This is a genomic window from Flavobacterium rakeshii (genome assembly GCF_009741375.1).
GTDB classification, from domain to species: domain Bacteria; phylum Bacteroidota; class Bacteroidia; order Flavobacteriales; family Flavobacteriaceae; genus Flavobacterium; species Flavobacterium rakeshii.
On sequence record NZ_WOWP01000011.1, the window covers coordinates 1 to 57,671 of the forward strand.

Annotated in this window: 53 protein-coding genes and 1 riboswitch (1 of these 54 running past the window's edge); of the genes, 12 read left to right on the forward strand and 41 right to left on the reverse strand. The window is 36.8% G+C overall.

Features of this window, described 5'->3' with window-relative positions:
- Positions 1-417 precede the first annotated feature (417 nt).
- Positions 418-1,653 carry an ABC transporter permease gene (locus tag GN157_RS02600; RefSeq protein WP_157481574.1) on the reverse strand — a complete coding sequence of 412 codons (1,236 nt, stop codon included), beginning with the start codon at positions 1,651-1,653 and terminating at the stop codon, positions 418-420.
- 5 nt (positions 1,654-1,658) lie between these two features.
- Between GN157_RS02600 and GN157_RS02605 the strand changes: the two genes are divergently transcribed.
- Complete coding sequence (locus tag GN157_RS02605; protein ID WP_157481575.1) at positions 1,659-2,903, forward strand: exo-beta-N-acetylmuramidase NamZ family protein; 1,245 nt, start codon at positions 1,659-1,661, stop codon at positions 2,901-2,903.
- Positions 2,904-2,997: 94 nt separating this feature from the next.
- Complete coding sequence (locus GN157_RS02610) at positions 2,998-3,204, forward strand: hypothetical protein (protein WP_035133838.1); 207 nt, start codon at positions 2,998-3,000, stop codon at positions 3,202-3,204.
- A 262-nt stretch (positions 3,205-3,466) separates the two neighbouring features.
- Here GN157_RS02610 and GN157_RS02615 read toward each other — a convergent pair whose 3' ends face one another.
- The gene (locus GN157_RS02615; protein ID WP_157481576.1) at positions 3,467-3,958 is read right to left on the reverse strand and encodes a YkgJ family cysteine cluster protein; all 492 of its coding nucleotides are present in this window, start codon (positions 3,956-3,958) and stop codon (positions 3,467-3,469) included.
- Between the two features lie 41 nt (positions 3,959-3,999).
- Between GN157_RS02615 and GN157_RS02620 the strand changes: the two genes are divergently transcribed.
- Positions 4,000-4,707: a class I SAM-dependent methyltransferase gene (locus GN157_RS02620; RefSeq protein ID WP_157481577.1), complete on the forward strand. Its 708-nt coding sequence runs from the start codon at positions 4,000-4,002 to the stop codon at positions 4,705-4,707.
- A gap of 7 nt (positions 4,708-4,714) precedes the next feature.
- Here GN157_RS02620 and GN157_RS02625 read toward each other — a convergent pair whose 3' ends face one another.
- The 10 genes from GN157_RS02625 to GN157_RS02670 form a co-directional block, all read right to left on the reverse strand.
- Positions 4,715-5,140, reverse strand: a complete 426-nt coding sequence (locus GN157_RS02625; RefSeq protein ID WP_157481578.1) for a DUF2059 domain-containing protein — start codon at positions 5,138-5,140, stop codon at positions 4,715-4,717.
- 34 nt (positions 5,141-5,174) lie between these two features.
- Positions 5,175-5,570, reverse strand: a complete 396-nt coding sequence (locus GN157_RS02630; protein ID WP_157481579.1) for a DUF2059 domain-containing protein — start codon at positions 5,568-5,570, stop codon at positions 5,175-5,177.
- A gap of 85 nt (positions 5,571-5,655) precedes the next feature.
- Positions 5,656-6,060, reverse strand: a complete 405-nt coding sequence (locus GN157_RS02635; protein WP_157481580.1) for a DUF2059 domain-containing protein — start codon at positions 6,058-6,060, stop codon at positions 5,656-5,658.
- Between the two features lie 23 nt (positions 6,061-6,083).
- Positions 6,084-6,716 carry a 7-carboxy-7-deazaguanine synthase QueE gene (locus GN157_RS02640; protein WP_157481581.1) on the reverse strand — a complete coding sequence of 211 codons (633 nt, stop codon included), beginning with the start codon at positions 6,714-6,716 and terminating at the stop codon, positions 6,084-6,086.
- 105 nt (positions 6,717-6,821) lie between these two features.
- On the reverse strand, positions 6,822-8,516 hold the full coding sequence (locus tag GN157_RS02645; protein ID WP_157481582.1) for a tetratricopeptide repeat protein: 1,695 nt from the start codon (positions 8,514-8,516) through the stop codon (positions 6,822-6,824).
- Positions 8,517-8,561: 45 nt separating this feature from the next.
- Positions 8,562-9,503 (reverse strand): PstS family phosphate ABC transporter substrate-binding protein, encoded by a 942-nt coding sequence (locus tag GN157_RS02650; RefSeq protein ID WP_157481583.1) that lies wholly within the window; start codon positions 9,501-9,503, stop codon positions 8,562-8,564.
- Between the two features lie 266 nt (positions 9,504-9,769).
- On the reverse strand, positions 9,770-10,603 hold the full coding sequence (locus GN157_RS02655) for an energy transducer TonB (RefSeq protein WP_157481584.1): 834 nt from the start codon (positions 10,601-10,603) through the stop codon (positions 9,770-9,772).
- Between the two features lie 33 nt (positions 10,604-10,636).
- On the reverse strand, positions 10,637-11,185 hold the full coding sequence (locus GN157_RS02660) for an ExbD/TolR family protein (protein WP_157481585.1): 549 nt from the start codon (positions 11,183-11,185) through the stop codon (positions 10,637-10,639).
- A 21-nt stretch (positions 11,186-11,206) separates the two neighbouring features.
- Positions 11,207-11,857, reverse strand: coding sequence for an ExbD/TolR family protein (locus GN157_RS02665; protein ID WP_157481586.1), 651 nt, complete (start codon positions 11,855-11,857; stop codon positions 11,207-11,209).
- Between the two features lie 98 nt (positions 11,858-11,955).
- Positions 11,956-12,816 (reverse strand): MotA/TolQ/ExbB proton channel family protein, encoded by an 861-nt coding sequence (locus GN157_RS02670; RefSeq protein WP_035133862.1) that lies wholly within the window; start codon positions 12,814-12,816, stop codon positions 11,956-11,958.
- Between the two features lie 458 nt (positions 12,817-13,274).
- On the opposite strand from GN157_RS02670, the gene GN157_RS02675 reads away from it, so the two are divergent.
- A complete protein-coding gene (locus GN157_RS02675; protein ID WP_157481587.1) occupies positions 13,275-13,637 on the forward strand; it encodes a cupin domain-containing protein in 363 nt (120 codons plus the stop codon).
- A 10-nt stretch (positions 13,638-13,647) separates the two neighbouring features.
- Here the strand turns inward: GN157_RS02675 and GN157_RS02680 are convergent, their stop codons facing one another.
- Positions 13,648-14,988, reverse strand: coding sequence for an FAD-dependent oxidoreductase (locus GN157_RS02680; protein WP_157481588.1), 1,341 nt, complete (start codon positions 14,986-14,988; stop codon positions 13,648-13,650).
- 182 nt (positions 14,989-15,170) lie between these two features.
- On the opposite strand from GN157_RS02680, the gene GN157_RS02685 reads away from it, so the two are divergent.
- Positions 15,171-15,329 (forward strand): lmo0937 family membrane protein, encoded by a 159-nt coding sequence (locus GN157_RS02685; RefSeq protein WP_035133869.1) that lies wholly within the window; start codon positions 15,171-15,173, stop codon positions 15,327-15,329.
- Positions 15,330-15,398: 69 nt separating this feature from the next.
- Here GN157_RS02685 and GN157_RS02690 read toward each other — a convergent pair whose 3' ends face one another.
- The 15 genes from GN157_RS02690 to GN157_RS02760 form a co-directional block, all read right to left on the reverse strand.
- On the reverse strand, positions 15,399-16,487 hold the full coding sequence (locus GN157_RS02690; protein ID WP_157481589.1) for an agmatinase family protein: 1,089 nt from the start codon (positions 16,485-16,487) through the stop codon (positions 15,399-15,401).
- A gap of 4 nt (positions 16,488-16,491) precedes the next feature.
- A complete protein-coding gene (gene kynU, locus GN157_RS02695; RefSeq protein ID WP_157481590.1) occupies positions 16,492-17,772 on the reverse strand; it encodes a kynureninase in 1,281 nt (426 codons plus the stop codon).
- A 103-nt stretch (positions 17,773-17,875) separates the two neighbouring features.
- Positions 17,876-18,925, reverse strand: a complete 1,050-nt coding sequence (queA, locus tag GN157_RS02700; RefSeq protein ID WP_035133879.1) for a tRNA preQ1(34) S-adenosylmethionine ribosyltransferase-isomerase QueA — start codon at positions 18,923-18,925, stop codon at positions 17,876-17,878.
- A 98-nt stretch (positions 18,926-19,023) separates the two neighbouring features.
- Complete coding sequence (locus GN157_RS02705; RefSeq protein WP_157481591.1) at positions 19,024-20,247, reverse strand: 3-phosphoshikimate 1-carboxyvinyltransferase; 1,224 nt, start codon at positions 20,245-20,247, stop codon at positions 19,024-19,026.
- A 4-nt stretch (positions 20,248-20,251) separates the two neighbouring features.
- A complete protein-coding gene (locus tag GN157_RS02710; RefSeq protein ID WP_157481592.1) occupies positions 20,252-20,461 on the reverse strand; it encodes a hypothetical protein in 210 nt (69 codons plus the stop codon).
- A 38-nt stretch (positions 20,462-20,499) separates the two neighbouring features.
- Entirely contained in the window at positions 20,500-20,826 is a 327-nt protein-coding gene (locus GN157_RS02715) for a nucleotide pyrophosphohydrolase (protein ID WP_035133884.1), read from the reverse strand.
- Position 20,827: 1 nt separating this feature from the next.
- The gene (locus tag GN157_RS02720) at positions 20,828-22,777 is read right to left on the reverse strand and encodes a DUF3857 domain-containing protein (protein WP_157481593.1); all 1,950 of its coding nucleotides are present in this window, start codon (positions 22,775-22,777) and stop codon (positions 20,828-20,830) included.
- Between the two features lie 2 nt (positions 22,778-22,779).
- Positions 22,780-24,795 (reverse strand): DUF3857 domain-containing protein, encoded by a 2,016-nt coding sequence (locus tag GN157_RS02725; RefSeq protein ID WP_157481594.1) that lies wholly within the window; start codon positions 24,793-24,795, stop codon positions 22,780-22,782.
- Entirely contained in the window at positions 24,796-26,808 is a 2,013-nt protein-coding gene (locus GN157_RS02730) for a DUF3857 domain-containing protein (RefSeq protein WP_157481595.1), read from the reverse strand.
- Positions 26,809-26,838: 30 nt separating this feature from the next.
- Positions 26,839-28,740 carry a DUF3857 domain-containing protein gene (locus GN157_RS02735; RefSeq protein ID WP_157481596.1) on the reverse strand — a complete coding sequence of 634 codons (1,902 nt, stop codon included), beginning with the start codon at positions 28,738-28,740 and terminating at the stop codon, positions 26,839-26,841.
- Positions 28,741-28,789: 49 nt separating this feature from the next.
- The gene (dtd, locus tag GN157_RS02740) at positions 28,790-29,242 is read right to left on the reverse strand and encodes a D-aminoacyl-tRNA deacylase (protein ID WP_157481597.1); all 453 of its coding nucleotides are present in this window, start codon (positions 29,240-29,242) and stop codon (positions 28,790-28,792) included.
- The gene (gene rsgA, locus GN157_RS02745; RefSeq protein ID WP_157481598.1) at positions 29,242-30,213 is read right to left on the reverse strand and encodes a ribosome small subunit-dependent GTPase A; all 972 of its coding nucleotides are present in this window, start codon (positions 30,211-30,213) and stop codon (positions 29,242-29,244) included. Before rsgA ends, dtd begins: the two co-directional genes overlap by 1 nt.
- A 35-nt stretch (positions 30,214-30,248) precedes the next feature.
- Entirely contained in the window at positions 30,249-31,337 is a 1,089-nt protein-coding gene (locus GN157_RS02750; protein WP_157481599.1) for a bifunctional 3-deoxy-7-phosphoheptulonate synthase/chorismate mutase type II, read from the reverse strand.
- A gap of 63 nt (positions 31,338-31,400) precedes the next feature.
- Positions 31,401-32,546, reverse strand: coding sequence for a pyridoxal phosphate-dependent aminotransferase (locus tag GN157_RS02755; RefSeq protein ID WP_157481600.1), 1,146 nt, complete (start codon positions 32,544-32,546; stop codon positions 31,401-31,403).
- Positions 32,543-33,370 (reverse strand): prephenate dehydratase, encoded by an 828-nt coding sequence (locus tag GN157_RS02760; RefSeq protein WP_157481601.1) that lies wholly within the window; start codon positions 33,368-33,370, stop codon positions 32,543-32,545. Before GN157_RS02760 ends, GN157_RS02755 begins: the two co-directional genes overlap by 4 nt.
- 284 nt (positions 33,371-33,654) lie before the next feature.
- Here GN157_RS02760 and gldA point away from each other — a divergent pair, with 284 nt between their 5' ends.
- Positions 33,655-34,551, forward strand: coding sequence for a gliding motility-associated ABC transporter ATP-binding subunit GldA (gene gldA, locus GN157_RS02765; protein WP_157481602.1), 897 nt, complete (start codon positions 33,655-33,657; stop codon positions 34,549-34,551).
- A gap of 2 nt (positions 34,552-34,553) precedes the next feature.
- Here gldA and metF read toward each other — a convergent pair whose 3' ends face one another.
- From metF to GN157_RS02780, 3 genes are read right to left on the reverse strand one after another with little or no spacing between them, the layout of a single operon-like run.
- Positions 34,554-35,510, reverse strand: coding sequence for a methylenetetrahydrofolate reductase [NAD(P)H] (metF, locus tag GN157_RS02770; protein WP_157481603.1), 957 nt, complete (start codon positions 35,508-35,510; stop codon positions 34,554-34,556).
- On the reverse strand, positions 35,511-38,186 hold the full coding sequence (gene metH, locus GN157_RS02775; RefSeq protein WP_157481604.1) for a methionine synthase: 2,676 nt from the start codon (positions 38,184-38,186) through the stop codon (positions 35,511-35,513).
- An 8-nt stretch (positions 38,187-38,194) separates the two neighbouring features.
- Complete coding sequence (locus GN157_RS02780) at positions 38,195-39,196, reverse strand: homocysteine S-methyltransferase family protein (RefSeq protein ID WP_157481605.1); 1,002 nt, start codon at positions 39,194-39,196, stop codon at positions 38,195-38,197.
- Positions 39,197-39,283: 87 nt separating this feature from the next.
- Positions 39,284-39,387: riboswitch (SAM riboswitch) on the reverse strand.
- A 93-nt stretch (positions 39,388-39,480) separates the two neighbouring features.
- On the opposite strand from GN157_RS02780, the gene GN157_RS02785 reads away from it, so the two are divergent.
- A complete protein-coding gene (locus GN157_RS02785; protein ID WP_157481606.1) occupies positions 39,481-39,954 on the forward strand; it encodes a barstar family protein in 474 nt (157 codons plus the stop codon).
- A gap of 2 nt (positions 39,955-39,956) precedes the next feature.
- On the opposite strand, the gene GN157_RS02790 is transcribed toward GN157_RS02785, so the two are convergent.
- On the reverse strand, positions 39,957-40,484 hold the full coding sequence (locus tag GN157_RS02790; RefSeq protein ID WP_157481607.1) for a hypothetical protein: 528 nt from the start codon (positions 40,482-40,484) through the stop codon (positions 39,957-39,959).
- 124 nt (positions 40,485-40,608) lie between these two features.
- Complete coding sequence (locus GN157_RS02795) at positions 40,609-41,055, reverse strand: OsmC family protein (protein WP_157481608.1); 447 nt, start codon at positions 41,053-41,055, stop codon at positions 40,609-40,611.
- 698 nt (positions 41,056-41,753) lie between these two features.
- Here GN157_RS02795 and metK point away from each other — a divergent pair.
- Positions 41,754-43,004: a methionine adenosyltransferase gene (gene metK / locus GN157_RS02800; protein WP_157481609.1), complete on the forward strand. Its 1,251-nt coding sequence runs from the start codon at positions 41,754-41,756 to the stop codon at positions 43,002-43,004.
- Between the two features lie 50 nt (positions 43,005-43,054).
- Here metK and GN157_RS02805 read toward each other — a convergent pair whose 3' ends face one another.
- Both GN157_RS02805 and GN157_RS02810 read right to left on the reverse strand, forming a co-directional pair.
- The gene (locus GN157_RS02805) at positions 43,055-45,811 is read right to left on the reverse strand and encodes a carboxypeptidase regulatory-like domain-containing protein (protein ID WP_157481610.1); all 2,757 of its coding nucleotides are present in this window, start codon (positions 45,809-45,811) and stop codon (positions 43,055-43,057) included.
- 99 nt (positions 45,812-45,910) lie between these two features.
- Positions 45,911-46,816 (reverse strand): GLPGLI family protein, encoded by a 906-nt coding sequence (locus tag GN157_RS02810; protein WP_157481611.1) that lies wholly within the window; start codon positions 46,814-46,816, stop codon positions 45,911-45,913.
- 116 nt (positions 46,817-46,932) lie between these two features.
- Here GN157_RS02810 and GN157_RS02815 point away from each other — a divergent pair, with 116 nt between their 5' ends.
- Together GN157_RS02815 and GN157_RS02820 are read left to right on the forward strand one after the other, a co-directional pair.
- Positions 46,933-47,727 (forward strand): hypothetical protein, encoded by a 795-nt coding sequence (locus GN157_RS02815; RefSeq protein WP_157481612.1) that lies wholly within the window; start codon positions 46,933-46,935, stop codon positions 47,725-47,727.
- Entirely contained in the window at positions 47,727-48,341 is a 615-nt protein-coding gene (locus tag GN157_RS02820) for a deoxynucleoside kinase (protein WP_035133916.1), read from the forward strand. The genes GN157_RS02815 and GN157_RS02820 overlap by 1 nt, the downstream gene beginning before the upstream one ends.
- 53 nt (positions 48,342-48,394) lie before the next feature.
- Here GN157_RS02820 and GN157_RS02825 read toward each other — a convergent pair whose 3' ends face one another.
- From GN157_RS02825 to GN157_RS02850, 6 genes are all read right to left on the reverse strand, one after another.
- Positions 48,395-50,848 (reverse strand): sodium-translocating pyrophosphatase, encoded by a 2,454-nt coding sequence (locus GN157_RS02825; RefSeq protein WP_157481613.1) that lies wholly within the window; start codon positions 50,846-50,848, stop codon positions 48,395-48,397.
- 114 nt (positions 50,849-50,962) lie between these two features.
- Entirely contained in the window at positions 50,963-51,493 is a 531-nt protein-coding gene (locus GN157_RS02830; protein ID WP_157481614.1) for an inorganic diphosphatase, read from the reverse strand.
- Between the two features lie 242 nt (positions 51,494-51,735).
- Complete coding sequence (locus GN157_RS02835) at positions 51,736-52,311, reverse strand: hypothetical protein (protein ID WP_157481615.1); 576 nt, start codon at positions 52,309-52,311, stop codon at positions 51,736-51,738.
- Positions 52,312-52,405: 94 nt separating this feature from the next.
- Positions 52,406-52,960, reverse strand: a complete 555-nt coding sequence (locus tag GN157_RS02840; protein WP_157481616.1) for a hypothetical protein — start codon at positions 52,958-52,960, stop codon at positions 52,406-52,408.
- A 70-nt stretch (positions 52,961-53,030) separates the two neighbouring features.
- Positions 53,031-55,523: a DUF5686 and carboxypeptidase-like regulatory domain-containing protein gene (locus GN157_RS02845; RefSeq protein WP_157481617.1), complete on the reverse strand. Its 2,493-nt coding sequence runs from the start codon at positions 55,521-55,523 to the stop codon at positions 53,031-53,033.
- Positions 55,524-55,596: 73 nt separating this feature from the next.
- Positions 55,597-56,574, reverse strand: coding sequence for a pyruvate dehydrogenase complex E1 component subunit beta (locus tag GN157_RS02850; RefSeq protein ID WP_157481618.1), 978 nt, complete (start codon positions 56,572-56,574; stop codon positions 55,597-55,599).
- 276 nt (positions 56,575-56,850) lie between these two features.
- On the opposite strand from GN157_RS02850, the gene GN157_RS02855 reads away from it, so the two are divergent.
- A complete protein-coding gene (locus tag GN157_RS02855) occupies positions 56,851-57,597 on the forward strand; it encodes an electron transfer flavoprotein subunit beta/FixA family protein (RefSeq protein WP_157481619.1) in 747 nt (248 codons plus the stop codon).
- A 24-nt stretch (positions 57,598-57,621) separates the two neighbouring features.
- A protein-coding gene (locus GN157_RS02860) for an electron transfer flavoprotein subunit alpha/FixB family protein (RefSeq protein WP_157481620.1) crosses the window boundary here: on the forward strand, positions 57,622-57,671 show its beginning. It continues 919 nt past the right edge of the window; 50 of the gene's 969 nt are visible here — the first part of the coding sequence; the start codon lies at positions 57,622-57,624; its stop codon lies off the right edge, out of view.

The following is a 57,671-nucleotide window of genomic DNA, read 5'->3' on the forward strand; positions in this document are numbered from 1 at the left end:
ACATCAGTAATTTGCACTGTTTCGATTGCTCAAAACAGGAAGGCAAAGGTAACATCTTTTTCCCTTAACCTGCAAATCTTTTTGATTATTTTTTTCGGTTATTTTAAGTGATTTTCTTTATTCAGGTAATCACTTAAAAGCTGGTTTCAATTTATCAATGTACGTCGCTGTTATTGCGGGTGCAAAAGTAGCTATCTTTTCCGCTTTCACAAACTTTTAATCCTATTTTTTTAATGTTTTTTTAACCTTATTTTATAACTAACTGAAAAAGTGTGTTTTGAGAAATAAAAAAAAATTACTTTTTACTAACCTTTAATAAACTGATTTTAGAAAATTTTCATTCAAAAATTAAAAAAGGCTCTTTTTTATCAAAAAGAGCCTTTTAAAACATATATGGATTATTAATTTTTCAATCTATTAATCGTAGCGAAGCACTTTAACCGGAGAAATTTTGGTTATTATATAAGAAGGAACCAGTAATAAAAGTAAACATATTAGTATAGTCCCTGTATTTACCGCTAAAATAAAAGGTACATTTATACTCACCGGTGCTACTGTTACATGATAATTTTCCGGAGGTAGCTTAATTACCCCTAAATATTTTTGAATTAAAAGCAATCCTATACTTATTATATTACCCCAAACAAGTCCTTTAATCACAAGGTAAGCTGCATTGTACAAAAATATTTTCCTGATAGACCAGTTTGGCGCTCCCACAGCTTTGAGCATCCCAACCATTTGCGTACGTTCCAGTATAAGCACCAATAAAGCAACTATCATATTAATGGTAGAAACCACTATCATAATAGTTATTATAAGAAGAATATTAAAATCGAACAGTTTTAACCATTCAAAAATATTGATATACTTATTTTCTATAGTACGACTATCAAGTGTGGATGATATAGCCAAAAACACTTCTTCACCTTTTTCCTCTATCTTATCAAAATCATCAATAAAAACCTCAAATGAACCTACCTGATCTTTTTTCCATTTATTAATACGCTGTACATGCCTTATATCCCCTATCACTATTGAGGCGTCAAATTCCTGGAAACCGGAATTATAAATCCCTACAAGTTCAAATACCCTAAGGTTAGGTATGCTATTACCGTCTTCTTTCATAAAATAAGTACTAAACCTATCACCTACTTTAAGCTGAAGTCTGTTAGCTAAATATTGTGAAAGTATAACTTCTTCATTAAGCTTCTCTTTAAGATTTGGAATTCTCCCCTCTTTTAGATACTCTTCCAGGTTATCCCATTTATAGTCCTGCCCTACTCCTTTAAATATTACTCCCTCAAAAGCCTTTTCGGTCCTTATGATACCTGCTTTAGAAGCTACAGCCTGAACATGGTTTATTCCCTGTACGGTTTTAAACTCGGGGTAAAAGTCCTGATTAATGCTTATTGGCTCTACACTAACTTCCGACTGGTTGTCGTCAAAGTTGGATATAATTATGTGTCCGTTAAAAGCAGATATCTTTTCACGTATTTTATCCTGTAGTCCAACACCGGTAGCTATAGATACCACCATCATTATAATACCAATAGCTATTGCAATAATTGCTATTTTTATTATTGGTGCCGAAATACTACTTTTATGGTCTTTTGAAGTAATCAGCCTTTTGGCTATAAAATATTCTAAATTCAATTTGTATGGTATCTTTTTCTTTGCTCAAAAATACATTTTTATTCTCATTTATACTGATTGGTTCCTGTGGAAATTCGGTTTCGGTACAAAAAGAAAAACCGGAAGTCCAAAAGGAACAAACAGAGATATCTTATAAGGAGAATCAGTTGCTAACCGAAATAAAAACCGGGGCAGAAAACTACAAGGCATACTTACCTTTACTTAAAGGAAAGAATATAGGTATTGTAACCAACCAGACAGGCACCATAATTAATAATGGAAATACAGGGCATGTTGTTGATTTTTTACTAGAAAAGAAAGTAGCCCTAAAAAAAATATATGCACCGGAACATGGTTTTAGGGGTACTGCTGATGCAGGCGAACATATTAAGGACGGAAAAGACACTAAAACCGGACTACCTATTATATCTCTTTACGGAAACAATAAAAAACCCAAAGCAGAGCAACTTGCCGGAATCGATATTATGCTTTTTGATCTACAGGATGTAGGTGCCCGTTTTTACACCTATATATCTACACTACATTATGTAATGGAGGCCTGTGCTGAAAATAACATACAATTGATAGTACTAGACAGACCTAACCCTAACGGCAGTATTGTTGACGGACCTGTTCTAGAAAAAGAATATACCAGTTTTGTGGGTATGCACCCTATACCGGTATTACACGGTATGACAATTGGCGAGTACGGACAAATGATTAATGGTGAAAAATGGCTAAACAATGGTATTCAATGCAAGCTTACCATAATACCATGTTTAAATTACAACAGAGATATGGAATATCATTTACCGGTAAAGCCATCACCTAACCTTCCTAATGACCAGTCGATAAGCTTATATCCCAGTCTTTGTTTTTTTGAAGGCACAAATGTGAGTGTAGGGCGCGGCACAAACAAACAGTTCCAGATATATGGCTCTCCTTTCCTGCCAAAAAAAGACTTCAGTTTTACTCCGGCACCAAACGAAGGCGCTAAAGACCCGATGTATAATGGTAAAGTTTGTTTTGGTGAAGATTTAACCAAAGTAACAAAACTAAAACAACTGGAACTAAAATGGCTTATTGAAGCCTACAGCAAAACTGAAGATAAATCAAAATTCTTTATTTCATTTTTCACCAAACTTGCCGGAACTAAAAAGCTACAGGAACAAATTGAGAACGGCACTAGCGAAACTGATATAAGAAAAAGCTGGGAACAGGGACTTAACAGCTTTAAACAAACAAGAAAAAAATATCTTATTTATAAGTAAGCTATAGCCAATTCTTAATGTTTTTACAAAGTACTTTTACTTACTGTAATTGTTTTGTAACTTTCTGCTAAGTATTAACCTAAAAAAATAAGTCATGAATATAGCAGAAACAATAGACAACGTTATACAATACATAGTAGGGATGATTGATAAAGCAAAAGGTTACATCAATGAGGTAATTGAGTTTTTCACGATGCTAAAAGAAAACATAGATGCCCTACTGGAATATATAGATGAAAAAATACAGCACATTCAGGATATTATAAGCGAAATAAAATATCATGAAGAAGTTGCCGCTTAATAAAACAAAAGCCCTCCTATTTACCGGAGGGCTTTTTTATTTTCTCTACTTTAATTGATTTAATAATCTTGACTATCAACCATACTATTGCGTGCAGTATTGCAAAAATTATAAAGAGTACCAGTGACACACTTAATACTTCAAACATTTTTGCAGTCCAGCTTGCATCAACCAAATCGCTATTTATAAAAAGTAGCGATAAGGATATAAAAAAAGCCAGCATATATAGCAATAAAAGCCTTTGAGGTGTTTTCATACTTAATTAAACAATTTTCTTTTTCATTTCTTCTACAATATTGTAAGCTGCGGGGCAAATAGCAACATTTTTAAGGGTTAGATTAGCTATTTGCTGAAACTTTTTCCTATCGGTATGCGGAAACTCCCTGCACGCCTTGGGTCTTACATCATATATCATACAATAATTCTCGGCATCCAGAAAAGTACACGGCACACTTTGCAACACATAATCATTATCCTCATCTATTCTTAAATACTTTTCTATAAATTGCTGAGGCTTCATTTTAAAATGCTTCGCAATCCTTTCAATGTCGGCAGTTGTGAATAATGGTCCTGTAGTTTTACAGCAATTAGCACAGGTAAGACAGTCTGTTCTTTCAAATTCCCTGTCGTGTAAATCCTGCATAATGTAATCCATATTTTTTGGAGCTTTCTTTTTCAGCCTATCAAAAAACTTTTTGTTCTCGTTATGCTTATCTTTGGCAAGTTTTGGAAGCTGTTGTAAAAATTTCTCCATCACACAAATCATATTATAGTAAGCAGCAAAAGTATAAAAAAATGAAAGACCTTTTTGGTAAAGCAATACTAGATTATCAAACCAATAACTCTCCTGAAGATATAATTACGGAAACATCAATATCTGAAGAGGATGAAATGAGCGTTGCTTATTTGTTTAGAAACTATAAGCAAATGCCAAAAACAGAACAAAAGGCACTTACATTATGTAAAGGTCGCGTACTGGATGTAGGCTGCGGAGCCGGAAGCCATAGCCTATACCTTCAAAATGACAAAAAACTTGATGTTACTGCTATAGATATATCGGCTAATGCTATTGAAACCTGTAAGCTTCGTGGTATAAACGATTGCCGTGCTAATAACGTACTAGATCTTGATAATGAAAAGTATGATACCATTATCCTATTAATGAACGGTACCGGGATTTTTGGTAAACTGAGAAATATAACTCAGTATCTTGAGAAGCTTAAGTCACTACTTAATCCGGGTGGACAAATACTGATTGATTCATCTGACATTATTTATATGTTTGATGAAGATGAGGACGGAGGTAAATGGATTCCAACAGATACTGATTATTATGGAGAACTAACCTTCTCGATTACTTATAAAGGGGAAAAAGAAGAACAGTTTGACTGGCTTTATATTGATTATAATACAATGCAAAACGCAGCCCATGCCAACGGCCTGAACTGCGAACTTATATTAGAAGGAGAACATTTTGATTATCTTGCTAAACTTAGCTTGTAATCCTTAATTATTCTTTTTCTTTATACCTACCTGTCTTAATAAAATACAAAATTTCACCCTGTAGCTCATAGTACATATGTTTTGCTTCATTGTAGGCTGAAATGTAACCTCTATTTTCTTTTGTTAGTTTTTTTCCAAGTGGAGTTTCGTAAAACCGTATTATTTCTTTTACTTCATCGTGAGTATATTTCTCAAGAAAATGCAGCTCTACTTTTTCGTTGTAAACCAATAACAAAGAATCTAACTGTTTGGTAAAGATCTCCTCGTTTTCAGGACTAACAGACAGTATCTCATCTTCACGGGTGTATTCTACCTGTTCAGGCACTCCCATTAATTTAATAAGCTGTTTAACATCTTTTTTAAAATCGTTATCCTGTGCCTCAGCAAACAAAGTAACCGATAGGAGTAAAACTGTATAAAGTATTTTTTTCATAACGCTTAATTCCTTAATTTTTCTGTGTGTTTTCTTACTTTTTTTTCATTTGATAAATTTCCATACTTAGCTTAAACTCTGAAGGAAACTCATTTTCCACAACATATCTTTTATCTTTCAGGAACTTTTTACCTGTAGGCGTATTATAAAAATCCAGTAATTGTTTTATTTCATCATGAGTATAATGCTCCATATAATACTTTCCTATTTCAGCTAAAAAGCTAAAAACAGCAGCATCATATTCCTTATAAAAATTCTCTTTTTCTTTGGCATCCATCTTTTGGGAAAAAGTCTTTCTTAGCATAGCCATATCAGAAGTGCCTACTGTAATTTTTATAAGCTTATTTACATCCTCTTTAAAGGGATCATTTTGCGCAGTAACAGTTAAAAAAGAAAAAAGCAGTAATCCGCTCAAAATTAGTTTTTTCATTGGTAAGATGTTATTATTACAGTGCAATATAAAAAAAGTCCGGCAAAACTACCGGACTTTTTTAGACTTATAGCATGAAGCTCTATTATTGAGCATATTTCATTATCATACTTTGAAGTGACATACTCCATTCCTGAATTGACTGTAGTGAAGCTTCTGTTAATGCTCCCGCATTAGCAGTCACTTTTTTACCTACAGGAGTTTCATAAAATTTAATGATTTCTTTCACTTCCTGATGTGTGTAATTCTCAATATAAAAATCTTCCATATTTTTAAACACAGGCTTTAAAGACTCATCAAATTCTTTTAAGAATTCTTTTTGTTTCTCGGCAGGGATCATACCTACCACCTGTTTCTTAGCTACATCAATTTGAGAGGTTGATCCTGTCATTTCAATTAGTTTCTTTACATCGTTTCTAAAAGCATCATCCTGAGCCGAAACTAAGTTTGCGGTAAGAGCAAACACGAAAATTAAAAGCAATTTTTTCATGGTTATTATTTAGTTGTTATAAATTAAGGAATATTCAAATATTTATGTGTTTGTAAAGACACTCTCCATTTAGGATTATTCATAACATAATCTACAATAAGCGGGGTCATTTCTTCTTTCTTGCTCCACTCAGGCTGTAAAAACAAAATTGCATTTTTATTTGTTTTAGCTGCCTGTTCTTCTGCAAAAATAAAATCGTGCTTGTTATAAATTATAACTTTAAGCTCATGAGCTTTGTTGTAAACTTCATCAACCGGAAGTTTATTTTTTTTGGGAGAAAGACAAATCCAGTCCCATGTACCTGTTAATGGATAAGCTCCCGAAGTTTCAATATGTATTTTTAATCCTTTTTCTTTTAATCCTTCGGTTAAGGGCCCCATATCCCAGGTTAATGGTTCACCGCCTGTTATTACAATAGTCTTAGCATACTTGGCTGCGTTATCAACTATAGCCTCAATTTGAGTTGGCGGGTGCAAATCAGCATTCCAGCTTTCCTTTACATCACACCAATGACACCCTACATCACATCCGCCTACACGAATAAAATAGGCCGCAGTACCTGTATGGAAACCTTCACCCTGTATGGTATAAAACTCTTCCATAAGCGGTAGCATCACCCCTTTCTCTACTGCTATTTGTATATCTTTCTTCAGCATTATAATTCAAAATAGTTGGCAAAGATACGTATAAAAAAATCAGTGCAATAAAATCAATAAAAAAAGCCGACAGTTAAGTGTCGGCTTTTCAATATTAAAAACTTATTACTTTAGTCTTTCTAATTCGCCTTTAGCGTACCCGTCGTTTGGATCTAGCTCTAAAACTTTATTATAGTACTCAATAGCTTTTTCTTTCTCAATAACCGCATAGTAAGAAGCAGCATTGGAGTAAGCTTCAATAAGGTTAGCTTTTTGTTTTGCAACTTCGGCATCACCTTTTTCAGTAACTATCCTAATATACTCATTATAAGCCTCAGCCATTTTCTGGTACGACTCATCTGTTTTTATTCTTTGGTTTACTCTTGCTTTATAAAGGAAAGCATCCTGGGCATCCGGAGAAAGTTTAATTACATAATCAAGAGCAACATCAGCTTTTTGAAGTTGTTCTATGTTTTGTTCCTGAGCTTCAGGTGACTTGTTTAAGTGATCAAAATAAATTGAGTAAGCCAGGTAGAAGTTATCATAAAACAGGTTTCTGTTATCTGGGTTTGTAGCAGCTACTTCAAACACTACAGAAGCAGGACCATATAATTTTTGTCCGAATAATTTTTTACCAATTCCATTGAACTGATTTGTAATCTCGATATCTTTTTCAGCAGAAGCTTTAATATCAGTTATCGCTTTATCAAATACAGTCTGATCTGTAATAACAGTATTACCCTGCTCGTCTTCACTGATAACAGAAGCCATTTCTGCTAAACCTAAGTAAAGGTGATCTCTTGCAATAACACGCTTAGGATCTACCTGCGACATAAAGTCTGTCATCGCTTTAATACTCTGCTCATAATTACCATTTTCGTAAGCTGAGTAAGCCAGGTAACGTAAAATCCTAGGGTTTACCTTGTCTAACTGTTGCATTTTCTTAGCTTCCTCCTCAAGAGCTTTATAGTCTCCTGCAAGTACAAGGAAATCAGCATGTCTCATACGTGAGTTAAGAGAGTAATCAGTAAGCGTCATATACTTCTCATAGTACTCTAAAGCTTTCTTTATATTCTCATTATATTTTTTAGGCTCATAAGCCCCCCATAGGTAATAAGTTTCTGCAAGCTCACGGTAAGCCGGACCATAATTAGCATCTTTAGCTATCACTTTGTTAAATGCAGCAACTGCTTCAGGGAAAGCAGCTCCGGTATTTTTAGTAATTACACCAAGCTGTATATCTGCTCTTAATAAATTTGGATCTAGAGTAGATGCTGTTCTATAAGCTCTGTAAGCTTCGTTATAGTTTTTATCTCCTACATAAGCATCACCTAAACTAAGGTAAGCCTGTGCTGATTGTGAATCTTTTTCTATTGCCTGGTTTAATACAGCAATTGCTTTTTTATAATCAGGATTATCAGATTGTATGTATGCTCTACCTATATAAATAAGTTGCTCTACATCTTTTCTTCTTAACTCATCTTTAACCGCTTTGAATTTAGCTTCTGCAGCCGATGCGTTTCCTTTATTTAAATCAATTTGTCCAAGACCAATTGTATTGTATTCAGGATCGTGTTTTACCTTAACACCTTTATTGAAATACATAGCAGCAGAATCCTGCTCTGTTTGTTTAAGATAAACGTCTCCTAAAAGAAAGTAGTTTCTACCCTCGTCAGAATCTGATGCAATTAAAGATTTTAAAATTGTTTTGGCCTTCTGATATTGTTCGGCATCAATCGCCTTCAAAGCCTGCTCTGCATCCTGCGCATTAGCTGTACCGAAAACCAATAATGACAAGCCAATGATTTTTAATTCTTTCATTTTAATTCTCCTTTTTAAATATATAATATTACTTTTCTTCGTTATTTATAACTTTTTACGAACAGATATCTCTCTCGTTGGTATATCAATTGGTAAAAGACCGGACTTTAAAATTATCCTTTGTCCTTCACGTGCACTTATATATGTGTCAAAACCCATGCCTAAACCCAAACGTCCCTGATAATTTACCACATAAAGGGTTCTTATTAAAGGGTAATCGCCTGTGGCTATATTACTTTGGTTAGGTTTATAATATTTTTCTTCGCCCTTGTCAGCCTCAGCATTGTCCACTGCTAAAACTGTAATTTCATTAATATATTGTGTAAGGTGTGGTGGTGCCTGTACAATCCAGTTAATACCAATAACTCCTATGGCACCATCGTTATCATGAACATATTTAATAACGTCTTCATTTGTTTTAAACGCATAAATACCTTCTTGTGGTAATTTATCAATTCCGGCAAGTTGCTTCATATATTCAAGCGTGCTTGAACCCGGATTATCAAAAACTAAACTTTTAATATTCCCTGTAGGTTTACCCTTAAGTACGTTTAAAACATCTTCAAGTTTAACTACAGTATCATTTCTTTTATTATTAGATAACAAAGCTATGGCATCTTTAGCAAACTCTGTCACCCTTGGTGTAATCTTTCTGTTAGTAAAGTGCTTTTCTTCTTCGGGAGTTAATTTTCGGGACAAAACAGCAACCGAAATAGAGTCCTGTAAAAGCGCATTTATAATTTCCTGTTGCGGTTTATTTACCTGTGTAATTTCGGCTCTTGGATAAACGCTGTGAAAAACAGCCAATACATCTTCAATAATAGGGGCAACTGTATTATCTGTAACCAAAGTGGCTTTACCCGATGTAAGAGTTTCTTCAATAATCTCCTCACCATTTTCATTCTTGTTTTTACAGGAATAAACAACTGACACTACAACTAATGCAGCAGCAAAGAAAATGAATGTGTATTTGTTTATAATTTTCATTGAAGTTCTTTTTTTGGTTAACTGTATTTTTGCCTTAGTCTTATAAAACGTATAGCTGAATATACTATAAGTACAACTCCTAAAGCCATCCTTTGGTTATACGATAACGGCAAAGGTAAAGTTTTCCAAAAAATTATCATAAGGCCTAAGCCAAGATACATTAAGAAGAAGAATAAGCCAAAAACAAACAGAAATCGCTTGTGAAGCGATTTCTGTTTTTCTCTTTGAGAGTTTCTACGTTGTGAAAGCATCTCTTATATTTTAATTTATGATCTGATGTTAATTGTAATAGGCAGCGTAAACGAAGCCCTTACATTTTTACCATTTTGAACACCCGGAGACCATTTTTTCTTCATTGACTGAAGTACACGGATAGCTTCTTTACCCATTCCGTATCCAGGATCTCTTAATACTTTGATATTACTCATAGAACCATCTTTTTCAATTACGAAAGAAAGATAAATCTTAGCAGTCATGTCTCTATCAACATCAGGTATTCTAAAGTTTTTGTTTACATAGTCATAAAAAGACTTCATACCACCAGGGTACTCAGGTTGTACCTGAAGACCAGCTGTACTATATACATTTGTATCTTCCGGTTCAACACCTTTATCAAGATCACCTGCAGGAGTACCAATTACGATATCACCTGTTGGGCTAGCCTCAGCATTTCTTGAACTTGGATCAGCCTCTTCAAACTGCTCTGTTCTTGGTGGTTCTTCAACAACTTCTTCTTTTTTCTTAACCTCAAGAGGTTTGAATTTCACCTCTTCAACTACCGATTTAGGCGCTTGTTTTACCTCTACCGGTGGTGGCGGTGGCGGTGGTGGTACATCTTCAACCGGTGGTGGTGGTAAATCAATTACCTCAATCACCTTATCAATAGTTTCCGGTTTATCTTTTTTACCAACTAAGTTATCAAAAGCTGCATAAATCTTAGGTAGTGAAATTAAGAAAACAAAAAGGGCTGCACCGATAAAGAAGGCTCTCACCGTTATCTTTGGATTCTCTGACCTTAGTTTGTAAGCACCGTATTTTTTGTTACGACCCTCAAAAACTATATCAATCCATTCCTGTTTGAATATATTAAGTTTAGACATAATTTATATTTTTTGATTAGCTGAAATCAGGAATTAGTACATTCCTTTTTCCTCTAACAATTTCACTTCCGGTTCAGATATATCACCTATAGCGTAAAGCTGTACATTGGTGATTGCCATTTCATCAAGAATATCAACAAGGTTTTTGTAGTGCGTTTTATCACTTGCCTTGATAATTACTATAAGACCTTTCTCTTTATTATCGCCATATACAGACTTAACTGCCGCAATACGCTGTAAAAGAATATTACGAATACCATCTTTACCATATTGAGTTTCAGTTGGAGCAGCCAGAGGCTCATCAAACTTACCTAAATACCATAAAAGTGTATTGTCCTTACCCATAAGAATAGTAAGAGACCTATCGTCCGGAACATCTGTTTTACTTGTATCAATAGGGTCTTTATCTGGCATAGCCAAATTCATAGACTGTGGCTTTGATAACGATGTGGTAAGCATGAAGAAGGTTATCAAAAGGAATGCAAGGTCAACCATTGCTGTAAGGTCTACCCCCGGATTCGATTTCTTACTTCTTACTTTGCCACCCTTGCCGCCATCGCCGCCGGTATTTAATTCTGCCATTTTATATTATATTTTATAATATTAAAAATCTTCATCACGTAAACCTGTTACCAGGAAGAATCTGTTCTTCTTTTGCTCCTGCAGGATATCTATAACTCTCTTAATAGTAGTATAGTCTTCATCGGCATCACCTCTAATGGCAATATCAAGATCAACATACTTAACATCTTTCTTACCACTATTAATTTCATCATTAAGAAACTCTCTTGAAGCTTCACGTGAAAACTTAACCCAGTCACTTAACTGATCATTAATAGTATCAAACGGTATACCTTTTTGATAGCCTGGCTCATTTCTTTTAGCCGGCTCCATTTTCAATAAACCTTTAAGTTGATTTACAGGAACACCAAAACCTTCCATTAAAGAAAAACTAGTATACTCCTCTTCTGTAAAAGGAATATTATATTTTTCTGAAATACGCTCTAAGGTTTTCCTTCTTACTTCTTTACCTAATACGTTAAAGAAAACTTCATTATCACCTACAGTAATTGTTGCCAGGTTATCTTCAGGCAACTTTGTTTGTACGGTTGAAGCCGGTGCATCCACAGGGTGTGGATCTGGCATTTTTGCCGTAGCTGTAAGGATAAAGAAGGTAAGCAAAAGAAAGGAAACATCACACATCGCGGTCATGTCAATCCTTGTACTTTTTCTAGAAACTTTTACTTTAGCCATTCTTAAATTTTTAGCTTACATGTAAAGGGCAAAAAAGTGTGCGCAGTCGCACACTTTTAAACCTTACACTATTATTAAAACTTAACTCTTTTTATCAATTATGCGTTGTTTGCACGCGCTCTAAACCTTCTGTAAGTTTGAACGATTGTGAAACCAGCCTCATCGATAGAGTAAGTTAGCTTGTCAATTTTAGAAGTAAATGAGTTATAAGCGATAATCGCAACTGTAGATGTAGAGATACCTGTTGCAGTATTAATAAGCGCCTCAGAAATACCGTTTGCCAGCTGAGCTGAATCTGGAGTAGAACCTGCACCAAGAGCAGAGAACGCTTTAATCATACCTGTTACCGTACCTAGAAGACCTACTAACGTACCAATTGACACAAGAGTAGAGATTACAACTAAGTTTTTCTCTAACATTGGCATTTCAAGAGAAGTTGCCTCTTCGATTTCCTGCTGAATAGCAGCCTCAGCTCTTTCGCTGTCAAAACCTTCTCTTTTAACTTCTTCATATTTTAATAAACCAGCTTTTACAACATTTGCAACAGTACCTTGTTGCTTGTCGCACTCAGCCATAGCTTCAGAAATGTTACCATTGCTGATTTGTTTTTGTACTTTTTCAACAAAAGCGCCTACGTTACCTTTACCAGCTGCTTTTGAAATTGAAATTAAACGCTCAATTGAGAATACAACTGACATAAGGAAAAGTCCCATAAGTACAGGTACTACATAACCTCCCTTATATACCATTCCAAGATAGTTACCCGGTTTTGGGTGACCAGCCTCAGCACCAAGTTTGATTATTTCTTCTTCATTTTCGAAGTTTGACGGAGCACCCATTATGTATCTCCATACAAGTATACCGATTACGATACACAATACAATTGTTAATGCAGCGAAAACATTTGACCCTTTAGATCCACCTTCTTTTTTTTCCTTCTGAATAGATGCGTTTGCCATTTCTTTTAAAAATTTAGTTTTTTTTGATTTTTAATAATAGTTCTTATTGTTATTTTTTTGCTTTTTAAAATAAGATTGGCAAATTTATATTATTAGGAGATAAAAAAAAATAAAATGATTTTTTTTCTCGTTTCTTAACATTAAATTATCACAATCTTAAAGATTCATAAACACCCAAATTAAGGGCTCAATTTAAACAATTTCTATTTTTTTACTCACAAATCTATTTTTCATTACTATTTCCTTTAAATTTATATAGATTACGTATAAATAACATAAATCCCCCGTTTTTATTGTGCACGCATTGTAAAATAGTTTTTTTTCACGAAATTAATGCTCAAACTAACACATTATCACCCTAAATAAAGAACGTTTTGTAATACTTGTTTTATAAAATTACAATTAAAACGTCAAATCACCTAACAGCACCCTATATTTTAATTAAAAAATAACTCATTATGAAACAATATTTTACACAAAAAAATCCGTTTATAGTACCTACAAACGATGGTAAACTTATAGAAGAACACTTTGGGAATGCTTCAAACGGAGACAGTAACATATCTATAGCCCACATGATAGCCCCTCCGCAATGGAGCGAGCCTTTCCAAACTCCGGAGTTTGATGAATACACCTATATAATAAAGGGAAAGAAACAGTTTATTGTTAATGATGAGAAAATAATACTGGAAGCAGGCCAGTCAATCAAAATAATGAAGAATACCAGAGTACAATACTCTAATCCTTTTGATGAGCCCTGCGAATACATAGCTGTTTGTACACCTGCCTTTACAATAGAAACTGCTAACCGTGAAGCATAAAAAAAGCTGCTTATTTAAGCAGCTCTATTATTTTTTGCTCCACTTCGGGAGTATTCCATTTGTTTTCTATACCATCTATTTGCATCACCTCGTCCATAATGGCTTTTTGCCTATCCCCTATCTCAAGAGCTTCAGAGTATGGCCTGTAACTAAATGTCACTCTACTATATAACGGAAGCCATTTATCAGGATACCTGTCTGAAAACCATTTTTCTATTTTTTTCTGTAAAAGAAACTTATCATCTATAGTTTTAGAACTCATCTCCATAAAGTTACGATAAGACAGTTCGGCTATAGCATCGGCATTTGGCTTACGACTTTCCTGATATTCCTTGAATATAGTATCCCAGTCATCACCATATTGCTCTATTAACTGACTAAGTATAGTTATATCTTCAAAACCGGCATTCATACCGTGACCATAAAACGGCACAATTGCATGGCAGGCATCTCCTATAAGAGCAACCTTGTCAGAGTATGTCCAAGGGTAACATTTCATAGTAACCAATGTACTGGTAGGATTTTTAAAGAAGTCTTCAACCAGTTCAGGTATTACATCAATAGTAGACGGGAAATAATCTGCAAAGAATTTCTCCAGAGTTTCCCTATCCTTTAATGCCTCAAACGAGTTTTCTCCTTCAAAAGGCATGAAAAGCGTACAGGTAAAACTACCATCAAGGTTTGGCAGTGCGATTAACATGAAATCGTTTCTTGGCCAAATGTGCAGTGAGTTTTTATCAAGCTTATGAGTACCGTCGGCATTTGCAGGTATATTTAGCTCTTTGTAACCGGTATTTAAAAACTGCTGAGAGTAATTAAACATACTTTGCCTTTGCATCCTGTGACGGATTCTAGAAAAAGCACCATCGGCACCAAAAACCTTATCATACTGAAGCTCTTTCCACTCCCCTCTTTCTGTTTCACCGGCATGAAGAGTAGCATCAGCAAGTGTTACATCCCATATTTTTGTCTCAAAGAAAAACTTAACACCTTCTTCTTCCGCCAGGGTAACCATCTTTCTGTTTAGCAGTCCGCGTGAAATAGAGTAAATACTTTCACCGTCTTTCCCGTAGTACTGAAAATTAAGCGGCTCTCCTATTGCATGGATAGCACGTTTTTCCATTGGGATTGCTATTTTCCTTATCTCTTCTCCCAAACCTACATCATCGAGCGCTCTCCATCCTCTGTGCGACATTGCCAGATTAATGGAACGTCCTGAAAACTCTACAGTTCGTATATCCGGGCTCCTGTCATAAACATGTACTGTGTGCCCTGCTCTTTTTAGGTATATTGCTAACAGAGATCCTACGAGTCCGGATCCCACAACAGCAATTTTTAAGGGAGTTTGCATGGAAAATAATCTAAAACACTGCAAAAATACTGATTTAATATCACAAGCCTTTGTTTTTAGGGATTTATTTCACGCTCAGTATTTTATTAAGAAAACTTTTGCACATAAAGGATTCTTAATTAATTAACAGATACGAATCACTATGTGTAATTTTACTTCACTAACTATAAAAAAATACTGTTATGAGAGATTTAATCTGGTTAATTATCGTTATCCTTATCATAGGCTGGTTAATAGGATTCTTTGGATTTGGTGAAGCAGTAGGTAGCCTAATTCACGTTTTGCTTGTACTGGCAATTATAGGAATACTTTACAGACTGGCTGTAGGCCGACGCCCTTAAACAGCTTTACTTAAAATACAAAAGCCCTGCAATTGCAGGGCTTTTTGTTTTGTAAACACAATATATAAGTTAGAACTTAACTTCTTTACCAATTTCCATATTGTTGTTTTTTGCCAAAACACCACACATATGGAAAAGCATTCTTGCTCCTACGTTACCATCCCAATCATCACCTTCTTCTCCCGGAGCCACCTCAACAAGATCGAAACCAATGATTTCCTTTCCGCTTTTCGCAAGAAGACTGAACAAATAAGCTGCCTGCTCAAAAGAGAAACCTCCCGGCACCGGAGTACCTGTATTAGGACAATACCAAGGATACATACCATCTATATCAAAACTGATACAAACTTTTTGAGGTAACTGTGCAATTATAGTTTCACACTGCTGCTTCCATGTCACTCCTTCAAAAGTCTCGGCTTTCAGGTCACGGTCTGTAAATACCTTTACGCGCCCGGCTTCAGCCTGTACCACTTCTACTTCTTCTTTACAGAAATCACGAATACCCACCTGTACGATTTTTGATATTTGCGGAAGTTTAAGTGCATTATACATGATAGATGCATGCGAGTAGGTAAAACCTTCGTAAGCAATACGTAAATCCATGTGAGCATCCAGGTGAAGTAGCCCGAAATCACTATGTTTTTCTGCCAAAGCCTCATAATACCCCAGTGGCGTACTGTGATCACCTCCTAAAAGTACCACTTTTTTACCCTGCTCCATCCAGTACTTAACTCTGGCTTTTACCTCATCTTTAAACTGACCACAAATGGTGTTTATCTCATTAAGGTGAATTATAAGTTCAGGATTATCTTCTATTTTCTCTCCGTTTTCAAGAGCTTCAATAATAGGCTGCGCCAAGTTTTTGTATTTCCTGCTTTTGTCAGACCATTCTTCGGTCTTATCATTTAAATCAAGAAACATACCCAGTTTCCATAAATCAGGAAACTCCTGATGAAGCAAATCTACCTGAAACGAAGCCTCTAAAATAGCTTCGGGTCCCTGAGATGCACCCGCTCCATAACTCACGGTTACTTCCCAAGGGGCAGGAACAATAATAATTTCACTTTCTTCGGCCGTAAACGGCAGCCCAAAAACACTCGCGTCTGCCAGTCCCGGCTGGCTAGGGTCGAATGTTGCTATTTTTTGCTCTTTTGTCATTTTATTATTTGTGTGACTGTATACCAGCCTTTAAAATCTGACCAAACTCATACATATCTTCAAACGAACAGTACAACGGTACCGGTGCCAGCCTGATTACGTTAGGCTCTCTCCAGTCGGTAATAACACCATTCTCCATTAGATAATCAAATAACGACCTTCCTTCACCGTGAAGATAAACCGAAATTTGGCTTGCTCTCTCTTTAGGTTCAGATGGTGTAATAACCTCAAAGTTACCGTTTACTTCCTTATCAATTTCATGAAGTACATATTCCAGGTATGATGTAATCAAATCACGCTTTTGTATAAGTGCCGGCATACCTACCTCATCAAACATCTCTACCGATGCTAAATATGGCGCTAAAGAAAGTACAGGTAAACAACTTACCTGCCATCCGTTTGCTCCACGGATAGGATCAAACTGCGGCTCCATTAGGAATCTTCTTTCCTTATTGTGACCCCACCATCCTGCAAAACGAGGAAGATCCATATCATTGTGGTGCCTTTCGTGAACAAATGCTCCCGATGCATTACCCGGACCTGAGTTCATATATTTATAACTACACCATGCAGCAAAGTCAACGTCCCACTCGTGCAGTTCCAAATGGATATTACCTGCACCGTGAGCTAAATCCCACCCTACATAAGCACCGGCATCCTGACCTGCTTTAGTGATGGCCTTAATATCAAACACCTGACCTGTATAGTAGTTTACACCACCCATTAAAACAAGAGCGAGTTCGTCACCTACTTCATTAATAGTATTAATAACATCTTCATGTCTTATATTATGCTCACCCGGTCTTCTTTTAATCTCTACAATTGCATCTTCCGGATCATAACCGTGGAATTTAACCTGGCTTTTTATCATGTACTGATCGCTAGGAAATGCTTTCTCCTCACAAATAATCTTAAACCTTTTTTGTGTAGGCTGATAAAAAGTAACCATCATAAGATGTAGGTTCACCGTTAGGGTATTCATTACTGTTACCTCACTTGGCAAAGCACCAACTACCTTACTTAACGGAGCTGCAAAACGCTCGTGATAATCCCACCAAGGCTTATCGGCATAAAAGTGACCTTCTACAGCCAGTTTACCCCAGTCGTCCATTACTTCGTCAACATAGGCTTTAGTCCTTTTTGGTTGTAACCCCAGCGAGTTACCCGTAAAGTAAATTACCTGCTTACCGTTTACATGAGGAAAAATAAATTCGTCCCTGTATTTGGCAAGTTTATCGTTGGCATCAAGCTGCCTTGCAAATTCTCTAGTATTTTGAAATTCCATTGTTATTTGTTTGTTGGGCCGTAAAATTACATAATTAATAAAAAAACAGGAAACAAAAAATCCTGCCGTTAAAAGCAGGATTAATTTTTTATCATTTTTCTAATTAAAGAATAAGCATTGCATCTCCGTAAGAGTAGAACTTATAGCCTTCTTTCACCGCCTCTTCATAGGCTTTCTTCATTAAATCGTGCCCCATAAATGCACTAATCATCATAAGAAGTGTAGACTTTGGCGTATGGAAGTTAGTAATCATACAATCGGCAACACTAAAATCGTATGGAGGGAATATAAACTTGTTAGTCCATCCCACATAAGGATTTAATGTTTTTTGTGAAGAAACCGAACTTTCCATTGCTCTCATAGTAGTTGTACCTACAGCACACACTTTTCTTTTAGCAGCTTTAGCTTTGTTTACAATATCACAGGCATCCTGAGTAATGATTAACTCTTCAGAATCCATTTTGTGTTTAGAAAGATCTTCAACCTCAACCGGGTTAAAAGTACCCAAACCAACGTGAAGTGTAACTTCTGCAAAGTCGATACCTTTTATCTCAAGCCTTTTTAAAAGGTGCTTAGAAAAGTGAAGCCCGGCAGTTGGTGCTGCAACAGCTCCTTCTTCTTTAGCATAAATAGTTTGGTAACGGTCTGCATCTTCAGGAACAACTTCCCTGTTTATGTATTTAGGTATTGGAGTTTCTCCAAGCTCATTAAGTTTAGCTCTGAACTCTTCGTATGAGCCATCATATAAAAATCGTAAAGTCCTTCCTCTTGAAGTAGTGTTATCTATAACCTCAGCTACAAGAGAATCATCATCTCCAAAATAAAGTTTATTACCTATCCTTATTTTTCTTGCAGGATCTACAAGCACATCCCAAAGACGTTGTTCTGAATTCAGTTCACGTAACAGGAAAACCTCAATTCTCGCTCCGGTTTTTTCTTTATTACCATATAAACGGGCAGGAAATACTTTAGTGTTATTAAGCACCATTACATCTCCTTCGTCAAAATACTCAAGAATATCTTTAAAAAGCCTGTGCTCAATAGTATTTGTTTTTCTGTTAACCACCATTAAACGGGATTCATCCCTGTTTTCTGCAGGAAATTCAGCCAGCAATTCTTTTGGCAGATTGAAATTGAAGTTTGATAATTTCATCTTTGTATTTTTAATTGAGTGCAAATATACTACCGCAAAACAGGGGTTGTCAAGTATTTTGGGATATATTTATTTTTTAACTGACAAAAGCCTTTAATTTAAAGCGTTTTTACAGCTATACCCACCTGTTTCATATCGTCCCAAAATGATGGGTATGATTTAGAAACCACACCTGCATCATTTATTATAATGGATGTTTTTAATGCAAGCGGAGCAAATGCCATTGCCATACGGTGATCGTTGTAAGTATTTATAGCTACATCACTATTTATATGTACCAATGGCTCTAATGTTAGAGAATCATCAGTCACGGCAACTACAGCACCCAGTTTGGTAAGTTCTGTTTTAAGAGCTTCAAGCCTGTCGGTTTCCTTAATTTTAAGGGTATGCAGTCCGGTTAAATGGCATCCAGTTCCTAAACCGAAACAGGTTACAGCAATGGTTTGGGCAATATCGGGTGTATTTACCAAATTTAAACTGAGCTGTTTTTGTGCCTCACCTGTGTTTTTTAGTGTGATTGTATTTTCACTAAAAATTGTTTCAACGCCCAGTTCTTTATAAATCTCTGAAAGTGCACTATCTCCCTGAAGGCTTTTTTGCACATAAGAGGAAAGGTTTGCTTCAGTTCCTTTTTGAGCTAATGCTACTAATGAATAAAAATAAGAGGCACTACTCCAGTCACTCTCTACTGTTAACGTGATTGGATTAACCTGCTCTATAGGCTTAACCTTAATTAGGTTATTCTCTAAAATTGCCGATATCCCAACCTGATTTAAAAGATTAAGTGTCATTTGCAGATAAGGCAACGATGTTATTTCTCCGTCGAGAGAAATCTCAAGTCCATTTTTAAGTTTAGCTGCAACAAGTAATAAAGCTGTTATATACTGGCTGCTTATATTTGCCTTTAATGTAACCTTGTCACAAACTATATCTGTTCCTGTAATCTTTAACGGCGGATAACCTTCATTCCCTACATATTCTATTTTAGCTCCCAGGCTTTTTAAAGCATCTACAAGTATACCTATAGGGCGCTCCTTCATTCTGGCAGATCCTGTAAGCACTACTTCCTTACCGGGAGTTACAGCAAAATAAGCCGTAAGAAAACGCATGGCAGTACCGGCATGATGAATATCTATCACATTATCATTACTGTTTAATGCTTTAGTCATAACAGATGAATCATCTGAGTCGGAAACATTTTCTACAGTGATTTGAGAATACAAAGCCTGCAATAATAAGAGTCTGTTAGACTCTGATTTACTTCCCGTTATTTGTATTGACGAAGAAAGCATCCCGGAGGATGCTTTTAGTAGAATATTCATTAATCTAAATATTTTTATTTTTCTTACTAAACCATTTCCCTTCTCTAATCTTTGACAGTATGAACATATCGCACAATGTCATAAACAAAGTAAAGCTTGCCATAAAGCGCCATTTGTTCTCAAAATCGTGCCACCCGTCAATAAGGACAAGAATAGCAGCAAGCGGAAAATAAACAACCATCCCCCCAATAAAATGTGCTATTTTGTTTTTCATAATCATTTAGGTTTGTAACAACTCAAAAATAAGAAATTTTACTTTAGTTTTTCATTATTGTGATGACGATCGTGATCACGTTTGGTTTTAAGGTCCATTTTTTTATCAAAAGCAGCTTGTAAGTCTACTCCTGTTTGGTTTGCAAGGCACAGCACTACAAAAACAACATCGGCCAGCTCTTCACCTAAATCCTTATTTTTATCGCTCTCTTTTTCACTTTGCTCACCATAACGTCGTGCAATAATCCTTGCTACCTCTCCTACCTCTTCGGTAAGTTGTGCCATATTGGTTAGCTCATTAAAATAACGAACACCGTGTTCCTTTATCCAGTTATCAACTTCCTGCTGTGCATTTTTAATATCCATTTTATATTTTTTTAAGTACTATTTTCTCTGCCTGTTTTTTTAAAGTTAACCCTTCCATCTCCTTAATACTGTCATAGTATTCCGGTCCAACTGTCGAATAGTTTTGCGTACTTATACACAGCACCTGTATCTGGTTACCTGAACTGCTTAACCTGAAAGTAAAATCAGTTATACCGTCTACACTTGAAAGACGAGTTGCCTCCGGCATTGATTCAATCGCATAACCTTCGGGAATGGCAAACACAAAGTTATATCTTACCTGCGAAGGATACACAAAATCTAATGAATATAATCGCTTTTCCTCATTAAAACTATTTTCAGTTTCTGTATGAAACAGTAACGGTGATAAATATATCATATCTCCAACTACTTCGGCATGCCCTACAGATTTAAAATTATAACTAACCTGAGCTTCATTTTCCGTATCTGCTTTATATTCCAAATCACTTATCTCAATATCTCCCATAGAGCTTTCCAGCTCATCCATGTGCTTATCGTTAGGAATATTGTCAAAATACATTTTATACATCATGGCATCATAATCAGAATATTTACAATTCATCTTGCCGCTTACAGTACCATCTGCACTAAGCTGAGCACTTACAAATACCATTTCTTTTGACAGCTTTTCAGTATTAAGCTTTACTTCCTTCCAAGTATTGTTATCCCTTAACAACCATCCGGAAGCATTTAAATCTCTTACAGGAAGCATATCCGGACTTGAAAAAGGCTCAGTAGCGTCCAGCAGAATTTGTTTATCGTTTACCTCAACAGCACATATAACAAAATCATACGAATAAATACTTGCATAGGTGGCCAACCCGTTATCTTTTGTACTTAACACAACAGGATTTGCATTAAGCCCGGCATATCGTAGCATAGCTGTAAGCATAAGGTTTATTTCTGCACAGTTACCCGATCTCTCATCATATGCTTTTTTCACTCCGTCACTACAGTATAAACCATGTTTTTCATTCCAGGACATCCTCTCTTTTACGTAATTAAAAACAATAGTGAGTTTTTTATCATTATCATTTACTCCATTAATTAAAGCATCAATATCATCTTTAAAATAAGAGGTTTTTTTAATCTCACTACCAAAGTCATCATCATCATACAGCGTTTTTGCTACCGACTCCCAATTATTACTATACTTTGTTTCTTTTTCATCTAAATCCCTAAAAGATGCTAACTCGTGTTTTACATACAGCCTGTAATTATCCGGATTATCTATATAACTCTCTGTTTTAAATGCGGGAAGATTTTCAATAGAATAGGTTTGTTTAATTTCCTGAAAGGTAATTTTTGCACTTCTGGCATATAATGATTTCCTGTTAACTTCTGCATCTTCCTTTAACTCATAGTAAGGATTTAAAATCCTGTTATAGGTAAAAAGCTGAGGAATATTTACAGTATACTCTATATAATTTACCGGAATTTTTTCCTGAAAATACCAATCAGGAAAACTATGTATATAAGGTGACTTGACGACGTACTTGTATTCTATAACCGATCCTTCTTTTACATCCTGAAGCATTATTTTTTTCACCCTTCTGGTAGAGCTTACCTCATCTGTATGATCATCTCCTTTTTTAAGAGAGGTTTTCTCTATCTCACCGTTTACAAGATTATAAGTAGAAGCTTCTTCAAAAGTAACCGACTCCCCATTTACTCTTTTGTAATAATAAGGTACCTCAACGTTTCCATATTTGTAACCTTTTTTTGTATACACCTTTAACCTTACCTCAACCTCTGTAATAATAACCCAATTATCATTATCTATTTTAAAGTGAGTATTACCTTTTTTGTATAATATCGCTGCATCTGCCGAAGGGTCTAGCGGATGTTCTTTCTCCATCAGTTCTTCTTTAGATACTTTACTTAACCTAAAATCGCGGGCAAAAACTGTACAGGCAAAACTCACAAACAGCAAGGTGAATATATTTCTCATAACTATTCTTTTATCAATACTATTTTCTCTGTTTGCTTTTTAACCAAATCTGCGTAGAATGCTTTTAATCCATCATAATATTCAGGATTAATACGGGCATATTTAACGTCTTCCTGAGCTATGATTTGTATTTGGTTATTTTGATTTACAGCCACCACAAACTTATAAGACACAAAATCGTCTTGTGTACCTAACACCATTGATTCCGGCAACGACTCAACCTTATAACCCTCTGGAATATTTATAGTGATAGCATATCTTTCCTGACGCGGATACAAAATATCAATAGGATAAACTCTTTCTTCCTGTTTAAAAGGGTTTTGTGTCAAACCCAGCATAAGCATTGGAGAAAAAAACATTTTATTACCCGCTACATCTATGTCACTTTTAAACGAAACTTCTTCTACTACTGCCTTATCAACCTCATTAACATTTAATACATTATATTCTTCAACCCTTATACCATATCTATTTTCCAGTTTTCTGATTTTATCATCGGCAGAAGCATTGCCGTTTTCTTCTCTGTACATTAAAGCTTCATAGTCAAAATACTGCTTTTTCATATTAGCATCTATTTGCCCATCGGCATTTAGAGAAGCTATAAGCATAACATTTGTTTTGGATTTTTTTTCGGGCATCAAACTAATTTCCTTAGCCTTAAGCTCATCAGTAATCATCCTCCCGAAAACATTAAGAGTTCTTACAGGAACCACATCAATACCGGCATTTTTACTTGTAGCATCAAGTAGCACTACCTTACCCGGTAACTGGGCTCCGGCAATAACATAGTTAAACTCGCTTCTATTCACAAAAGCCACGTGCCCTTTATCCCTGGTACTTAACAGTATTGAATTAGCTTTTACACGGGCATATTTAAGCATGGAAACCAGCATAAGGTTTATATCGGCCGAATTACCTGTTCTGTTCTCATATGCTCTTTTTAAATTACCTGTACACAAATATGACTTCTCTCCGTTCCAAGCCATCCTGTTTTTAACGTAATCAAAAATAAGCTCAACTTTTTTCTTCTCTTCAGTTACTCCAGTTAAAAGGGCATCAATATCTTCCTTGTAGTAAGACTGATTTTCAATTTGTTTCCCAAAATCCTCGTCCTCATATATTTTGGCAGCAACAGTATCCCAGTCTGAAGCATATTTCTTTTCAGCTTCTCCGGGCATTTGTGAACTGGATAACTGATGCTTAATGAAAGACCTGTAATTATTAATGTTATCTACATATACCTCATTCTTTAAAGCAGGTACATTTTCGGCTTTATAGGTGTATACATTTTCAGTAAATGTTAATGATGCCTTTTCTGATTTATTAGACCCGCTCGACGTACCATAAACTCCTTTACCTACAGATGTACTATACTCCCTGTAGGCATTTCTGGTTTTTTTATCCTGTTCTAAAGGAAAATAAGGACTCAATATCCTACTGTATACAAAACACTGAGGCACTGCAAATTCAACCTCCGATTTTTTAACCGGAATATCTCTTTGAAAATACCAGTCTGGTAAACTTGCTATGTAAGGTGTTTTTTTAATGTAACGAAACTCAATAATACTTCCTTCCTTTACATTAGGAAAGGCCACTTTTTTAACCTTCCATTTTTTATTTACCTCTTCATTAAAAACTTCATCATCTTTAATTTTGGTTTTATCTACCTTTCCGTCTACAAGATTATAAACTACAAGATCTGAAAAATCAACACTTTCACTATTTACTCCATCAACATAATAACTCACGCCTTCATTAGCATAAGCATACCCCTCTTTATTATAAACCTTAAGCCTTACAAAAACATCGGTCACTATAATCCATTTCCCCTGACTGTTAAAATCAAAAGAAATTTCTCCTTTTTCATACAGTATAGCTGCCCTAGCATCTATATCATACGGGCATGCTTTTTCTTCAAGTTCATTTTGAGAAACTTTCCCCGGCTTATAGTTTTGCGCAAATAAAGTAGCTGTAGTTAACAACAACAATAAAACACTTATTTGTTTTCCTGTTTTCATTTAAATCTTTTTTGTAAGTACAATTTTTTCGGCCTGCTTTTCTACCATTTTTTGGTAAAAATCTTTAAGCACAGTATAATATGATGGTGAAACAGATGCATAGTTAATATCTGAAATAGCTATAAGCTGTATTTGATTATTTTGTGCCTGTATAGTAAATTTAAAAGACCCTATATTATCTTCCATACCAATAGCTAATGATTCTGGCAGGGACTCTACCTGATAGCCTTCCGGTATTTTTAAATTAATCATATACCTGTACTGTGTAGGAAAAACAAAATCTATTGGATATTCTCTTTTTTCCTGTTTAAAAGGGTTTTCATCATCAGTAAAAAACAATAACGGATTAATGTAAATTTTGTCGCCAATTACATCTGTAACATTATTATGGATAAAACTATACTCTTCTGTTACTGGCTTTTTAAAATCATCATAAGCTACTGTATAATCATTAATCTCTATACCGTCATATCTTTTTTCAAGATTTTCGAGATAACTATCCTGATTTGCACCGCCATATGATTCTCTAAAAACATAAGCATGATAATCAAAATACTGATCTCTTGCTTTACCCGATATTACTCCGTCTTCACTTATTTCACCTATTATGGTAACAGTCTCTTTTGAATTGAACTGAGGAAGCATACCTATGGCATATGAAGTCCCGTCTTTCTTTATAAGCCTGCCCTCCCAGTTTAGAGACCTTATTGGTCTTATATTTGGCAATGCAGCTTTTGAACTGGCATCAAGAAGTATAATCCCTCCGTTAAGTTCAACAGATGTAATTACATAATTAAAAGCCGATCTGTTTGGGTAAAGTGCTATTTTACTTGACCTTGTTGTTACTAATACCGGATTTGCCTCTAAGCCTGCATAGTTTAACATTGCAGTAAGCATAAGGTTTATTTCGGCTATATTTCCTGTTTTATTTTTATAAGCCTGCTTAATACCATCGTGACAAGTATAGCCGTAATAATCATTCCAGTTCATCCTGTCTCTTACATAACCAAATAGTATTGCTATTTTTTCTTCCGGAGATGTAACACCCGCTATAAGAGCATCAACATCATTTTCGAAATAGTTAGTTTTTTTAAGCTCTCCTCCAAAATCATCATTCTTGTAAATAGTTTTAGCCAAATCTTCCCACGTATGAGAGTATGATTTTACGGTCTCATTAGGGTATTGGGTCATGGTAAGCTCATGCTCAATACTACTGGTATAATTATCTATATTGTTAACAAAACGCTCTCCTTTTAACATTGGAGCATTCTCTATAATATAAGTTACAACATTTTCTGTATAATCAATCTCACTGGTTGAATAGTTAGTTTTGGCACTATAGTTATTATTTTTACTTCTTGTTGACGATGTGTATGTAAACTTCTTATTGACTCTTGTTCTGTTAACCTTAGGTACAAGGTACCCCCTAAACACAGGATTAAAAGTATAATACTCGGGTATCCTTGTTGTATATTCAGAATAGTTTACCGGGATAGATTCCTGAAATCTCCATTCTGGAAAAATACTGGTAAAAGGAGATCTTATTTCATAGTGATATTCTACTATACTACCTTCTTTCACATCGGGCATTGTTATTTTTTTTTGCCTGTAAAACTTACTTATTTCCTCATCAAACTCGCCTTCACTTTTTAGCTTCGTTTTTTCTACTTTACCATCTACAAGGTTATAAGTTGTAGCCTTTTTAAAATAAACGTTCTCATCTCCATTATCAGACTGATAATAACTTACAGCCTTGTTAGCCCATGCATACCCTTCTTTGGTATATATTTTTATTTTCATGTCAACTTCGGTAACTAAAGTAAAACCATCTCTCTCTGAAAGATCCATATAAGTTACTCCTTTTGAAAACAATATCGCTGCCGGCGCTGTTGAGTCTGAAGGGTGTCTTTTTTGAGCTAACTCTTCTTTAGTCACTTCACCCAGCTCATATTTTTGGGCATAAGTAGTATAGCCTGTTAAAAACAGGAAAATAAAAAATTTGAAAATCTTCATAATTGTAAGGTTTTGGTTTGGTTTGTGTTGTTATTGTTTTAGTAATACTACTTTTGCATTATCATTACGGCTTATTTTTTCCCTAAATTGCCTGTACAGATCGTAATCTGTTTTTTCATACATTCCCTTGTTAATCACAAGGGTCCTTTTATACACTAGTTTATTCCCCTCTACAAGATTACATTCTGCCCTGTATTCACCAAATTTCTCTTTAATATCTATTGAATTAGGCATTGCCTCTATAGTATACCCCTGCGGTAATGTTACAACAATCTCATCATTATCGCTATAACCACGTAAAACCTCAAAAGGATTATATCTTTTCCTATAGCGTTGTGGCACATTATCATTTTGATTAAAAGCATTAATAGCAAATATTAGCCTGTCTCCGCTTAAACTTGCATAACTATCACCTTCAAGCTCCAGCACCTCTGTAAACTCAGTATCATTACGATTATTGGAAAACTGTATTTTGTTTAGTTTAAGGTTATTGATATTACTAAAATATCTTGATTTATAAATTTTATTCAAATCATCCTGAGACTTCCCTTCAAGAATGTACTTATTATCATATTGTATACCTTTTGAAACTACTGTAAGTCCGCCAACTATTTTTCCGCTTTCAGACAAAGTATAATTACCGCTAAGCAACTGCGAACTCTCCTCATTTTCATACACATGAGTACGTATTAACTCTCCACCTTCAGGCTTTAAAACAAGCGCCATCCTATCATCGGTAAAATCACCTTGAAATGCAAACGGAACAACCTGACTGGTACATTCAAGCCATATCATTTCGTCATTATCCGGAATTGCCAGTATCATATGATTACCCTGCATACAAACAAAATCATTTGTAATATCTCTCTTTCTTGTATCTCCATATATAACTGTACAGTAAGATTCAACACCAACCTCTTTTAACAAAGCCCTGGTATAATTTGAAAGTGCTTTACAATCACCATAGCCTAACCTGTCTACATCCTTAGCAAGCATAGGCCTCCAGCCGCCAATACCAAGCTGAATGCTCACATAACGGGTTTTATCCTGCACGTACTTGTATACAATTTTTGCTTTTTTAAGCTTATCGCTTTCTGTACCAACCAGTTCTTTTATTTTTGCTTTAGTTTCATCAGGAAGTTCATCGGTACCTACAAGGAGGTTATTGTAATACCAGGCGCCAAACGAAGCCCAGTCTGAAAATTCACCATCTACCCCTTCAAGGTGAACACTGGTTAACGAGAACATTACTTTTGGCATTATAGAAGAATATGGAGTATATGCCTCAGCCTTAATAGCATGAACATTTTGACATGTCAATTTAAGCTGTCCCTCCTGCTTCTGTGTAGTTACAGTAATATCATCAGTATTATATTCTTTATACCTAAACCCAAGGCTTGGATCATAAGTAATGGTATATTCTGATTTCTCAACCGATGTAAATAGTCCGTCTACAGGAGCCCACGGAGAAATAAAAACAGTATTTATAGTTTCAACTTCACTCTCATAAACCACAGTAAAAGGATATTGTACAGGTGTATAATCAAGATACAGAACCTTATTATCTGTTATCCCTGCCCCCTGAGAAACCGAAACCATTTTAAAATCTTTTTTCCTGATTTTTTTTATCTCACTCCCTGCTGCATTATATATTATGGCCTGTAAAGATTTAATTTTTTCTGAATCAGAAAAATATTCCTGAAAACCGGCGCTTTCAAATCCTGTTTCGTTAAAAAAAGTAATTACTTTTTTCTTATTAACTTTCATGGATTTACGTGAAGAAATTTCAACATTTGCAGTACTTAAACGCACAACAGCGTTAGCATGCTCTTTTAATTCTGAAGGAATGGAAAATGCTGATAAATTTTCCTGAGCTTTAAGATTATAACAAAAGAACAGTAATAGTAAAGGTGTGTAAATTTTTAAAAACATTTTGTTAAAACTTTTATCCAAAAATAACCGTTTTTAACAAAACAGAAAATTATTCTTTGTTTTTTGAATCAATCAAAATAGTTACAGGTCCGTCATTTACAAGAGCCACCTTCATATCGGCACCAAATTCACCCGTTTGAATAATCTTTCCTGTTCCCTGTTGTAACGTTTTAACAAAGGTCTCGTACAGCGGAATAGCCACATCTGGCTTTGCTGCTTTAATATACGACGGACGATTTCCTTTTTTTGTAGCAGCATGCAGTGTAAACTGACTTACAACAATAATATCACCATCGGCTTCGGTAACACTTAAGTTCATTACCCCGTTATCATCGCCAAAAATCCTGAGTTTAGCTATTTTGGCACATAACCAGTTTATATCTTCATTAGTATCGGCATCCTCAATACCTACAAGTATTAAAAGTCCTTTTTGAATGTCGGCAGTTTTCCTGCCCTCTATAGTTACAGATGCTTCGCTTACTCTTTGTATTACTACTCTCATTATTCCTGATTATCATTGGCACGACCATCGCCATAAATATCGGTTCGGTAATTCTCGTCTTCTCCATCCAGCATTTGCAGATAACTCTTATAACGTGACCAGGATATCTCGTCATTTTCCAGAGCATCTTTAACGGCACAATGCGGCTCATCTTTATGCAGGCAGTTGTTAAACTTACACTGATCTTTAAGTGCAAAAAACTCCGGAAAATAATCTCCCAGTTCATCCTTCTCCATATCTACAATACCAAAACCTCTTATACCCGGAGTATCTATTATTTTGGCATCAAAATCAAGCTCAAACATTTCGGCAAAGGTAGTGGTGTGCTGCCCCTGGCTATGTTGTTCGGATATTTCTTTGGTTTTAAGGTTTAGAGAGGGCTGTAGCTTATTAATAAGTGTTGATTTACCAACCCCCGAATGACCGGAAAACATGTTTACATTACCTTTCATCATCTCCTTAAGCTCATCAATACCTTTATTTTCGGTAGCCGAGACTCTTAAACATTTATAGCCTATAGTACTGTATATATATTGCAGGTAAAGCTGCTCGTCCAGTATCTCTTCGGTAAAAGTATCTATCTTATTAAAAACAATTACTGCTTCAATACCATAAGCCTCTGCTGTCACTAAAAAGCGGTCTATAAAACTGGTAGTGGTAACAGGGTTGTTTATGGTAACTAGGAGGAAAAGCTTATCAATATTAGATGCTATGATATGTACCTGCTTAGAAAGGTTTACCGATTTACGAATGATATAATTTTTTCGCTCGTGGATATTATGGATTAGCCCCGTAGTATCGTCTGAAGTTTCATCGAGTTCAAAATCTACCAAATCTCCTACTGCCACCGGATTGGTACTTTTAATTCCTTTAATACGGAATTTACCCTTAATACGGCATTCATAAAAGTCGCCGGCTTCCGTTTTAACGGTATACCAGCTTCCGGTAGATTTATAAACAAGTCCTGTCATTCGGCAAAGATAAATATTTTAACTCCATGAGTTTATTAATCCTTTCTATTTATAACATTTTGCTGATGGCTAATACTTTCCTCATGTATCGCCTTAAATATACCCATAATAAAATCTTCGCTTAACCCCTTCTCATTACCCTGTACAATCATTTTGTCAAGTATCTCTACCCAACGTTTGTTTTGAAGCACGGCTACATTCCTGTCTTTTTTAAGCTGACCTATCTCGTCGGCTATCTTCATTCTTTTTGCCAACACATCTATTATTTTAGAATCCAGTTCATCTATATTAAGTCGAAACTTATTCATTTTCACTGTAAACTCATCTTCTGTATCGGTTTCCTTCCTTACTTTTAAATCCTTACATATTTGCTTAAGCGCATTGGGAGTAACCTGTTGCGCTGCATCACTCCAAGCATTATCAGGGTCAATATGAGTTTCAATTATAAGTCCGTCATAATTAAGATCAAGTGCCTTTTGTGAAACATCCTGTATCATATCTCTTTTACCCGCAATATGTGACGGATCGCAAATAAGCGGCAGATCGGGAAAACGGTTTTGAAGCTCAATTGCCAGTTGCCATTCGGGTATATTTCTGTATTTTGTTTTTTCGTAAGTCGAAAAGCCTCTGTGAATAACACCTAGTTTTTTAATCCCCGCATTATGCAGTCGCTCTACCGCTCCTATCCATAAAGCCAAATCAGGATTTACCGGATTTTTAACCAACACAATCTTATCTGTATTTTGTAATGCATCGGCAATTTCCTGTACTGCAAAAGGGTTTACTGTAGTACGCGCCCCAATCCATAGCACATCAATATCATGCTCTAAGGCTAACTGAACATGGTTGGCATTTGCCACCTCTACAGCCATAGGCAGTCCGGTTTCGGCTTTAGCCCTTTGCAGCCATTTAAGCCCTATAGCACCAACGCCTTCAAATCCTCCCGGCCGGGTTCTTGGTTTCCATATACCGGCCCTGAAAAAACTGGCGTCAGAATCTTTAAGTTCGTGTGCAATTTTAAGTACCTGTTCTTCTGTTTCGGCACTGCAGGGACCTGCTATTAAAAGTGGATGTGACAGGTTTAAATCATCCAGCCACGTTCTCATTAATATATCGTTTTCCATTATTACAACTCTGTACAGCACTAGGCTGTTTTAATATTTTACAAATTTAACTTATTACTTTTACTAAAGGCGCTGTATCGCCTCACTAATTTGGCTTTCGTTTACACACAGTGAGAACCTAATATAGCCTTCTCCAGCCGAGCCGAAAACCGTACCGGGTGTTATAAAGATATCCTTACCGTAAAGCACCTCATCTATATAGGCTTCTGCCGAGGTTATCTCTTGCGGTAATTTAGCCCACACGAATAATCCTGCCGAATCGGTTTTATAAGTACATCCCAGCTTTTCTGCCAGTTCGTATATAAGCTCCCGTCTTTTTCCATAGGTTTCATTGAGCATAGAAAACCAGCCTGAATCACTGTTAAGTGCTGCTACTGCTCCCTTTTGTATACCGTAAAACATGCCGCTATCCATATTGCTTTTTACTTTTAATACCGAAGCTATCAAATCAGGATTACCGGAAATCATTCCTACACGCCATCCGGCCATATTGAATGTTTTACTAAGAGAGTTTAACTCCAGTGCAACATCTTTTGCTCCCTCTACCTGAAAAACAGAAAGCGGACTATCATTAAGCACAAAGCTATAAGGGTTATCGTTTACTATTAAGAAATCGTGCTTTTTAGCCAGTGCCACCAGTTTTTCAAACATGGCACGACTACCTTTTGCTCCTGTTGGCATATGCGGATAATTGGTCCACATAATTTTCACCCTGCTCCAGTCTGTCTCATCGAGAGCATCAAAGTCGGGTTCCCAATTATTCTCTTCATTCAATGTATAAAATACAGGCTCCGCCCCCACCAAGCGGGTTGCCGAAATATAAGTAGGATACCCCGGGTTTGGTATTAGCACCTTATCTCCTTCATTCAAAAAAGCCATGGAAACATGCATTATTCCTTCCTTCGACCCCATTAATGGTAAAATCTCTGTTACCGGATTCAGTTCAACATCAAAGTGCCTGCTGTAAAATCGCGCCATGCTTTCCCTTAGTTCAGGCAAGCCCTGATAGCTTTGATACTCATGTGCAAAACTATCGTTTACCGCATTACTCATCGCTGTAATTACCTGTGGCGACGGCGGTAAATCAGGACTGCCAATTCCCATATTAATAACCTTTTTCCCCTGGGCAACCATTTGCCTCACTTCTCTTAATTTGCCGGAAAAGTAATACTCCTGTATCTGTTCCAGTCTTTGTGCCTGTGCTATCATACTTTTCCGTTTTTATATTCGCCTAATACTTTAAATTGTGTGGTCATTATCTCTAATACCGATTTTGCCTTTTCATAGTTTCTGTAATCATCAAAAACCATATCGGCAAAAAATGAGTACTGAAAAGGCTTCTCGATTATCGGCATTGATTGTATTTTGGTTAGATTGAGTTTACAGTCATTAATCACATTAAGTACCGTTGCAAGACTACTGGGGGTGTCGTTTAGCTCAAACTTTACCGACACCTTACTAACCTCATCTTTATTTACCGGATTACATACCGACTGTAAAACCACAAACCTTGTTTTATTATTTTTTATAGTGTGAATAGACTGTGCCAGTATATCCAAATCAAAAAACTGCGCAGCCATAGGACCCGCTACCGCTGCTATACCTTTTAACTGTTTTTCGTTTATACGCTGGGCGGTTTCGGCAGTATCAACACTTTCCACCAGTTTTATATGCGGATACCTGCTAAAAAAATTAGCACACTGCAGTAAAGCTATAGGATGTGAATGCACCTCATTTATATCTTCAATTGTCTGCCCCTTCAATGCCATGAGATTCATGTTAATATCAAGGTAATACTCTCCTGTAATACAGAGGTTATTCCTATCTATAAGCGCATAGTTTGGAATAATGGAACCTGCTATGGAATTTTCGAGCGCCATTACTGCATGCCGGGACTTTTGGCTTACCACACTGGTAACCAAATCAGGAAACGTCATACACTCATCAAACAAAATGTCGTTACCAAAATAAGCCGTAGCTACCTGATGATGAAATGATCCTTTAATACCCTGAATTGCGATTTTTATTTTCATATATATCCAAAAAAAATCCCGACGGTTAGGTCGGGATCTGTATATCAATTTAAATTCTAAATGATTATTTTAATACAATACAATCCCGCCCCTCTCTGTTAAAGAAGAAATAGAAATAAGCGCTAAAGAAGTTTGTATTGAACATCTTTGGGATTGTTTCCTGCTAAAATAGGAAATTTTTCTTTTCAAAATACACATTAGTAAAAATTAATCATCATAAAATTGGAACCTGCAGCGTTATCATATTGTTTTCTTATTATTTTTGTTCCAAATACAGGTAAATTATGTCTATAGAAGTTAAGGATATCTCTAAGAGCTATGGTGCACAAAAGGCACTTAATAATGTTTCATTTTCTGTAAAGAAGGGAGAGATCGTAGGTTTCCTTGGTCCTAACGGTGCCGGAAAATCTACCCTTATGAAAATCCTTACTACTTTCCTTATTGCCGATGAAGGCACGGCAAGTGTAAACGGACATGATGTTACTACCGATGAGAAAGCCGTACAAAAATCGGTAGGTTACCTGCCGGAACATAACCCGCTTTACCTTGACCTGTATGTTAGGGAATACCTTGCTTTTAATGCCGATGTTTACAACGTTGCCAAATCACGTATTGAAGAAGTAATACAACTTACCGGACTTACCCCCGAAGCGCACAAAAAAATAGGTTCGCTTTCTAAAGGATACCGTCAGCGTGTAGGGCTTGCCACCGCATTACTTCATGATCCTGAGGTACTGATACTGGATGAGCCTACAACCGGGCTTGACCCTAACCAGCTTGTAGAAATACGCGACCTTATAAAAAACATAGGGAAAGATAAAACCGTTTTCCTTTCTACCCATATTATGCAGGAAGTGGAAGCCATTTGCGACCGCGTTATCATTATTAATAAAGGAGAGATTGTAACCGATAAAAAACTGAATAACCTTGTAAAGGATTCTCAGCAGGTTATTGAAGTGGAATTTGATACTGCTGTAGAAGAAGCAAAACTAAAAACGCTTGATAATCTTACAATCGCCAAAAACGTACAGGGACACATATGGGAACTTACGTTCTCTACGGATAAAGACATGCGCCCTGTAATTTTTGACTTTGCACAAAATAACGGCATCAAGACGTTACAACTTAATTTGAAGAACAGAAACTTAGAGTCTGTCTTCAGGGAAATGACTAAAAAGTAAGGTTAAAAAATCTCCTTACCTATTGCTTTTATATTATCTGATTTACCCATAGAGTAGTAATGTAATACAGGTATACCTGCTTTTACCAACTCCTTACTTTGGGCAATACACCATTCTATACCTATCTGTTTAACGGCATCGTTATCTTTTGCTTTTACCACTTCCATAATAAGCTCATCGGGCATATCTACCTTAAAGCGGTATGGAATCTGGTTTAATTGTTTTTTTGTAGATAGTGGCTTTAACCCCGGAATAATAGGCACGGTAATACCCTCTTTCCTGCATTTGTCTACAAAATCAAAAAACTTCTTGTTGTCAAAAAACATTTGGGTTATTATATATGATGCCCCGTTCTTAATTTTTTGCTTTAAGAAATAAATATCACTATCAAGGCTGGGTGCCTCCATATGTTTTTCAGGATACCCCGCCACACCGATACAAAAATCGGTCGCCGATGTATTTTGCAAATCGTCATCCAGGTAAATACCTTTATTAAGATTCACAATTTGCGACACCAGTTCGCTGGCATACTGGTTACCCTCTTTCTCCGGCTTAAAGTATATTTCGCTTTTTACCGCATCTCCCCTTAAGGCTACTACATTGTCTATCCCTAAAAAGTCAAGATCAATCAAAAAGTTCTCGGTATCCTCTTTGGTAAAGCCACCGCAAAGGATGTGCGGAATAGCATCTACCCCATACTTGTTTTGTATAGCAGAACATATCCCTACCGTACCCGGGCGCTTTTTAACTACCTTTTTTTCCAAAAGTCCGTTTGCCAACTCTTTATAGGTATACTCTTCCCTGTGGTAGGTAACATCGATAAAAGGCGGATTGAATTCCATTAACGGATCAATACTATCAAAAATAGACTGTATGTTTTGCCCCTTTAACGGAGGTAGTATCTCAAAAGAGAACAATGTTTTGCCGTTTGCATTTTCTATATGCTCAGTAACTTTCATTTAATCTGCAATATTTGGGTTAAGCCATTTTACGGCTTCATCAATAGTTATATTTCTTCTTTTGGCATAATCATCAACCTGGTCCTGTTTAATTTTACCAAGTCCGAAGTACTTACTTTCAGGATTACCGAAGTAGTACCCCGACACCGATGAAGCCGGCCACATGGCAAGGCTTTCGGTAAGCGTTACACCTGTATTTTTCTCTACATCCAGTAATTCCCAGATGGTTGTTTTCTCTAAGTGATCAGGGCAGGCAGGATATCCCGGAGCCGGACGTATACCTTTGTAAGCTTCTTTTATAAGTTCTTCGTTTGAAAGCTCTTCATTTGTGGCATAACCCCAAAACTCTTTCCTTACCTTTTCGTGCAGGTATTCGGCAAAAGCCTCTGCAAAACGATCACCCAGTGCTTTAACCATTATAGAGTTATAATCGTCATGGTTATTTTCAAACTCGGTAGCCTTTTCATCCACACCAAAACCGGTAGTTACACAAAACGCACCCATATAATCTGTTTTACCAGTATCTTTAGGACAAACAAAATCAGACAGGGCAATATTTGGAGCACCCTTGGTTTTTTGCGACTGCTGCCTTAGCGTAAGGAAGGTAACCAGTTCATTTCCGCTTTCGTCATAAACAGCAACATCATCATCGTTTACCTGATTTGCCGGAAATATTCCGTACACTCCTTTTGCTTCCATCCAGTTTTCCTCAATAATAGAAGTCAACATTTTTTTAGCATCATCAAACAGGATCACTGCCTGCTCTCCTACTACCTCATCGGTAAGTATATCAGGGTACTTGCCATGCAGATCCCACGTACGGAAAAACGGAGTCCAGTCAATATAAGGTACCAGTTCCTTTAACGATGGCGAAATAGCATGTATACCTGTTTTCTTTGGCTTATAGGCAGTATAATTCTCCCAGTCCAACTGAAGTTTGTTAGCCCTTGCATCGGCTATGGAAAGGAAATCCTTATCTCGCGAACGGTTTAAGTAACCTTCCCTAAGCTTGTCGTATTCTTCCCTTATGGTTCTGGAATATTCGGTTTTTGTACCTGTATTTATAAGATTTCCGGCCACAGTTACCGCTCTCGAAGCATCGTTAACATGCACCACAGTTTCCTTATACTCAGGTGCTATTTTTACAGCCGTATGCGCTCTTGAGGTTGTAGCTCCCCCTATCATGATAGGAATTGTTATATTCAGTTTATCCAGCTCTTTAGCTAAATACACCATCTCGTCAAGCGACGGCGTTATCAGTCCGCTCAACCCGATAATATCTACTTCTTCCTTAATAGCGGTTTCAATAATTCTTTCGGGCGGAACCATTACCCCAAGATCTATAATCTCAAAGTTGTTACACCCCAGTACTACCGATACGATATTTTTACCAATGTCGTGCACATCACCTTTTACGGTTGCCATCAAAACCTTACCTGCCGAAGTTCCCTTACCTTTACCTTCTTCAATAAAAGGCAACAGATAAGCCACTGCTTTTTTCATTACACGTGCCGACTTAACCACCTGTGGCAGGAACATTTTACCACTACCAAACAGGTCGCCCACCACATTCATACCCGCCATTAGGTTTATCTCAATAACCTCAATAGGTTTTGCAGCCGAAAGACGTGCTTCTTCCACATCGGCTTCTATAAATTCGTCAACCCCTTTTACAAGTGCATGGGTAATCCTTTCCTGCAACGGAAGCGATCGCCATTCCTGCACCTGCTTCTCTCCCGACTTTGCATCGCCTTTTACATTTTCGGCAAAAGCCAAAAGACGTTCGGTAGCATCGTCCCTGCGGTCAAGCAGTACATCTTCCACATGTTCTAAAAGTGCAGCATCGATTTCATCATATACCTCCAGCATTTCGGGATTTACAATCCCCATATCCATACCGTGCTTAATAGCATGATATAAAAATGCCGAGTGCATTGCTTCCCTTACCTTATCGTTCCCCCTAAAGGAGAATGACACATTACTCACTCCTCCACTTACGTGGGCATAAGGCAGGTTTTGCCTTATCCACTGTGCTGCCCGGAAAAAGTCGAGTGCATTTTTGCGGTGCTCCTCCATACCGGTAGCTACAGGGAAAATGTTCGGGTCAAAAATGATATCCTCAGGAGGGAAGTTTACCTTATCAACCAGTATATCGTACGATCGTTTACAGATATCTATACGTCTTTGGTAATTATCTGCCTGACCTACCTCATCAAATGCCATTACTATTACAGCGGCACCATAACGTTTTACTTTTTTAGCGTGTTCAATAAACAGTCCCTCACCCTCTTTAAGACTGATGGAGTTTACCACGCTTTTACCCTGTACCACTTTAAGCCCTGCCTCAATAATCTCCCATTTGGAGCTGTCTATCATAATAGGCACACGGGCAATATCGGGTTCAGATGCTATTAGGTTAAGAAATGTTGTCATAGCACTAACACCATCTAACATCCCTTCATCCATATTTATATCAATAATCTGGGCACCACCCTCTACCTGGGCACGGGCAATATCAAGCGCCTCTTCATATTTTTCTTCCTTTATAAGGCGCAGGAATTTTCGGGATCCCGTAACATTAGTACGTTCCCCTACATTTATAAAATTACTCTCGGGCGTAACGATTAACGGTTCAAGCCCCGACAGCTTTAAATATCTTTGTATATTCTCCTTCATGTTTCCTCTTAGCTAACAACGGGCAACTGTCTTGGCTTATAGTTAGCCGAAACTTCTGCAATTAACTTAATATGCTCTGGTGTTGTACCACAGCATCCTCCTATAATATTAATCAGATTATCATCCAGATACTCTTTAATAAGCACCTGCATTTCCTCTGCTGTCTGGTCATACTGTCCAAATGCATTTGGCAGTCCTGCATTAGGGTGTGCCGATACATTGAATGATGTGTTATGCGCCAGTCTTTTCAGGTATGGTTTTAACTGATCGGCACCCAGTGCGCAATTGAAACCAACACTCAATAACGGTATATGTGAAATGGATATTAAAAATGCCTCAACCGTTTGTCCTGAAAGCGTTCTGCCCGAAGCATCGGTAATTGTACCGCTTACCATTACAGGTATATCCAGCCCCAATTCCTCTTTTACTTCCTCTATAGCAAAAAGCGCAGCTTTAGCATTAAGGGTATCAAAAATGGTTTCTACCAAAAGAAGGTCGCTACCCCCGTCAATAAGAGCACGCACCTGTTCTTTATAAGCTATTAAAAGCTGATCGAAAGTAATAGCCCTGTATCCCGGATCGTTCACATCGGGCGACATGCTTGCCGTACGGTTTGTAGGTCCTATAGAGCCTGCCACAAAACGAGGTTTATCAGGATTTTTTGCAGTATATTCATCGGCAACCTCACGGGCAATTTTAGCCGACTCATAGTTAAGTTCATACACCAAATGTTCCATGTGGTAATCGGCCATACCAATGGTAGTACCCGAGAAGGTATTGGTTTCTACAATATCAGCACCTGCCTCAAAATATAAGGCATGAATATCCCTTATAGCCTGTGGCTGGGTTAGTGATAACAGGTCGTTATTCCCTTTTAACGGATGCGGAAAATCTGCAAATCGTTCGCTCCTAAAATCTTCTTCCGTAAAATTATACCGCTGTAGCATGGTACCCATAGCACCATCCAGTATAAGTATCCTTTCGTTAAGAGCCTGATGTATTTTTGACATAACAGTTTATATTCGGATTAATGTTCCGTTATAATATCAATATGTCATCAAAAAAGTGGAGAGAGAAAATACGGGAGTATTTTCCTTGTGTTATCTATCCGCGCTTGCGGTAGAATTTAGCACCTTCTTTAAAGATTAAAGGGTTGCTAAGGCTTCATCGGGTCTATTCCCTCTGCCTTTCGTGATAACAAATCAATTTGTATAAGAACCCTGCAAAGTAATGTAATAAATTGTTACAAAACAAATTTGTTTTATTTTTGAGTCAAATTTCTTAATTCCAAAAAATGTTCAAATTTGACAACAATCCAGACACATGGCAAAGACTGGATTATCAGATAATGCGTCGTGGATCTATAAAACCCTATACTGAAGATGCATCTTTAAAAAAAGATATCTCCTGGCTGGAGTCTGAAAATTACAATATAACAGAATTTGATTGTAGCATATGGGAAACCCAAGAATTAATGCACTTTGAACTCTCTGATAAGCTTGAGTTTCCGGGCTATTATGGAAAAAACTATGGCGCTTTAAATGAATGTCTTAACGAACTTGAAATAACAAATAACGGACTTGTTGTAGTATTCCGAAACCTCGATACTCTTAATATAAATACAGCTCATACACTTATGGATATATTTATAACAAGTTCAAGACGTCATTTGTTATTTAATGAACGTTTAATAATTTTAATTAAGGTTAAAAGCAACAAATATCCATTACACCCATTAGGCTCCATAGAGTTATCCTGGGATTGGTAATATTAAGCTGCAATTTTTTTTTGTTTTTCAGCAATCTCTACCAAAGCTTCAAATAGCTTTTGTACTATTTCCCCTCTACTGTCTTTAGGAGCACCTAAAAAGAGGGCTTCTAACCCGTGTACCGATGCCGCCAGTTTTACCTCATCTTTAAATGATGCAGGTAGCCCTGTTGCATTTTTATTTACCGACACCACATTAAATCCGCTTTTAAGCAACTTTGTATAATCTAACGGAAGACTGTCGTCCCCCGAAGCGTCAACTGCAATCAGGTTGCTAATATTATTAGCATGCAGGTATTGTACCACATCTTCCATTTTGAACGGAATGCCAAACTGTATAAAATTGGCCTCCCACGAGAAGTTCACCCCCTCCTTTTCAAAAAAGGCTACCGATGAGTTGGTAATTACCGGAAACCTCAGGTCTATTTTATTATCCAGCGCAAGGCCTTTTCTTTCTTTTAAAACTTTATTTATGAGTGCGCTCCCCACATTTCCTATACCGAAGAGCACTATGTTTATCCTGTTATTCATTTTCTTTTTTACTTTTTCTTTTTAAAGAATGGGCTTCCCCCTGTTATGGCGCAGGGGGAAAGACCAGTTCTTCACAAACAAACAAAAACAACTTAAAATCTTTTTATATCAAACCATTACACAATTAGTAATGGTATTCCTTGTAGAGTATGAGGTCAACGGGTGTGGCATTGACCAGATTATCATACACAGGGCTACGAGCCTGTATCTCTTTTACCCATCGCTGTAAAGCGGTTAAAGAAGCCTTTGTTGACGGCTTAAGGGTAATTTCCAGTTTACTGAAACCGGCTCTTTCTTTCGTGTTCTTTCCTTCATATTTTGCCGCATTAAAGTTCCCTGTAATTTCTACCTGTAATGAGTTAAGTTCAATACCCTGCTCTCCGGCGACCAGTTGTCCTAGTGAATTAATGCATCCGGCAAATCCTGCTAAAATATATTCGTAAGGATTAGGCCCCTGTAGTTCCGGGAACTTTTCGTTTTCGCTTATCCTTAAATCAGTATTAAGTGTTTTAACTACAAATTGCTTATTGTTACCTGTGTACCCTAGTACGTTAATAGATGTTGTGTTCATAATATTGCTATTTTTAAATGAGAATGATTGAAATAAAAAAAGGTCCTCTTGGAGTTTACCAAAAGGACCTTACACTTGAATTATAAAACTAAATATTAAGTCGTTCGCTTTTGGCAATATACATAGGGCTTCCACATCCAGGTATACGAAATACAGATGAACTTATAAATGGTTGTGATAAACGATGTAAACGAATTAAAAACTTTCATGTCCCTATTACGGTTATTGCCAAATAATAATTTAAAATAAAAAAGCCCCTGCTGTTGGCAGGGGCTCTGTGTTTTATATAATTTTAATTTAAAATTAGTCAACAGTCACCCCTGCGGAAATCTTCCACGTAAAGTATGACATATTGCAAATAATAAATTTCATTTCTCTGATTTTGAACAACAAACATCCGAACAATTCCCGACATAAACAACACAAAAAGTAAAAATTAACATTTTAAAAACAAATAACCGGGCTCTTAAATACTGTTTATTTAAACAAACAGCGTTAAAAAACACTTTTCAAAATATTAAAATCCTGAGCAGTTTTTTTTATTCCAAATAGGTTTTATACCTTTGCAGGAGAAAAAATTAGAGGAAAGATTTGTACTGATTGCAACCTCAATAAAAAATGCTAAAGCAGGACCACTTCCCTTTAGCACTTACCGCATTCAGCACTATTTTTTCACTACATAAATTAGTAAACATTTTATGGCATATTTATTTACGTCAGAATCAGTGAGCGAAGGGCACCCTGATAAAATTGCTGACCAGATTTCGGATGCGCTGATTGATAACTTCCTGGCTTTTGATGCTGATTCAAAAGTAGCCTGTGAAACTCTTGTTACAACAGGACAGGTAGTACTTGCAGGAGAAGTAAAATCAAAAACTTACCTTGACGTGCAGCAAATTGCACGCGATGTAATTAAGAAAATAGGCTACACAAAAAGCGAATATATGTTTGAGGCTAACTCATGTGGTGTTTTATCTGCCATACACGAGCAGTCTCAGGATATCAACCAGGGAGTAGACAGGCTTACTAAAGAAGAACAGGGAGCCGGTGACCAGGGTATGATGTTTGGTTATGCTACAAACGAAACCGAAGATTATATGCCACTGGCACTTAACCTATCACACAAACTTTTACAGGAACTTGCCGCTTTACGCCGTGAGGATAAAGAGATTACTTACCTGCGCCCTGATGCTAAGTCTCAGGTTACGCTTGAGTATGATGATGACAACAAGCCTGTAAAAATAAAAACCATAGTTATCTCAACTCAGCATGATGATTTTGCTGATGAGCCTACTATGCTTGCTAAAATTAAACAAGATATACTGGATATCCTTATACCAAGAATATTGGAAAAGAACCCTCAGTATGCTTACCTGTTTAACAGTGAGATTGAGTACCACATTAACCCTACCGGTAAATTTGTTATTGGCGGACCTCACGGTGATGCCGGACTTACAGGAAGGAAAATTATTGTAGATACTTATGGTGGCAAAGGTGCTCACGGTGGTGGTGCTTTCTCGGGTAAAGATCCAAGTAAAGTAGACCGTAGTGCAGCATATGCTACACGTCACATTGCTAAAAACCTTGTTGCTGCCGGTGTTGCCGATGAGATTTTAGTACAGGTATCATATGCTATTGGGGTTGCTAAACCAATGGGTATTTACATCAATACTTACGGTACTAAAAAAGTTGACCTTAAGGATGGAGAAATCGCTAAAAAAGTAGAGGAAATTTTTGACATGAGACCTTACTTTATTGAGCAACGCCTTAAACTAAGAAACCCTATATACAGCGAAACAGCTGCATACGGACACATGGGCCGTAAGCCTGAAACGGTAACAAAAACTTTCACCTCTCCAAACGGAGAACAAAAAACACTGGAAGTGGAATTGTTTACATGGGAAAAATTAGACTATGTAGAAAAAGTAAAAGAAGCATTCGGGCTTTAATATCCCGATTGATACAAATAAAAAAGGCAGCCAATCGGCTGCCTTTTTTATTATATACCATACTTTATGGTTAACATTAAATATCGTGGCTGTACCCTGTAGCGTGATACGCTTGTCCTGAACTGGTTAAAGCTGTCATCGTTAAGCGAAGTGGTATTAAGCAGGTTGGTTCCGCCCACTTTAAACTCCCATTTGCTTCCCGGTTTCCTATACATAACATAAGCATCCAAAAAATCGTATTTGTTATCTGATGTCTTAGCGTCATTATAGTAATGGTTAAACTGATAATCAGCAGTAACGGTAAATGAATCCCAAAAATAATAATCCAGCTTAGCAAATGGCCTGTGGTTATAGAATTTGTTATTAGCATAGTCATTAATACTTATGCTGTAACCAAGTTCTAAGTTAGGCATGGTTTTATAATTAGTAGAGAAACTAACCGAATAGCTTTGTGTAAACTGCTCGTTTGTCTGCCTTATTGAGTTTTCCAGTGACGGCACTCCCTGTACCCCACTTTGCGGATCGAACCTGAAGTTGTTGTATTTATTCCAGTTTAAATTTGCCCCTACAGAAGCTTTATAGTAGCGCCAAAAACTCCTGTTATAACCTATTACTCCGCTTATAGATTCATCGGCAAAATTAGAGTTTTCCATAGTACTTATACTGTTAGCTCCGTTATACCCTGCAAGGCTTTTAATAGCATCCATACGGTGATTATAGGTAATTGAACCAAACACCTGTGTAAAGTTGAACATATCAAACTTAAAGTAACGCAGGTTATGACTTTGATAAAGGGCATTTTCAAGATACGGGTTACCTCTAAAAAGCGAGTTATAGTTCGTAAATATAAGCCCTTGTGCAAAGTTGGTCACATCGGTAAACTGGGTAGTCATGTTATAGGTATAGGTAAGGCTCTCCGATTTTTTAATCTGGTAAAGCGCATACACATCCGGCAACACCCTGTAAAAATCATTATTAACTTTCACATCCTTCTGTTCATTATACACATTATAACTATGCAGACTAACACCCGGATTAAAAGTAAACTTACCGGTTATAAATTTATAATGTAAGCCAAGGAACACATCATTAAAACTGTAGTTCACATCGTTCTTACTGTTATCATCAAGATTGTCCTGCGAACCGTTGTCCAGTATTTGGAAAATATCCGAATTGAAACTCTGGTAAGAGTACGTATCGCCCAGCGTCAGGTTGATATTGCTTCTTGGCGTAACCATATAGTAATAGTCGGCTTTAACATCAAGTTTATTAGTAGTCACAAAACGCTCCTGCGAAATATCATAACGGGTAGCAGGTGATAAACCTAAGTTAAGCGATGTATCTCCGGTTCCCGAATCAGGGAACGGATTATTACCCAAGTTGGCATTATAAAACGGATCTTCATCCTGATACAGGTGCTGTGCTTCAAAAGCCATTACATTTTTATCGTCTAAAGTATAGTACAGATTGAAGTTTTGATTGAATGAAAAAGGTTTTTGCTTTTTAACCGAATAGATTTCCTGATCCTGTTCTGTTTCCGGAAAAACCGATGAGAACAAACCGTTATCTTCCTGCTGGCTTGAAGCTTTTACGAAAGCATCATAATCAACATGAAGATTTTTATTTGGAATATAGCTTCCACTTAATTTAAACAGGGCAAAATCACTTTTTTGCAGCGACCTTTCATCTGTTTCCTGTGTGGTTTGTGTTTCTCCTGTTTCGGGGTCTAATATCTGGTTACGGGTTTGTGTTTCGGTTTCCGTACGACTGGAGTTATAAATACCAAAACCGCTAATGGTTAACGACTCGGTTGGGTTATAACTAAAGTTAGCTGCACCAAATTTGGTTTCAATTTCCTTAGCCCTGTTATTTCTTAGCAGTGATATACCCAAATCGTTAGAACCAATATTAAAACTGGTACCACCTTTACGCATCATATTGCGGAAACCTCCTGAGAACTTCATATAATCCTGAATAGTAAGCGGCAGTTCTCCGTTATTATTAAGATTACCTATAACATTAATACTGTATTTAGGACTGTAGTAAAACAACTTAGGGTTTACAAGGTAGCGTTCGCCCTCACCTATACTGGCTCCGGCAGTAACATCTCCAAACCAAAAATTCTTTTTACCATCTTTAAGTTTGATGTTCATTGCTACATTGTCCTGATTATTTTCAAGTCCTTTTAGCTGGCTCACCTCATTGTAGTTACGAAGCACCTCAATCTTATCCAGCGCATCGGCAGGAATATTTTTAACTCCAAGCTTAGTATCTCCGTCAAAAAAATCTTTTCCTTCCACCATAAGCTTAGACACGGTTTTACCCTCTACAGTTACTTCTCCGTCATCATTTACCTCAACACCCGGAAGCTTTTTAAGTACATCTTCCAACTTACGTTCACTACCGTTTGTGAAAGAATCAGAGTTATACACTATCGTATCCCCTTTTATGGTTACCGGCATTTCATAGGTAATTTCAAGTCCTGCCAGTTCTACACCCTGCTGAAGCACAAGGTCTTTCACCATATCATCGGTAGTTGTGGTTATTATCTCTTCTTTCGGTGTATAACCTATATAGCTTGATTTTAAAATATAGCTCGTATTGGTTTTCAGGGTAAGCTGGTACTTACCTTTCTCATTGGTAATAGCATACGACTCCATTTCGTTAGTGGTTTTGTTAACCGCCATTATATTGGCCATTTCTAAACCTGTCCCGGTAGAATCTTTAATAGTACCCTGCACATGAATGCTTTGTGCCTGTACAAAGGCCGAAACCAATAGTACAACAGCAAGTAAAAAATTTCTCATTTGGTTGGTTACTCTAATTTTATTCGGTTTGCCTGTATTTGTAATATTATAAGATTCCCCTATCTATTAATACTTAGGCTTATTATTTTTTAATCAGGATTATGGCCTGCCCATACCACGATGACCGCCACCTCTTGGACCGCCACGCATTTCCTGCATTTCCTGCATTTTTTTCATCAGAATTTCGGCAAATTCTTCCTGAGTTACTTTCTCCCCTTTTTTAAGCTCTTTAATCTCAGCTTTATCTTTAGGGTTAAGTACTATTTTAGAACAAAGTATCATTGTTTTACCATCGCTTACTTCCAGTATAAGCCCCGGAAGCCCCCAGTAATTACCAGGTCCCTGGCTAATAGGTATTTCGGGAGTATACCATGCTGTTATCTCAACTGCTTCCGGCATCTCTACCATATCCATAAAATTGGTTTTTCTCAACTCTTCTTCCTTACCCTCTTCCTGTAATTTTTTGATTTTCTCTTCTGCTCCTTTTTTAGGACGCATATTCATCAGGTTGGTTTTATCTACCGGCATACTGGCAATAGCTTTAAAACAGGTGTAGTTTCCTATTTTTTTGGTTTCGTTTACCATTTTCCATTTAATTGCCGGAAGCGAATCGTCTACTAAAAACTCTTTCCCAAAAATATCTTTCTCCATAAGTATACGCTTATCCTTAATATTTTTGTAGTGTTTTCCGCCACCGCCCATCATGGATGACATCATTTTAAACATTCCTCCGCCCTGTCCCGGTGCATCAAGTTTTTGCTCTTCTTCATAAACAGAAGCCGTTTTATCAAAATGAAGTATAAAGGTCTTTTCAAACATTGGACGCATTCTTTCCTCAATCATTTTTCTCATTTCCGGCGTAATATCCTTATTCCCGTCTAGTTGTTTTGTAGCGTCTTCCATACTGGTTTTAGACTCATACACAGCCTCTCCCTGAAATTCCTGAGCATGAGACAGGAACACAGAAAAAAGTAATGTTATAACATAAAAAGTGAAGTTTTTCATATCGATTGGTTTTTGCATTTATTTGTTAGACTATCCAAAAGCCCATTCGTTACATGACTTTTTTAAAAAAAATATTAAGTTTTCTCTCATTCTAATTTTTTGTACTTTGGCTAAGTATGAAAAATCCCCTTGTTATACTCCTGTTTTTTGTTTGTACCTGTATCTCAGCACAGGAACTCACCATCCCCGTTAAATTTCTTTCTAACAGCAAGGATGCACCCGAAAGATATATAGGCACCGATGCCTTTGGCTACGAGTATACCATAAGCGATAATGAGTTTAAAAAACAAAAAGACAATAAGGTTCTTAAATACAAAAGCCTTTCACTAGGCGATATTTATCAGGTAGATCTGCAAAACCCGTTACAGGTAGTTTTGTTCTACAAAAACTTCAATACTGTAGTGTTGCTGGACAGTCAGCTTACCGAAACTGCCAGAATAAATTTTTCTGACACACCGCAAGCCATAATAGCAGAAGCCGTTAGCCTGGCTTCACAAAACCGCTTATGGATTTATAACATCAATACCCAACAAATAGGACTGTATGATATAGCCCAAAATAGCTATAAAACAATTACACCACAATTAAGTGGCGGCATGCACTATTACCAGTCAGACTACAATTATTTTTATTGGGTAAACAGTACTAACACCTGCTATAGGGTAAACCTGTTTGGCAAGGTAAATACACTGGGCACAACAGAGGACTTTGACCAGCTGCAGTTTATAGCCCCACAAAAAATAATGTACAAGAAAGACAATAATATGTACCTTTACAACCTGGACACCCAGAGCCGCAAACTAATTGAGATAAAGGAAAAAAGCTTTAAGAGTTTTCACTACAAAGAGCAAATTTTATCTATTTTTACAGACAACGACATCATTCAATATAAAATAACAAGTACCGAATAATGCATATAGCAGTAGCCGGAAATATAGGGGCCGGAAAAACTACCCTAACAGAATTACTGGCCAAACATTTTAAATGGGAACCACATTTTGAAGACGTGGTAGACAACCCTTATCTGGACGATTTTTATCATCAGATGGAACGCTGGTCATTCAACCTTCAAATCTACTTTTTAAATACCCGACTAAGACAGGTATTACAGTTTAAGGAAAGCGGAAAGAATATCATTCAGGACAGAACCATATATGAGGATTCGCATATTTTTGCACCTAACCTTCATGCCATGGGCTTAATGAGCAACAGGGACTTTAACAACTACACTTCCCTTTTTGAGCTTATGGAAACTTTTGTGGGCGCTCCTGATTTGCTTATTTACCTAAGAAGCTCCATCCCTAACCTTGTAAAGCAAATACATAAGCGTGGACGCGACTACGAGAACTCTATATCCATAGACTACCTTAGCAGACTAAACGAGCGCTATGAGGCCTGGATTCAAAACTACGACAAAGGCAAACTGCTTATTATAGATGTAGACAAGAATGACTTTGTTGACAGCCCTGAAGATTTGGGAGATATTATAAACCGAATTAATGCCGAACTAAACGGACTTTTCTAAAAATAAAAAATGCCCCTGCAATTGTAGGGGCATTTTCTTTAAAGTGGATTAATTTACTTATTATTTTCCCGTAATTCGTTAATCTTTGCATCCACTTCTTCTTCTGTACCTTCAAAGGATTTCTCCTCCATTTTTATATCTTCGTTAGTAGTGTAGGTAGATATTACCACATTAGCAGTAACCTTACCATCTTCACCCCTTACTTTTTCAACTGTCATTTCTGTACGTTTTTCAACAGCAGTGTTTATAGGCTGTTCTATTACCGCGGCCGACTGTACATTCATACTGTGAGCATCATGACCTCCCAAAATAGGAGCCACAACAAGACCGATAAGACAGGTTAATTTGATAAGAATATTCATTGACGGACCCGATGTATCTTTAAACGGATCACCAACTGTATCACCCGTTACGGCAGCCTTATGCGCGTCAGATCCTTTATAGGTCATTTCTCCGTTAATTACCACACCTGCCTCAAATGATTTTTTAGCATTATCCCAGGCTCCTCCGGCATTATTCTGGAATACTGCCCAAAGCACCCCTGATACGGTTACACCTGCCATGTAGCCACCCAACATTTCGGCAACCAACTGATGGTTATCAGGATAAACCAACATCCCTATAAGTACAATAGCAATAGGGAAACCAATAGTTAGCAATCCAGGCAGCATCATTTCGCGTAAAGCGGCCTTTGTAGAGATTTCTACACATTTACCATACTCTGGCTTACCTGTGCCTTCCATTATGCCTGCAATCTCTTTAAACTGCCTTCTAACCTCATAAACCATATCCATTGCTGCCTTACCTACCGAATTCATAGCTAATGCCGAGAATACAACAGGAATCATACCACCCACAAAAAGCATGGCCAGTACCGGAGCCCTGAATATATTAATACCATCTATACCCGTAAAGGTAACATAAGCTGCAAAAAGCCCTAGCGAAGTTAAAGCTGCCGATGCAATAGCAAAACCTTTACCGGTTGCTGCCGTAGTATTACCTACAGAATCCAGAATATCGGTACGACCCCTTACTTCTTTAGGCAGTTCGCTCATTTCAGCTATACCCCCGGCATTATCTGCAATAGGACCGAAAGCATCAATAGCCAACTGCATAGCAGTGGTAGCCATCATTGCTGATGCCGCCAATGCCACACCATAAAAACCTGCAAAAGCATAAGCCCCCCAAATCGCACCTGCAAAAAGCAGTACTGTTGGAAAGGTAGAAACCATACCCGTTGCCAGTCCGGCTATGATATTGGTTCCTGCACCTGTGCTTGATTTTTGAACAATGGCCAAAACCGGTTTTTTACCAAGCCCTGTATAATATTCGGTCACCGATGATATAACACCGCCCACAAAAAGACCTACCAGTGTTGAATAGAATACCCGTAGTGAAGAAATCTCTTTTGGTTCTTCACCATAAAAATTCATCATCATGGTTTCCGGCAATAAGTAAGTCACCAAAAAATAACATGAAACAGCTACAAGAGCGATAGAAACCCAGTTACCCACATTAAGCGCTCCCTGAACCTCTGCCTCCTTAGCATCGTTACTTTTTATTTTAACCAATAAAGTACCTATAATAGAAAAAAGGATTCCGAATCCGGCAATCGCCATAGGCAACAATATAGGACCAATACCTCCAAAGGCAAGACTAACATCAGGGTTAGCAGCTAGTATATCTCTTAAAACATAATTACCCAAAACCATTGCTGCCAAAACTGTTGCTACATACGACCCGAATAAATCGGCACCCATACCGGCAACATCTCCTACATTATCCCCTACATTATCGGCAATAGTAGCAGGGTTACGCGGATCATCTTCCGGTATACCCGCTTCAACCTTACCTACTAAGTCGGCACCTACATCGGCTGCCTTAGTATAAATACCACCACCTACACGGGCAAAAAGAGCGATAGATTCGGCTCCAAGAGAAAATCCTGCAAGAGTTTCCAGTACTATGGTCATTAGTTCCTGAGCCGTTTTTGGATCACCTCCTAAGTCTCCCGGTGCCCAAACACCATTCATAAAGTAATGAAAGAAAAAGATAAAGAAACCTGTTAACCCTAATACGGCAAGCCCGGCAACACCCAGCCCCATAACCGTACCACCGCCAAATGAAACTTTGAGTGCCTGTGGCAGGTTTGATCTTGCAGCCTGTGTAGTTCTAACATTAGATTTGGTAGCTATTTTCATCCCCATATTTCCTGCAAGTGCAGAAAAGAAGGCCCCAAAAATAAAAGCTACCACAATAAGTATATCAGTAGTGGGGACTATATAAGAAATAACCGCCAGGGCTATACTGGCGGCTATAACAAAAAATGCTAATAATTTATATTCTGCTTTTAGGAAAGCTAAAGCTCCTTCATAGATGTGATCTGAGATTTCTTTCATTTTCCCGTCACCGGCATCTTGCTTAAGGACCCATGATCTTTTGACTGCCATAAACAGCAATCCTACAACGGCCATTATTACAGGCACGTAAATCATTATTGATTCCATAAAAAAATTGTTTGGTTTGTTAATACATTAGTAAATGTAACAAAACATAAACAAATAAAAAAGCAATATTCTATACAGAATATTGCTTTTTTTATATTTTTTTAGGAAATATTATTATCTGATGCTAAATAATTCAGCAGGCCTGTCTTGTAAAGACTCAAAACGATCAACACATTTCTCTATAATTTCGCGAGCTTCCTTAACATCTCCCCATCCTTCTACATCAACCTTCTTGTTTTCAAGATCTTTGTACACTTTAAAGAAATGCTCAATCTCTTTTAGAAGGTGCGGATTCATATCGCTTAGGTCTTCTAATTTATTCCAGATTGGATCTGACATAGGAACACAAACAATTTTCTCATCCGGACCTTTCTCATCTGCCATGTGGAATACACCAATTGGTTTAACTTCCATAACACAACCAGGGAAAGTAGGTTCTGTAACTAGTACCAGTACATCAAGAGGATCACCATCAAGAGCAAGAGTTTCAGGAATGAAACCATAATCTGCAGGATACATCATAGATGAGAATAACATCCTGTCATAACGTATTTTCTTTAGTTCAAAGTCATACTCATATTTATTTCTGCTTCCTTTTGGTATCTCGATAAGTACATCGAACGAATTTGATTTTGCTGCGCTCATTTTATTTTGTTGTATTTATTTCATTTACAGTTTTGCGGCTGCAAAATTAATGCAAAAAATACTGTTTACAAAGCAACACCCCTATTAAAAACACTGGTTAGTAGTGTATTTACATAAATTTAATAGGGAAAACCATATTATTTTACACCTCTACCCTAAATCAATCCCGAATTAATGAAAAAAGCCCTCTTTAAAAAAGGGCTTTAAACTACTATACGTATTAACTATTAATAAAAACTACTTTAATCTGAGTAAGTAAAAGGATTTCCTGCCTCATCCTGCTCACACCAGTAAATTGTACATGGTCCTTCATCACAGTAAGGAATAAGTTTACCCGCATGTTTTATAAACCTGATATGACATCCGTTTGGACATCCTATACAAAAAGCAACAAACTCCATATTAGGATCTGTACCTAGCTCAACTGAACCAAATCTATCTGAAGATAACATTACATTTGCCGAAACAGCTCTTCCGTCTGCCCTAAGCCCTGTTGAGCCTACAAGAAAATATCGTGATTCACCAGGATCGTTATCTGCTGTTTTTTTTACAATAGAAATATTCTGAACCTGATCTGTATATCCCTCTGATTTAAAATATTCATTAAAAGCGATAAGCATATCACTTTCAGCAACAGCTAAAACAGCCTGACCATTTTGAATCGTTACAAGCGGACCTCCCCATATAGAAGACCTGCTTTTAAGATTAACTGAGGTGTCTCCGTTATTCATATCAACATTAGAATTGTCATCACTACAGGACACAAAAGCCAGAGAAACAAATAAAAACAAGAGACCTAATAAGGTAATTTTTTTCATAATAAGGCAAGGTTTAATTTATATAACTGATACTATTTCAAACGAAAATAATATATTTTGTTCATCAAAACTCCTAACTAAATGTTAAAAAGCACTACTTACTTCTTTTAAGCATAAAAGCGCCTTCACGCTTAATGCAATCAGTACACGCCTGAGAACAGGAAAGACTAGCCCTACCATTATCATAAGCAACTTCTATATCATTATCCACACTCCCTTTACACATTATGACCAACACAACATCATCAGGCCCATAATAATATAATTTAGAGTCACGCATTACAAGTAAAGCTCCAAATTTTATTTTTTTATCATTACCGGATGCCAGCACCATGTAAAAATCATCATCTGCTTCTTCAACATCTGCTTTCTTAATTTCAATAGTTGTTACACTTCCTTTTTTACCGGTAAATGATTTCCACTTTTCAAGAAAAGCATCATAATCAGTATATTCAATTTCACCATTTTTAATTGCAGCAACAGGAGCATCAGTAAAGTATCTTTCAACAGGGACCGCATTTTGTTCCGGCACTACAGTGATTTCCTCAACAACTCCCTGCGAATTACTTTGCTCTTCTTCTTTTTGCTGCTTACACCCCAAAAACACTAAGGTAAACAGAGTAAAAACGCATATAGCTATGCTTTTCATATAGTAAAGATTAATGGACAACTAGGTATTCGATACTAAAATACAATTTTTTTTATACCAACAAAGGATATTAAAAATGAAAACCAAAAGTTCCTTTAACAGCAAACTTGTTAATATCCGGTAAATCAAGGTAACTACCTCTCCAAGCAAAATCGATACGGAACACTTTAAATATATTCCCTACACCCGCATGATACTCCCAATACACATCTTCAGGAGCACGATAAGTTATACTTGAAGCATTTAAATCGATGTTTCTTTGAGAAACTGTACCATATACTCCTTTAATACCAACTATCTCCCTTAGGTTAAGTTTTCTTAAAAGCGGGATTCTGGCAAAAAGCCTACCGTTAAAGTTATGCTCTAAATGTAACGAAACATACTCGTCGGCAGCAAACTCATAGTAATTCATCAGGTTATAAGTGTTCTCTATAATAAAGTATGACTGGTTACCCGGCACAATACCCATTAATCCCAGCGGAACAGCACCAAATATTTTACCAGCCTCCAGTGTGGTAAACAACCTACCGAACCCACCTATAAGCACAGGCTGCCTATAATAGAATTGTAATTTTTGATATTCAAAATCACTATCAAACAGCTTTACTCCCTGTGTAAAATTTAAGTACAGTCTGGCATAATTTAAATCAACATCACTACGCTCTACACCATAACCTATTGTTCTTCTTCCAGGCGTATAATCTGCGTGCAAACTATACTCATACTGATTAACCCTACTCCTTACCCCCTGTGACGGATCATTTGGATCTATATAATAATCCATATTAAAGGTTTCCGGCGAAGCCGACTTTAATGTCCTGTAAGAGAAACTTGTTCTGAACAGTAAGTTTTTAACCGGTTCTATTTCTGCCGAAAAAGTAGTTAATCTAATATTGGTTAGCTTACTATTATCACCACTGGCAAAAAGAGAAGACGAAGCAAAGCTACGACCAAGAACATCGTTAGTAGCGGTAAGGCTTACCCCGGTTTGCTCTATATCCCTTCGGTTACCTCCAGACAGGATAATCCTGTTCTTTTTGTTCACCATCCATTTACCGGAGATTCCATATTTAAACTTATTATCTTTAAAACCATAGGCCGTATACCCTTCTACCCTCCAGGGATCGTTTTGACCAAAGTAAGTACGACCTCCGGTTCTTACCCTTATTCCTTCAACATCATTATAACCGAAGGTGGAGAAAATAGGCCCGTAATCAAAATGATTTATCTGATAATAACCGGACCCCAACGTTGCGACGAGATTATACATTTGCTTAAACCTCGGTACGGTTTTAAGAGTATCCAGCATTTTATATATAGCCCTCTCGTCTTTATTGAGCGACTCAAAACGGTTTTCTGCCCAGTAATCATCTGACTTGTTATTCACAGTTTCATCATACTCATTAACTTCTTTATGATAAAAATCAGATGGCTTTTTAATATCAAATTCATAGTTCTGGAAAAGCGTGGTTCTTTTACCGTAAACCCCTTTAGAGCCTTCTTTTTTCCTAAGTGCAAAATCAGACATCATATGATCTCGCGTTAACAGGAAGACTGAATCATTCATTACCTCAAACTCCTGTTCAATATAAATATCTTTTACCCAGTTAATATTAGCACTTTTACTGGCAGACATTACAATTTTCTTTATGGCAAAAGTGGTATCATTTACCCAAAAATTACCTTTAAAAGTAAGTTCGTTTTTACGCCTTGGGTAGAACACTATATTATAGCACCATTTGTTATCTACATACGAGCTGTCGTGCAATACATAATTATACACATTAATACCTGTACGTGATAACGGGCTCACAAAGTCCTTATCAAAAAATTTAAGGTAATTATCGTAAATATCATAATCAGCATACAGGTCTTTTATAAAAGCTATTATTTGCTGATTATCACTAAAACCAGAGTTTTTATTAGCCTCTGTTATTTCTTTACGACTGTTTGTAGTATTATCTCCATACACTTTACCAATATTTTCATTAATAAATATTGGCAGATACGTTTTACCGGTAACACTAGAGGTATCTACATGATCAAATATAAACTCCATACCTTTAAAAAGCTTTTTCTTAGTAAAGGCACTATCTATATTATTCATATCAAACTCCACCTTTTCATACTTATCAAACTGGTACTGATCAAACATCCTCAGTCCGTTTTTCCTTCTTCGTTCCCAAATTTTACGAAGTATATCTATGGCAGGGTTATTCTTTTTTGAGGTTTTACCTGAATATAGCACAACTTCATTCAGCATTTGCCCCTCACCCAAAACCACTTTAAGGTCGTAGGTACTTTGTTTTTGAAGCTGTATATCTTTTGATTCGTATCCTACAAAAGAGATTTGTATTTCCGTGTAGGTATTTTGAGACTCCAGATAAAATTTCCCGTCCTCGTTAGTTATTACACCTTCGGCTGTCCCTTTAAAGTAAACATTAGCATACGGTATAGGCTCATTACCTTCATCTAACACTATTCCGCTAACTTTAGTTTGTGCTGATAAACAGGCCGTAAACGCAATAAACGCTACCAGTAAAAAAAGTATTTTCTTTTTCATATATGCTATAAACAAAAAACTTCATCATATAGTATGATGAAGTTTCAAATATAATCAGATTTTGTATGAAATCTTATTTATACATAACTTTCTTAACTGCTTTTACAACATCTTCAGAGTTTGGTAACCACTCTTTAAGCAATACAGGAGAGTATGGTGCCGGAGTATCGGCAGTTGTAATTCTTTGTACAGGAGCATCAAGATAATCAAACGCTCTTTCCTGAACCATATATGTAATCTCAGAAGCTACACTCGCAAATGGCCAAGCCTCTTCAAGAACTACAAGTCTGTTTGTTTTTTTAACAGAGTTTAAAATCGTATCATAATCCATTGGACGAACTGTTCTAAGATCGATAATCTCACAGCTTATACCTTCTTTCTCTAATTCATCTGCAGCAACAAAAGCCTCTTTGATGATTTTACCGAAAGAAACAATAGTAACATCCTTACCTTCACGCTTAATATCGGCAACACCTAACGGAATAGTATACTCACCTTCAGGCACCTCTGCTTTATCACCATACATTTGCTCTGACTCCATGAAGATTACAGGGTCGTTATCACGAATAGCCGATTTTAAAAGCCCTTTTGCATCATATGGATTTGAAGGAACTACAACTTTAAGACCCGGAGTATTAGCAAACCAGTTCTCAAAAGCCTGTGAGTGAGTCGCAGCAAGCTGACCTGCAGATGCTGTAGGACCACGAAAAACAATTGGCATTGTAAACTGCCCTGCAGACATCTGTCTCATTTTAGCAGCATTGTTTATAATTTGATCAATACCCACTAACGAGAAGTTAAATGTCATGAACTCCACAATAGGGCGGTTACCGTTCATGGCAGAACCTACTGCAATACCGGCAAATCCAAGCTCGGCAATAGGAGTATCGATTACCCTTTTAGGGCCAAACTCGTCCAGCATACCTTTAGATGCTTTATAAGCACCGTTGTATTCGGCAACTTCTTCACCCATTAAATATACTGACTCGTCGCGACGCATCTCTTCGCTCATTGCTTCGCAAACGGCCTCTCTAAACTGTATAGTTCTCATGTAATATTGTATTTCTTAATTTTATGATTGGCAAAAATAAAGATTTTATATTTATTTCTGTCTCAAAAAATACCAAATAAATCCCCCTGTTTTTCTTCTGTTTTAAGCAATTAAAATTCCGCAATTATCAAGCTAAAACGTATGCGTTTTTCATAGTATTTTAAATTTTAACAGCATTTTTTTAAAAAAAGCATATTTATTATGCATGCATAGTTTTTTATTTAAATAAAATTATTAACTTCGTAACCGGAAAATAATCTTTATAACTTTATAAAAATGAAAATATTAGTTTGCATCAGCCACGTGCCTGATACTACTTCCAAAATCAACTTTACCAACGGGGACTCAGAATTTGATACTAACGGGGTACAGTTTGTTATAAATCCTAACGACGAATTTGGTTTAACCAGAGCAGTTTGGTTTAAAGAGCAACAGGGAGCAAACGTTACTGTTGTGAATGTTGGCGGACCTGACGCAGAGGCTACTCTTAGAAAAGCCCTTGCTATTGGTGCCGACGAAGCTATTCGTGTAAACGCTAACCCAACCGACGGATTTTTTGTTGCAAAACAACTTGCTGAAGTTGTAAAAAGCGGAAATTACGACCTAGTAATTGCAGGTAAGGAATCTCTTGATTATAACGGAGGAATGGTACCGGGTATGCTTGCAGCAAACTTAGGTTACGACTTTATTAACTCATGCATTGGTTTAGATGTAAACGGAACCGATGCTAAAGCTGTAAGAGAGATTGACGGCGGTAAAGAAACTCTTAGCGCTAAACTTCCTCTTGTAGTAGGCGGACAAAAAGGACTTGTAGAAGAAAAAGACCTTAAAATACCAAACATGAGAGGTATTATGCAGGCAAGACAAAAAACACTTACAGTACTTGAACCTGTAGCGGCTAACAACGCTACACAGGCTGTGAAGTTTGAAAAACCGGCTCCGAAATCGGCTGTGAAACTTATTAGCCCTGATAACCTTGATGAACTGGTTAACCTACTACACAACGAAGCTAAAGTAATCTAATTCAAATTTAAAATTATTACGACTATGTCTATCTTAATATATGCTGAATCAGCAGAAGGTAAATTCAAAAAAAC

What these genes read in the sequence shown, in the direction of transcription:
- GN157_RS02605 (WP_157481575.1), top strand. Translation starts at nt 1,659, where the DNA reads ATGGTATCTTTTTCTTTGCTCAAAAATACATTTTTATTCTCATTTATA.
- GN157_RS02610 (WP_035133838.1), top strand. Translation starts at nt 2,998, where the DNA reads ATGAATATAGCAGAAACAATAGACAACGTTATACAATACATAGTAGGG.
- GN157_RS02615 (WP_157481576.1), bottom strand. Translation starts at nt 3,958, where the DNA reads ATGGAGAAATTTTTACAACAGCTTCCAAAACTTGCCAAAGATAAGCAT.
- GN157_RS02620 (WP_157481577.1), top strand. Translation starts at nt 4,000, where the DNA reads ATGAAAGACCTTTTTGGTAAAGCAATACTAGATTATCAAACCAATAAC.
- GN157_RS02625 (WP_157481578.1), bottom strand. Translation starts at nt 5,140, where the DNA reads ATGAAAAAAATACTTTATACAGTTTTACTCCTATCGGTTACTTTGTTT.
- GN157_RS02630 (WP_157481579.1), bottom strand. Translation starts at nt 5,570, where the DNA reads ATGAAAAAACTAATTTTGAGCGGATTACTGCTTTTTTCTTTTTTAACT.
- GN157_RS02635 (WP_157481580.1), bottom strand. Translation starts at nt 6,060, where the DNA reads ATGAAAAAATTGCTTTTAATTTTCGTGTTTGCTCTTACCGCAAACTTA.
- GN157_RS02640 (WP_157481581.1), bottom strand. Translation starts at nt 6,716, where the DNA reads ATGCTGAAGAAAGATATACAAATAGCAGTAGAGAAAGGGGTGATGCTA.
- GN157_RS02645 (WP_157481582.1), bottom strand. Translation starts at nt 8,516, where the DNA reads ATGAAAGAATTAAAAATCATTGGCTTGTCATTATTGGTTTTCGGTACA.
- GN157_RS02650 (WP_157481583.1), bottom strand. Translation starts at nt 9,503, where the DNA reads ATGAAAATTATAAACAAATACACATTCATTTTCTTTGCTGCTGCATTA.
- GN157_RS02655 (WP_157481584.1), bottom strand. Translation starts at nt 10,603, where the DNA reads ATGTCTAAACTTAATATATTCAAACAGGAATGGATTGATATAGTTTTT.
- GN157_RS02660 (WP_157481585.1), bottom strand. Translation starts at nt 11,185, where the DNA reads ATGGCAGAATTAAATACCGGCGGCGATGGCGGCAAGGGTGGCAAAGTA.
- GN157_RS02665 (WP_157481586.1), bottom strand. Translation starts at nt 11,857, where the DNA reads ATGGCTAAAGTAAAAGTTTCTAGAAAAAGTACAAGGATTGACATGACC.
- GN157_RS02670 (WP_035133862.1), bottom strand. Translation starts at nt 12,816, where the DNA reads ATGGCAAACGCATCTATTCAGAAGGAAAAAAAAGAAGGTGGATCTAAA.
- GN157_RS02675 (WP_157481587.1), top strand. Translation starts at nt 13,275, where the DNA reads ATGAAACAATATTTTACACAAAAAAATCCGTTTATAGTACCTACAAAC.
- GN157_RS02680 (WP_157481588.1), bottom strand. Translation starts at nt 14,988, where the DNA reads ATGCAAACTCCCTTAAAAATTGCTGTTGTGGGATCCGGACTCGTAGGA.
- GN157_RS02685 (WP_035133869.1), top strand. Translation starts at nt 15,171, where the DNA reads ATGAGAGATTTAATCTGGTTAATTATCGTTATCCTTATCATAGGCTGG.
- GN157_RS02690 (WP_157481589.1), bottom strand. Translation starts at nt 16,487, where the DNA reads ATGACAAAAGAGCAAAAAATAGCAACATTCGACCCTAGCCAGCCGGGA.
- kynU (WP_157481590.1), bottom strand. Translation starts at nt 17,772, where the DNA reads ATGGAATTTCAAAATACTAGAGAATTTGCAAGGCAGCTTGATGCCAAC.
- queA (WP_035133879.1), bottom strand. Translation starts at nt 18,925, where the DNA reads ATGAAATTATCAAACTTCAATTTCAATCTGCCAAAAGAATTGCTGGCT.
- GN157_RS02705 (WP_157481591.1), bottom strand. Translation starts at nt 20,247, where the DNA reads ATGAATATTCTACTAAAAGCATCCTCCGGGATGCTTTCTTCGTCAATA.
- GN157_RS02710 (WP_157481592.1), bottom strand. Translation starts at nt 20,461, where the DNA reads ATGAAAAACAAAATAGCACATTTTATTGGGGGGATGGTTGTTTATTTT.
- GN157_RS02715 (WP_035133884.1), bottom strand. Translation starts at nt 20,826, where the DNA reads ATGGATATTAAAAATGCACAGCAGGAAGTTGATAACTGGATAAAGGAA.
- GN157_RS02720 (WP_157481593.1), bottom strand. Translation starts at nt 22,777, where the DNA reads ATGAGAAATATATTCACCTTGCTGTTTGTGAGTTTTGCCTGTACAGTT.
- GN157_RS02725 (WP_157481594.1), bottom strand. Translation starts at nt 24,795, where the DNA reads ATGAAAACAGGAAAACAAATAAGTGTTTTATTGTTGTTGTTAACTACA.
- GN157_RS02730 (WP_157481595.1), bottom strand. Translation starts at nt 26,808, where the DNA reads ATGAAGATTTTCAAATTTTTTATTTTCCTGTTTTTAACAGGCTATACT.
- GN157_RS02735 (WP_157481596.1), bottom strand. Translation starts at nt 28,740, where the DNA reads ATGTTTTTAAAAATTTACACACCTTTACTATTACTGTTCTTTTGTTAT.
- dtd (WP_157481597.1), bottom strand. Translation starts at nt 29,242, where the DNA reads ATGAGAGTAGTAATACAAAGAGTAAGCGAAGCATCTGTAACTATAGAG.
- rsgA (WP_157481598.1), bottom strand. Translation starts at nt 30,213, where the DNA reads ATGACAGGACTTGTTTATAAATCTACCGGAAGCTGGTATACCGTTAAA.
- GN157_RS02750 (WP_157481599.1), bottom strand. Translation starts at nt 31,337, where the DNA reads ATGGAAAACGATATATTAATGAGAACGTGGCTGGATGATTTAAACCTG.
- GN157_RS02755 (WP_157481600.1), bottom strand. Translation starts at nt 32,546, where the DNA reads ATGATAGCACAGGCACAAAGACTGGAACAGATACAGGAGTATTACTTT.
- GN157_RS02760 (WP_157481601.1), bottom strand. Translation starts at nt 33,370, where the DNA reads ATGAAAATAAAAATCGCAATTCAGGGTATTAAAGGATCATTTCATCAT.
- gldA (WP_157481602.1), top strand. Translation starts at nt 33,655, where the DNA reads ATGTCTATAGAAGTTAAGGATATCTCTAAGAGCTATGGTGCACAAAAG.
- metF (WP_157481603.1), bottom strand. Translation starts at nt 35,510, where the DNA reads ATGAAAGTTACTGAGCATATAGAAAATGCAAACGGCAAAACATTGTTC.
- metH (WP_157481604.1), bottom strand. Translation starts at nt 38,186, where the DNA reads ATGAAGGAGAATATACAAAGATATTTAAAGCTGTCGGGGCTTGAACCG.
- GN157_RS02780 (WP_157481605.1), bottom strand. Translation starts at nt 39,196, where the DNA reads ATGTCAAAAATACATCAGGCTCTTAACGAAAGGATACTTATACTGGAT.
- GN157_RS02785 (WP_157481606.1), top strand. Translation starts at nt 39,481, where the DNA reads ATGTTCAAATTTGACAACAATCCAGACACATGGCAAAGACTGGATTAT.
- GN157_RS02790 (WP_157481607.1), bottom strand. Translation starts at nt 40,484, where the DNA reads ATGAATAACAGGATAAACATAGTGCTCTTCGGTATAGGAAATGTGGGG.
- GN157_RS02795 (WP_157481608.1), bottom strand. Translation starts at nt 41,055, where the DNA reads ATGAACACAACATCTATTAACGTACTAGGGTACACAGGTAACAATAAG.
- metK (WP_157481609.1), top strand. Translation starts at nt 41,754, where the DNA reads ATGGCATATTTATTTACGTCAGAATCAGTGAGCGAAGGGCACCCTGAT.
- GN157_RS02805 (WP_157481610.1), bottom strand. Translation starts at nt 45,811, where the DNA reads ATGAGAAATTTTTTACTTGCTGTTGTACTATTGGTTTCGGCCTTTGTA.
- GN157_RS02810 (WP_157481611.1), bottom strand. Translation starts at nt 46,816, where the DNA reads ATGAAAAACTTCACTTTTTATGTTATAACATTACTTTTTTCTGTGTTC.
- GN157_RS02815 (WP_157481612.1), top strand. Translation starts at nt 46,933, where the DNA reads ATGAAAAATCCCCTTGTTATACTCCTGTTTTTTGTTTGTACCTGTATC.
- GN157_RS02820 (WP_035133916.1), top strand. Translation starts at nt 47,727, where the DNA reads ATGCATATAGCAGTAGCCGGAAATATAGGGGCCGGAAAAACTACCCTA.
- GN157_RS02825 (WP_157481613.1), bottom strand. Translation starts at nt 50,848, where the DNA reads ATGGAATCAATAATGATTTACGTGCCTGTAATAATGGCCGTTGTAGGA.
- GN157_RS02830 (WP_157481614.1), bottom strand. Translation starts at nt 51,493, where the DNA reads ATGAGCGCAGCAAAATCAAATTCGTTCGATGTACTTATCGAGATACCA.
- GN157_RS02835 (WP_157481615.1), bottom strand. Translation starts at nt 52,311, where the DNA reads ATGAAAAAAATTACCTTATTAGGTCTCTTGTTTTTATTTGTTTCTCTG.
- GN157_RS02840 (WP_157481616.1), bottom strand. Translation starts at nt 52,960, where the DNA reads ATGAAAAGCATAGCTATATGCGTTTTTACTCTGTTTACCTTAGTGTTT.
- GN157_RS02845 (WP_157481617.1), bottom strand. Translation starts at nt 55,523, where the DNA reads ATGAAAAAGAAAATACTTTTTTTACTGGTAGCGTTTATTGCGTTTACG.
- GN157_RS02850 (WP_157481618.1), bottom strand. Translation starts at nt 56,574, where the DNA reads ATGAGAACTATACAGTTTAGAGAGGCCGTTTGCGAAGCAATGAGCGAA.
- GN157_RS02855 (WP_157481619.1), top strand. Translation starts at nt 56,851, where the DNA reads ATGAAAATATTAGTTTGCATCAGCCACGTGCCTGATACTACTTCCAAA.